Annotated in this window: 49 protein-coding genes, 1 tRNA gene and 2 pseudogenes (1 of these 52 running past the window's edge); 27 read left to right on the top strand and 25 right to left on the bottom strand. The window is 72.3% G+C overall.

Going from position 1 to position 57,671, the window contains the following annotated elements; all coding sequences use genetic code 11:
* The 3 genes in view from FL583_RS34485 to mtrA are tightly spaced (each overlapping or abutting the next) and all read right to left on the bottom strand, a layout consistent with a single transcriptional unit that may run on beyond the window.
* Nucleotides 1-315: the 5' portion of an LpqB family beta-propeller domain-containing protein gene (locus tag FL583_RS34485; protein ID WP_142709079.1), read on the bottom strand. 1,476 nt of this gene lie to the left of the window's left edge; only the first 315 of its 1,791 coding nucleotides appear in the window; it begins with the start codon at nt 313-315; the stop codon falls past the left edge of the window.
* Complete coding sequence (gene mtrB / locus FL583_RS34480; RefSeq protein ID WP_205752724.1) at nt 308-1,993, bottom strand: MtrAB system histidine kinase MtrB; 1,686 nt, start codon at nt 1,991-1,993, stop codon at nt 308-310. The genes FL583_RS34485 and mtrB overlap by 8 nt, the downstream gene beginning before the upstream one ends.
* Nucleotides 1,990-2,679, bottom strand: coding sequence for an MtrAB system response regulator MtrA (gene mtrA / locus FL583_RS34475; protein WP_142709078.1), 690 nt, complete (start codon nt 2,677-2,679; stop codon nt 1,990-1,992). The genes mtrB and mtrA overlap by 4 nt, the downstream gene beginning before the upstream one ends.
* Before the next feature lie 123 nt (nt 2,680-2,802).
* Here mtrA and FL583_RS40555 point away from each other — a divergent pair, with 123 nt between their 5' ends.
* The 5 genes from FL583_RS40555 to FL583_RS34455 are packed head-to-tail and all read left to right on the top strand — an operon-like array spanning nt 2,803 to nt 7,912.
* Nucleotides 2,803-3,750: a hypothetical protein gene (locus FL583_RS40555; RefSeq protein WP_170324025.1), complete on the top strand. Its 948-nt coding sequence runs from the start codon at nt 2,803-2,805 to the stop codon at nt 3,748-3,750.
* Nucleotides 3,747-4,433 carry a DUF4129 domain-containing protein gene (locus FL583_RS40550; protein WP_170324024.1) on the top strand — a complete coding sequence of 229 codons (687 nt, stop codon included), beginning with the start codon at nt 3,747-3,749 and terminating at the stop codon, nt 4,431-4,433. The genes FL583_RS40555 and FL583_RS40550 overlap by 4 nt, the downstream gene beginning before the upstream one ends.
* On the top strand, nt 4,430-5,614 hold the full coding sequence (locus FL583_RS34465) for a DUF4350 domain-containing protein (RefSeq protein ID WP_142709077.1): 1,185 nt from the start codon (nt 4,430-4,432) through the stop codon (nt 5,612-5,614). Before FL583_RS40550 ends, FL583_RS34465 begins: the two co-directional genes overlap by 4 nt.
* Complete coding sequence (locus FL583_RS34460; protein ID WP_205752723.1) at nt 5,611-6,597, top strand: AAA family ATPase; 987 nt, start codon at nt 5,611-5,613, stop codon at nt 6,595-6,597. The genes FL583_RS34465 and FL583_RS34460 overlap by 4 nt, the downstream gene beginning before the upstream one ends.
* A 4-nt stretch (nt 6,598-6,601) precedes the next feature.
* A complete protein-coding gene (locus FL583_RS34455; protein ID WP_142709076.1) occupies nt 6,602-7,912 on the top strand; it encodes a DUF58 domain-containing protein in 1,311 nt (436 codons plus the stop codon).
* Here the strand turns inward: FL583_RS34455 and FL583_RS34450 are convergent.
* The 5 genes from FL583_RS34450 to FL583_RS34430 all read right to left on the bottom strand — a co-directional run bounded on the left by FL583_RS34450 (nt 7,909) and on the right by FL583_RS34430 (nt 14,520).
* Nucleotides 7,909-8,931: an adenosine deaminase gene (locus FL583_RS34450; protein WP_142709075.1), complete on the bottom strand. Its 1,023-nt coding sequence runs from the start codon at nt 8,929-8,931 to the stop codon at nt 7,909-7,911. The two genes, FL583_RS34455 and FL583_RS34450, sit on opposite strands and share 4 nt — an antisense overlap.
* Nucleotides 8,932-11,609: 2,678 nt before the next feature.
* The gene (locus tag FL583_RS34445; RefSeq protein WP_142709074.1) at nt 11,610-12,605 is read right to left on the bottom strand and encodes a stage II sporulation protein M; all 996 of its coding nucleotides are present in this window, start codon (nt 12,603-12,605) and stop codon (nt 11,610-11,612) included.
* A gap of 52 nt (nt 12,606-12,657) precedes the next feature.
* Nucleotides 12,658-13,128: a Rieske (2Fe-2S) protein gene (locus FL583_RS34440; RefSeq protein ID WP_142709073.1), complete on the bottom strand. Its 471-nt coding sequence runs from the start codon at nt 13,126-13,128 to the stop codon at nt 12,658-12,660.
* 145 nt (nt 13,129-13,273) lie between these two features.
* Entirely contained in the window at nt 13,274-13,792 is a 519-nt protein-coding gene (locus FL583_RS34435) for a DUF6529 family protein (protein ID WP_142709072.1), read from the bottom strand.
* A gap of 104 nt (nt 13,793-13,896) precedes the next feature.
* Entirely contained in the window at nt 13,897-14,520 is a 624-nt protein-coding gene (locus tag FL583_RS34430; RefSeq protein WP_205752722.1) for a hypothetical protein, read from the bottom strand.
* A gap of 1,408 nt (nt 14,521-15,928) precedes the next feature.
* Here FL583_RS34430 and FL583_RS43230 point away from each other — a divergent pair.
* Together FL583_RS43230 and FL583_RS34420 are read left to right on the top strand one after the other, a co-directional pair.
* Nucleotides 15,929-16,697, top strand: a pseudogene (locus FL583_RS43230) (adenylate/guanylate cyclase domain-containing protein); the annotation flags it as partial.
* An 89-nt stretch (nt 16,698-16,786) separates the two neighbouring features.
* Nucleotides 16,787-17,395 (top strand): Crp/Fnr family transcriptional regulator, encoded by a 609-nt coding sequence (locus FL583_RS34420; RefSeq protein WP_142709086.1) that lies wholly within the window; start codon nt 16,787-16,789, stop codon nt 17,393-17,395.
* Here the strand turns inward: FL583_RS34420 and FL583_RS34415 are convergent.
* Both FL583_RS34415 and FL583_RS34410 read right to left on the bottom strand, forming a co-directional pair.
* Nucleotides 17,389-18,774: a cystathionine beta-synthase gene (locus FL583_RS34415; protein ID WP_142709069.1), complete on the bottom strand. Its 1,386-nt coding sequence runs from the start codon at nt 18,772-18,774 to the stop codon at nt 17,389-17,391. The genes FL583_RS34420 and FL583_RS34415 overlap by 7 nt on opposite strands.
* A gap of 20 nt (nt 18,775-18,794) precedes the next feature.
* Nucleotides 18,795-21,275 carry an ATP-binding protein gene (locus FL583_RS34410; RefSeq protein ID WP_170324023.1) on the bottom strand — a complete coding sequence of 827 codons (2,481 nt, stop codon included), beginning with the start codon at nt 21,273-21,275 and terminating at the stop codon, nt 18,795-18,797.
* A 297-nt stretch (nt 21,276-21,572) separates the two neighbouring features.
* Between FL583_RS34410 and FL583_RS34405 the strand changes: the two genes are divergently transcribed.
* The 3 genes from FL583_RS34405 to FL583_RS34395 all read left to right on the top strand — a co-directional run bounded on the left by FL583_RS34405 (nt 21,573) and on the right by FL583_RS34395 (nt 24,717).
* Nucleotides 21,573-22,553, top strand: a complete 981-nt coding sequence (locus FL583_RS34405; RefSeq protein WP_205752719.1) for an SGNH/GDSL hydrolase family protein — start codon at nt 21,573-21,575, stop codon at nt 22,551-22,553.
* 87 nt (nt 22,554-22,640) lie between these two features.
* On the top strand, nt 22,641-23,417 hold the full coding sequence (locus tag FL583_RS34400; RefSeq protein ID WP_142709066.1) for an SGNH/GDSL hydrolase family protein: 777 nt from the start codon (nt 22,641-22,643) through the stop codon (nt 23,415-23,417).
* A gap of 67 nt (nt 23,418-23,484) precedes the next feature.
* Nucleotides 23,485-24,717: an acetyl-CoA C-acetyltransferase gene (locus tag FL583_RS34395; RefSeq protein WP_142709065.1), complete on the top strand. Its 1,233-nt coding sequence runs from the start codon at nt 23,485-23,487 to the stop codon at nt 24,715-24,717.
* A 65-nt stretch (nt 24,718-24,782) separates the two neighbouring features.
* Here the strand turns inward: FL583_RS34395 and FL583_RS34390 are convergent, their stop codons facing one another.
* Nucleotides 24,783-25,778: a UDP-glucuronic acid decarboxylase family protein gene (locus FL583_RS34390; protein WP_142709064.1), complete on the bottom strand. Its 996-nt coding sequence runs from the start codon at nt 25,776-25,778 to the stop codon at nt 24,783-24,785.
* Nucleotides 25,779-26,072: 294 nt separating this feature from the next.
* Between FL583_RS34390 and FL583_RS34385 the strand changes: the two genes are divergently transcribed.
* The 11 genes and pseudogenes from FL583_RS34385 to FL583_RS34335 all read left to right on the top strand — a co-directional run bounded on the left by FL583_RS34385 (nt 26,073) and on the right by FL583_RS34335 (nt 37,134).
* Entirely contained in the window at nt 26,073-28,058 is a 1,986-nt protein-coding gene (locus FL583_RS34385) for a glycosyltransferase family 2 protein (RefSeq protein WP_205752718.1), read from the top strand.
* Nucleotides 28,055-29,092, top strand: a complete 1,038-nt coding sequence (galE, locus tag FL583_RS34380) for a UDP-glucose 4-epimerase GalE (protein ID WP_170324022.1) — start codon at nt 28,055-28,057, stop codon at nt 29,090-29,092. The genes FL583_RS34385 and galE overlap by 4 nt, the downstream gene beginning before the upstream one ends.
* Nucleotides 29,089-30,372 (top strand): UDP-glucose dehydrogenase family protein, encoded by a 1,284-nt coding sequence (locus tag FL583_RS34375; RefSeq protein ID WP_142709063.1) that lies wholly within the window; start codon nt 29,089-29,091, stop codon nt 30,370-30,372. The genes galE and FL583_RS34375 overlap by 4 nt, the downstream gene beginning before the upstream one ends.
* Nucleotides 30,373-30,487: 115 nt before the next feature.
* Nucleotides 30,488-30,862, top strand: a complete 375-nt coding sequence (locus FL583_RS34370) for a DUF3592 domain-containing protein (protein ID WP_142709062.1) — start codon at nt 30,488-30,490, stop codon at nt 30,860-30,862.
* A gap of 32 nt (nt 30,863-30,894) precedes the next feature.
* Nucleotides 30,895-32,190: a serine/threonine-protein kinase gene (locus FL583_RS34365; RefSeq protein ID WP_170324021.1), complete on the top strand. Its 1,296-nt coding sequence runs from the start codon at nt 30,895-30,897 to the stop codon at nt 32,188-32,190.
* Between the two features lie 101 nt (nt 32,191-32,291).
* Nucleotides 32,292-32,621, top strand: a complete 330-nt coding sequence (locus tag FL583_RS42745; protein ID WP_338081140.1) for a transposase — start codon at nt 32,292-32,294, stop codon at nt 32,619-32,621.
* Nucleotides 32,622-33,044: 423 nt separating this feature from the next.
* Nucleotides 33,045-33,248 (top strand): annotated as a pseudogene (locus tag FL583_RS43225) (transcriptional regulator); the annotation flags it as partial.
* A 516-nt stretch (nt 33,249-33,764) separates the two neighbouring features.
* Complete coding sequence (locus FL583_RS34350; protein WP_205752716.1) at nt 33,765-34,427, top strand: dienelactone hydrolase family protein; 663 nt, start codon at nt 33,765-33,767, stop codon at nt 34,425-34,427.
* A 37-nt stretch (nt 34,428-34,464) separates the two neighbouring features.
* A complete protein-coding gene (locus FL583_RS34345; RefSeq protein ID WP_142709060.1) occupies nt 34,465-35,232 on the top strand; it encodes a uracil-DNA glycosylase in 768 nt (255 codons plus the stop codon).
* A gap of 221 nt (nt 35,233-35,453) precedes the next feature.
* Entirely contained in the window at nt 35,454-36,905 is a 1,452-nt protein-coding gene (locus FL583_RS34340; protein ID WP_142709059.1) for an NAD(P)/FAD-dependent oxidoreductase, read from the top strand.
* A 146-nt stretch (nt 36,906-37,051) separates the two neighbouring features.
* Nucleotides 37,052-37,134, top strand: a tRNA-Leu gene (locus FL583_RS34335).
* A 567-nt stretch (nt 37,135-37,701) separates the two neighbouring features.
* Here FL583_RS34335 and FL583_RS34330 read toward each other — a convergent pair.
* Genes FL583_RS34330 through FL583_RS34315 form a run of 4 tightly spaced genes read right to left on the bottom strand, consistent with a single transcriptional unit; the run spans nt 37,702 to nt 40,992 of the window.
* Complete coding sequence (locus FL583_RS34330) at nt 37,702-37,908, bottom strand: hypothetical protein (RefSeq protein WP_142709058.1); 207 nt, start codon at nt 37,906-37,908, stop codon at nt 37,702-37,704.
* 56 nt (nt 37,909-37,964) lie between these two features.
* Nucleotides 37,965-39,779, bottom strand: coding sequence for a right-handed parallel beta-helix repeat-containing protein (locus FL583_RS34325; RefSeq protein ID WP_170324019.1), 1,815 nt, complete (start codon nt 39,777-39,779; stop codon nt 37,965-37,967).
* Entirely contained in the window at nt 39,776-40,120 is a 345-nt protein-coding gene (locus FL583_RS34320; RefSeq protein WP_142709056.1) for a hypothetical protein, read from the bottom strand. Before FL583_RS34320 ends, FL583_RS34325 begins: the two co-directional genes overlap by 4 nt.
* 41 nt (nt 40,121-40,161) lie before the next feature.
* Nucleotides 40,162-40,992, bottom strand: a complete 831-nt coding sequence (locus FL583_RS34315; RefSeq protein WP_142709055.1) for a Bax inhibitor-1/YccA family protein — start codon at nt 40,990-40,992, stop codon at nt 40,162-40,164.
* A gap of 247 nt (nt 40,993-41,239) precedes the next feature.
* On the opposite strand from FL583_RS34315, the gene FL583_RS34310 reads away from it, so the two are divergent.
* Both FL583_RS34310 and FL583_RS34305 read left to right on the top strand, forming a co-directional pair.
* Nucleotides 41,240-42,169, top strand: coding sequence for an ATP-binding protein (locus FL583_RS34310; RefSeq protein WP_142709054.1), 930 nt, complete (start codon nt 41,240-41,242; stop codon nt 42,167-42,169).
* A 9-nt stretch (nt 42,170-42,178) separates the two neighbouring features.
* The gene (locus FL583_RS34305) at nt 42,179-42,553 is read left to right on the top strand and encodes an SCO5389 family protein (RefSeq protein ID WP_142709053.1); all 375 of its coding nucleotides are present in this window, start codon (nt 42,179-42,181) and stop codon (nt 42,551-42,553) included.
* Here FL583_RS34305 and FL583_RS34300 read toward each other — a convergent pair.
* Entirely contained in the window at nt 42,526-43,299 is a 774-nt protein-coding gene (locus FL583_RS34300) for an NAD(P)H-binding protein (RefSeq protein ID WP_142709052.1), read from the bottom strand. The two genes, FL583_RS34305 and FL583_RS34300, sit on opposite strands and share 28 nt — an antisense overlap.
* An 87-nt stretch (nt 43,300-43,386) precedes the next feature.
* On the opposite strand from FL583_RS34300, the gene FL583_RS34295 reads away from it, so the two are divergent.
* Entirely contained in the window at nt 43,387-44,037 is a 651-nt protein-coding gene (locus tag FL583_RS34295) for a helix-turn-helix domain-containing protein (RefSeq protein ID WP_240746910.1), read from the top strand.
* 562 nt (nt 44,038-44,599) lie between these two features.
* The gene (locus tag FL583_RS34290) at nt 44,600-45,022 is read left to right on the top strand and encodes a hypothetical protein (protein ID WP_142709050.1); all 423 of its coding nucleotides are present in this window, start codon (nt 44,600-44,602) and stop codon (nt 45,020-45,022) included.
* On the opposite strand, the gene FL583_RS34285 is transcribed toward FL583_RS34290, so the two are convergent.
* From FL583_RS34285 to FL583_RS34250, 8 genes are all read right to left on the bottom strand, one after another.
* On the bottom strand, nt 45,019-45,933 hold the full coding sequence (locus FL583_RS34285; RefSeq protein ID WP_142709082.1) for a Ppx/GppA phosphatase family protein: 915 nt from the start codon (nt 45,931-45,933) through the stop codon (nt 45,019-45,021). The genes FL583_RS34290 and FL583_RS34285 overlap by 4 nt on opposite strands.
* Complete coding sequence (locus FL583_RS34280) at nt 45,930-46,415, bottom strand: DUF501 domain-containing protein (protein WP_205752715.1); 486 nt, start codon at nt 46,413-46,415, stop codon at nt 45,930-45,932. The genes FL583_RS34285 and FL583_RS34280 overlap by 4 nt, the downstream gene beginning before the upstream one ends.
* Complete coding sequence (locus FL583_RS34275; protein WP_142709048.1) at nt 46,412-47,131, bottom strand: FtsB family cell division protein; 720 nt, start codon at nt 47,129-47,131, stop codon at nt 46,412-46,414. Before FL583_RS34275 ends, FL583_RS34280 begins: the two co-directional genes overlap by 4 nt.
* Nucleotides 47,132-47,139: 8 nt before the next feature.
* Entirely contained in the window at nt 47,140-48,417 is a 1,278-nt protein-coding gene (gene eno / locus FL583_RS34270) for a phosphopyruvate hydratase (RefSeq protein WP_142709047.1), read from the bottom strand.
* An 84-nt stretch (nt 48,418-48,501) separates the two neighbouring features.
* Entirely contained in the window at nt 48,502-50,094 is a 1,593-nt protein-coding gene (locus FL583_RS34265; protein WP_142709046.1) for a DUF885 domain-containing protein, read from the bottom strand.
* A gap of 39 nt (nt 50,095-50,133) precedes the next feature.
* Nucleotides 50,134-50,670, bottom strand: coding sequence for a Uma2 family endonuclease (locus FL583_RS34260; protein WP_205752714.1), 537 nt, complete (start codon nt 50,668-50,670; stop codon nt 50,134-50,136).
* 46 nt (nt 50,671-50,716) lie between these two features.
* A complete protein-coding gene (locus FL583_RS34255) occupies nt 50,717-51,400 on the bottom strand; it encodes a response regulator transcription factor (RefSeq protein ID WP_035848720.1) in 684 nt (227 codons plus the stop codon).
* Complete coding sequence (locus FL583_RS34250) at nt 51,397-52,983, bottom strand: sensor histidine kinase (RefSeq protein WP_170324017.1); 1,587 nt, start codon at nt 52,981-52,983, stop codon at nt 51,397-51,399. The genes FL583_RS34255 and FL583_RS34250 overlap by 4 nt, the downstream gene beginning before the upstream one ends.
* 135 nt (nt 52,984-53,118) lie before the next feature.
* Between FL583_RS34250 and FL583_RS34245 the strand changes: the two genes are divergently transcribed.
* Together FL583_RS34245 and FL583_RS34240 are read left to right on the top strand one after the other, a co-directional pair.
* Nucleotides 53,119-54,939, top strand: a complete 1,821-nt coding sequence (locus tag FL583_RS34245) for a sensor histidine kinase (protein WP_142709043.1) — start codon at nt 53,119-53,121, stop codon at nt 54,937-54,939.
* 88 nt (nt 54,940-55,027) lie between these two features.
* A complete protein-coding gene (locus FL583_RS34240; protein ID WP_142709042.1) occupies nt 55,028-56,041 on the top strand; it encodes a matrixin family metalloprotease in 1,014 nt (337 codons plus the stop codon).
* 598 nt (nt 56,042-56,639) lie between these two features.
* Here the strand turns inward: FL583_RS34240 and FL583_RS40540 are convergent.
* Complete coding sequence (locus FL583_RS40540) at nt 56,640-56,816, bottom strand: hypothetical protein (protein ID WP_170324016.1); 177 nt, start codon at nt 56,814-56,816, stop codon at nt 56,640-56,642.
* Nucleotides 56,817-57,671: the final 855 nt, after the last annotated feature.

Raw genomic sequence — 57,671 nt, 5'->3', positions numbered from 1 at the left:
CTTGACGATCACGACCGACCGGATCTGGCTGAACGCGGTCCGCAGCGCCTTGGTCGGCAGGTACCGGTCGCCCAGTGGTCCCGGGTTCCGGGTGGTCAGCAGCGCGTTGACGTACGACCGGACGGACGTGTCGGCGTCCCCGCTCGGCCCCGGGAGCTCGGTGTTCACGCTGCTGTTCGACGCCTCACCGCCCGGCGAGCCACCGGACACCGCGATCGGTACGGCCGGCCCGCTGTCGGGCACGTGCGCGCAGCCCGCGAGTGCGGTCGCCACCAGCGCGGCGGCGGCCCAACGGACGACGCCCGGCCTAGCCACGGTTCCCCACCTCGGTGTCGGCCGGGTGCGGGATCACCGGCTCGGTACGCGGCCCCTCGATCCGGGGCCCTTCGATGGCCCGCGGATACCGGGTCCCGGCGTCCCCAGGCGCCAGCGGCAACGGCGCCGACGTCAACCGGACGCCCCGCCGCGCGGGCAGCGTCAGCCGGAACTGGGCGCCGAGCCCGGGCCACCCCCAGACCTGCAGCCAACCGTCGTGCAGCCGGGCGTCCTCCCGGCTGATCGAGAGCCCCAGCCCGGTGCCGCCGGTCTGCCGGGCCCGCGACGGGTCGGCGCGCCAGAAGCGGTCGAAGACCGCCTGGGCCTCCCCCGGACGCAGGCCGACGCCGTAGTCCCGGACCGTGATCGCGACTGCGTCGGCATCGCTGGCCAGCGTGATCCGGACCGGGCGGCCCTCGCCGTGCTCGATCGCGTTGCCGACCAGGTTGCGCAGGATCCGCTCGACCCGGCGCGGATCGACCTCGGCGATGACGGCGTCGTCGGGCATGTGCACCTCGAGCGTCGAACCGATCCGGCCGGCCAGCTGGCTCAGCCCGTCGACGGTGCGGGTCACCAGCGTCCGCACGTCGGTGTCTTCCGGCTCCAGCACCGCGGCGCCGCTGTCGTACCGGCTGATCTCCAGCAGGTCGTTGAGCAGCGACTCGAACCGGTCGACCTCGGCCGACAGCAGTTCGGTGGAGCGGGCGAGCGCGGGCGGGAACGTGTCCGCGGACATCTGGATCACGTCGGCGGCCATCCGGACCGTGGTCAGCGGCGTCCGCAGCTCGTGCGAGACGTCGGACGTGAACCGCTGCTGCAGCCGGGACAGGTTCTCCAGCTGGACGATTTGCCGCTGCAGGTTCGCGGCCATCTGGTTGAACGAGTGCGCCAGCCGGGCCAGTTCGTCCTCGCCGCGGACGACCATCCGCTCCTCGAGCAGCCCGGCCGACAGCCGCTCGGCGGTGCGGGCGGCGACCCGCACCGGGGTCACGACCTGCCTGGTCACGATTCCGGCGATCGCCGCGAGCAGCAGCAACAGCAACGCGCCGATCGCGGTCAGCGAGTTCTGCACCAGGCCGACGGTCGCGACCTGGTCGTCCAGAGGGAAGTAGTAGTACAGGTCGAAGCGGCCGGCCTTGGTCTCGACCGGCGCGGCGGCCACCAGGAACGGACGCGCCGGGCGCTCGTCCACCGTGGTGCGGGTGAACTCGTAGCCGCGCTGCTCACCGGAGGCGATCAGCCGGGCGAGAGCGGCCGGCGGCCGGACGTCGTCCGCCTCGTAACGGAGGACGTACTTGGCGGGAAGCCGCGCGTTCTCGGTCTGTTGCACGGCGACCGCGAAATCGGCGCTGCGAGCGCCGCTCGCGGAGAGGTTCGCGACCGCGAGGCGGACCGTGCTGTCGAGATCGGGGTCGTCCGGGCCGTTGAGGCCGTACAGCTCGTTCCCGAGGTAGTTCGCGCCGCTGGCCAGCTGGGCCAGGGCCTGTTCCCGCTCGGCCGCGACCAGCCCGTCGGTGACCCGGTGTACGACGAACAGGCCCAGTGCGACGGTCATGATGCTGCTGGCGATCAGCGTGCTGGCGACCACCCGCAGCTGGAGCGACCGGCGCCAGCGGGCCAGCACGCGTGCGGTGAGCCAGCGAGCCGCCCGGAGGGCGCGCTGAAACCACCGCCTCACCCCGTGCCCGCCTTGTAGCCGACGCCCCGGACCGTCAGCACGACCTCGGGGTGCTCGGGGTCGCGCTCGACCTTCGCCCGCAGGCGCTGGACGTGGACGTTGACCAGCCGGGTGTCGGCCGCGTGCCGGTAACCCCAGACCTGCTCGAGCAGGACCTCGCGGGTGAACACCTGACGCGGCTTGCGGGCCAGCGCGACCAGCAGGTCGAACTCCAGCGGGGTCAGCGCGATCGGGTTGCCCTCGCGGGTCACCGAGTGCCCGGGGACGTCGATCTCGACCTGGGCGTGCGGCGGGCCGATCGTCAGCGTCTCGGGCGGTGCTTCCTCGCCCCGCCGCAACCGGGCCCGGACCCGGGCCACCAACTCCTTGGGCTTGAACGGCTTGACGACGTAGTCGTCTGCCCCGGACTCCAGCCCCAGCACCACGTCGACCGTGTCGCTCTTCGCGGTCAGCATCACGATCGGAACCCCGGATTCCGCCCGAACCGCCCGACAGACGTCCAGCCCGCTCATGCCCGGGAGCATGAGGTCGAGCAGCACCAAATCGGGCCGGGTCTCCCGGAAGACCGTGAGCGCTGCTTCACCGTCAGCAACGAACGAGGGGGCGAAACCCTCACCACGTAGCACGATTCCGAGCATCTCGGCCAGGGCAGGATCGTCGTCGACCACCAGCACACGCGCTCTCATGCCCACATCGTGGCACTCTCCGCCACGAGTTGCCCGGGCGCCGCCGTACTGACGCGCCGGAATGGCCTCGCGAGGGCATGGCACCATGTTGCAAACAGTCACCGACCGGGAGGGGATTCGCGGGTGAGCACGGTGACCGCGCCGGCTCCGCCGGTCGGACTGCCCCCGCTGTCCGCCGGGCCGGGCTCCGGGCCCGTCCCGCTCCGGCCGCTCTCGGTCGGCGAGATCCTCGACGGCGGCATGGACCTGCTCCGTCGCCACCCCGGGCCGACGCTCGGCGTCGCCGCCGTGATGGTCTGCGTCCAGCTGCTCATCAGCGTCCCGCTGTGGTGGGTGTTGACCAGCCTGCTCAGCCGCGACTCGTCGTCGGCCGGCACCGACCTGCTGCTCTTTTTCCTGACGCTCACGATCTTCTCGGTGGTGGCCTCGCTGGGCTCCACCGTGGCCGCGGTGATGACCAGCGCGTCGGCCGCGATCGCGGTGGCGCAGGAAGCCGCCGGAGCGCCGTCGAACCTGGCGTCGGTGTGGGCCCGGATGCGGCCCCGGCTCGGCCGGCTGATGCTGCTCGCACTGGCGCTGACCGGCGTGAACACGGTCATCGCGGCGATCCCGATCGTCGGGTACTTCGTGCCGCTGTTCGGTGGCCTGATGCGACTCTCGGTGCTGGTCATGGTGTTCGAGGGCGCGTCGATCGGCACCGCGCTGAAGCGCGGGATCCAGGTCGGCGGGGGCACCGGCGCGTCGCTGTTCCGCCAGCTCGGGATCCGGTTGCTGGCCGGTCTGGTCAGCGGCGTCGTCTGGCTGATGCTGTTCCTGCCGCTGACGATCATCACCAGCCTGATCGTGGAGGCCGTCGTCGGAGACGACGCGCTGGCCAACGGCAACCACGGCGCGCTCCTGCTGCTGTCGATCTCGGTGGCCGTCGCCTACTACCTCCCGTTGGTCGTCGTGTGGGCGTTCCGGTCCGGGATCGACACGATGCTGTATTTGGACGGGCGGATGCGGACCGAGGCGCTGGACGTCGAGTGGGGGCTGGCCGGCCGGCTCGCCCGGAAGGCGAGCCTCCGGTGAGCGTGTTGCTCGGGCTGCCCCTGCAGCCGTACCCGCGTCAGCCGTCGGCCGACGAGGCGGCCGACGAGCTGTCGAAGCAGATCTATCAGGACGAGAAGCCGTCGCTGATCCAGCGGATGATCGACTGGGCCCAGGACACTCTGCGCCACCTGTTGGACGGGGCGGGCAACGCCGGGCCGGGGCACGGGATCGGGCTGCTGGTCTTCCTGGCCGTGATCGTCGTGCTGGTGGGGCTGCTGATCTGGCGGTTCGGGCTCCCGGGGCGGACGGCCCGGGTCCGCCGGGCCGCGGATCCGGTGACGCCGACCCGGACCGCGACCGAGCACGAGGCCCGGGCGGACGCGTTCGCCGCCGAGGGCAAGTGGGACGAGGCTCTGCGCGAGCGGTTGCGCGGGATCGTGGCGCGGTTGGTGGCCCGGGATCTCGTCGACAACCGTCCGGGGCGGACGGCGTACGAGCTGGCCGGGGAAGCCGGCGCGGTGCTGCCGTCGGTGGCGTCGGAGCTGGCCGAGGCGGCCGAGCTGTTCAGCGAGGTCTGGTACGGCGGCCGCACGGCCACCGCGCAGCACGACGCGCGGATGCGCGAGATCGCTCGCGCGGTCGCGGCCGCCCGCCCGGGGCAGGGCGACCTGGTCGCCGCGACCACGTGGGTCGCCCCGGGCACGGGCGGTGAGGGGCGGTGACGACCACTGCCACTCCACCCGCGGTGCGGTCTCCGTGGCGCGTGCGGATCGTGCTGGGGACGGCGCTCGTCGCGCTGGTCGCCGTCGCGATCATCGTGCTGAACAGCACCGGCCCGTCCGGACAGAAGGTTCCGCTCGACCCGGACGGCGCCTACCCCGAGGGCACCCGGGCCCTGGCCGTGCTTCTCGGCAACCACGGCCACCCCCTGACCGAGGTCGACACCACCGACGAGACCCTCACCGGCGCTTCCGACGGCGACGTGACGATCGTCGTCGCCTACCCGTACAACCTCGGCAAAGAGAGCCTCCGCAAACTCGCCGACCTGCCCGACACGGTCCGCGTCGTGTTCCTCCAGCCCGACACGTTCACCCTCGACGACCTGGACGTCGGCGTCGGCGTCGGCACCGTGAGCCTGACCGACACCACCGAGCCGAACTGCGGCCTCCCGGAGGCCCGCTCGGCCGGCAACGCCGACGCCGGCGGCTACCACTTCACCGGCGACGGCCTCACCACCTGCTACGGCGGCACCCTGGCCGTGCTCGACCGCCCGTCCAAAGCCGAGCTCGTCTTCGTCGGCGCGGCCGACGCGCTCACCAACGAGCACCTCGCCGAACACGGCAACGCGGCGCTGTCGCTCGGCCTGCTCTCCGCCCACCGCGGCGTGATCTGGCTGCAGCGGGTGACCCCGGAAGCGATCGCCCAGGACGAGCCCCGCTCGCTGACCGACCTGCTCCCGGGCTGGATCCCGACGACGCTGTGGATGCTGCTGGCCGCCGGCGTGCTGGCCGCGTTCTGGCGCGGCCGCCGGCTCAGCGCCCCGATTGCCGAGCCGCTGCCGGTCGTCGTCCGCTCGACCGAGACCGTCGAGGGCCGGGCCCGCCTCTACCAGCGGGCCAAGGCCCGCCCGGAGGCCGCCGAGGCGCTCCGCGGCGCCGCGCTCGCCCGGCTGCTGCCGGTGCTCGGGCTCGGCTCGCACCCCGAACTCCGTGAGGTCTGCGACGCGGTCGCCGACCGCTCCGGCTGGCCGGCCGCGACCGTCGGCCAACATCTTTATGGCCCGCCACCGGCCGACGACCACGGGCTGGTCGTCCTCGCCGACGCTTTGGACGCGCTGGTGTCCGCGGTGACGAGCCCTACGCGCACTTCAGTGACGAACCCTGACGAAGGACAACAGTCGTGACCGATGCGTCCGTACAGTTCAGTGTGGCCACCGACGCCGAAGCGGCTCGGGCGGCGCTCGGGCGGCTCCGCGCCGAGGTCGGCAAGGTCGTCATCGGTCAGGACGCGGTGCTGACCAGCCTGGTCATCGCGCTGCTGTGCCGCGGCCACGTGCTGCTCGAGGGCGTCCCCGGTACGGCCAAGACGCTGCTCATCCGGACGCTGGCCGCGGCGCTGTCGCTGGACTCCAAGCGGGTCCAGTTCACGCCCGACCTGATGCCCGGCGACGTCACCGGCTCGCTGGTCTACGACGCCCGCACGGCCGAGTTCGAGTTCCGCGAGGGCCCGGTCTTCACGAACCTGCTGCTCGCCGACGAGATCAACCGGACGCCGCCGAAGACCCAGGCGTCGCTGCTCGAATCGATGGAGGAGCGGCAGGTCACGGTCGAGGGCAGCCCACGGAAGCTGCCCGACCCGTTCGTGGTCGCCGCCACCCAGAACCCGCTGGAGTTCGAGGGCACGTACCCGCTGCCCGAGGCCCAGCTCGACCGGTTCCTGCTCAAGGTCGACGTCCCGCTGCCCTCCCGCGACGCCGAGCTCCGGGTGCTGGCCGCGCACCACCACGGCTTCGATCCCCGCGACCTGTCGAGCGTCGAGCCGGTCGCCGGCGCGTCCGATCTGGCCGCGGCCCGGGAGGCGGTGGCCCGCACCGTGCAGGTCGCCGACCCGGTCATGGCCTACGTCGTCGACGTCTGCCGGGCCACCCGGACGTCCCCGTCGCTGGCCGCCGGGGCTTCGCCCCGGGGCTCGACCGCGCTGCTGGCGACCGCGAAGGCCTGGGCCTGGCTGTCCGGCCGCGACTACGTGACTCCGGACGACGTGAAGGCGCTGGCCCGTCCGACGCTGCGGCACCGGATCGTGCTGCGTCCGGAGGCCGAGCTGGACGGCGCGACGCCGGACGGGGTGCTGGACTCGGTGCTCGCGACCGTGCCGACCCCTCGCTGACACCGTGATCACCGGGCGGGTCGTTCTGCTCTGCGTGGCCGGGGCGGTGGTGAGCGCGGTGCTGCCCTGGCACGCGGCGACCGCGCAGATCTGGCTGCTGGTGCTGGCGCTGGTGTGTGTCGTCGACTGGTCGCTGGCCGGCGCGGCGGGCAAGGTGGCGTTCCGCCGCCGGGGCGCGACGCACACCCGGCTGGGCGAGTCCGCGGTGGTCACGCTGGTCGCGACGAACACCGGACGGCGCACGGTACGCGCCCGCATCCGGGACGCGTGGGTGCCGTCAGCCGGCGCTTCCCCCTACGTCCACCAAGTGGTTTTGAAGGCCGGGGCGACGGAACGGCTCGACACCACCCTCACCCCGACGCGACGGGGAGACCGGCCGGCGGCGGCGGTGACGGTCCGGTCGACCGGACCGCTCGGGCTGGCGTACCGGCAGACGCGGCGGCGGCGGATCCGCCGGCTGACGCCGGCCTGGACCGTCCGGACGCTGCCGCCGTTCGCCTCGCGGAGGTTCCTGCCCGAGAAGCTCTCCCGGCTGCGCCGGTTGGACGGGTCGCTGGCCGTGCGGGCCCGGGGTCAGGGCACCGAGTTCGACGCGTTGCGCGAGTACGTGCCCGGGGACGACGCCCGGTCGATCGACTGGCGGGCGACCGCGCGCCGGAGCGAGGTCGTCGTGCGGACCTGGCGCCCGGAGCGGGACCGCCGGTTGGTGCTGGTCGTGGACACCGGGCGCACGTCGGCGGCCCGGGTCGGCGACATCCCGCGGCTGGACGCGGCGATGGACGCGTGCCTCCTGCTGGCCGCGGTCGCGGCCAAGGCGGGCGACCGGGTCGAGCTGTTCGCCGCCGACGTGGCCGTGCGGACGTCGGTGCGGGGCAAGGGGCACGGCAGCGTGGTCGCGTCGATCGGCGAGGCGTTGGCGCCGGTCGAGCCGCGGCTGGTGGAGTCCGACTTCGACCTCGTGGTGTCCGAGGTGCTGGTGCGGGCCCGGAAGCGGTGCCTGGTCGTGTTGTTCACCGCGATCGAGCCGGCGCCGCTGGCCGAGGGGCTGCTGCCGGTGCTGAGCCGGCTCACCGACCGGCACACGGTGGTGCTGGCGTCGGTCGGTGACCCGGCGGCGTCGGCGATGGAGGGTCGGCGCGGGGACGCGGCGGCGATCTACCAGGCGGCCGCGGCCGCCCGGGGTGACGCCGAGCGGCGGAAGATCGTGACCGCGATGCGGGCGCGGGGCGTCGAGGTCGTCGACGCGCCCGCGGACGTCTTCGCGTCGACCGTGACCGACACGTACCTGGCGATGAAGGCGGCCGGGCGGCTCTAGACGTTGGCGGCGGTGTAGTCCTCGATCTCGGTGAGGAGCTGCTTCTTCAGCGCGTCGGGGGCGAACGAGGCGCGCACGCCGGCCGCGGCCAGCTCGGCCACTCCGAGCGCGTCGAGATCGAGCAGGTCCGCGGCGACGCGGTACTCGTTCTCGAGCGTCGTGCCGAACATCGGCGGGTCGTCGGAGTTGATCGTGACGAACAGCCCGGCCTCGACCATGGCCTTCAGCGGGTGCTCGGCGAGGCTGGGCACGGCCCGGGTGCGCAGGTTGGACGTGGGGCAGACCTCGAGCGGAATCTGCTGCTCGGCGAGGTACTTGACGAGTTCCGGGTCCTGCACGGCGCTGGTGCCGTGGCCGATGCGCTCGGCCCCGAGCTGGCGGATCGCGTCCCAGATCGTCTCCGGGCCGGTCGTCTCGCCGGCGTGCGGCATCGAGTGCAGACCGGCCGCGATCGCCTGGTCGAAGTACGGCTTGAACTGAGGGCGGGGGACGCCGATCTCCGGGCCGCCGAGGCCGAACGCGATGAGCCCGTCGGGGCGCTGGTCGAGCGCGGTCTCGAGCGTGCCCTCGGCGGCCGGGATCCCGAGTTCGCCGGGGATGTCGAAGCACCAGGCCATCTCGATGCCGAGGTCGCGCCGGGCCGCGTTGCGGGCTTCTTCGAGGGCCTCGCAGTAGGCCTCGGGCGCCATTCCGCGCATCGTGTGCGAGTACGGGGTCGCGGTCAGCTCGACGTATCGGACCTGCTGCCGGGCGAGCTCGCGGGCGACCTCGAACGTGAGGATGCGGACGTCCTCGGGCTCGCGGACGAGGTCGGCGACCGCGATGTAGACCTCGATGAAGTGCGCGAAGTCGCGGAACTCGAAGAACTTCTCGAGGGCGTCGAGGTCGGCGGGCACGGTCGTGCTTCCGGCGTGACGCGCGGCGAGTTCGGCCACCGCCTGGGGGGATGCCGATCCCACGTGATGCACGTGCAACTCGGCCTTGGGAAGGCCGGAGATAAACGCGTCCAGGTTCACCATGGGTGGACGTTACCACCACCGTGTCAATGTTTTGGACGAGGCGCCGCCGCCGCCGTTAGCCGAGACGGCTGGCCCGCCGCGGGGTGGTTGTCGCCCCGCTGTGACCCTCGGTATCGCAGAGGCAAACGCGCTCAGCGCGCCTTACAAGGCGCCTGACGGCCGACGCGCCGCACCAGCGCGACCAGGCGAGAGGGGCCCGGCAGGGGCGGCCCGGCAGGGCGGATCGGCAGGGGCGGCCCAGCGGGGACGGCCAGCAGGGGCAGCCAGCGGGGGCGGCCCAGCGGGGACGGCTGATTGGCGGCGGCCCGACAGGGCGGCAGCCGACGAGGGCAGAGCGACGAACGTGGGCCGGGCGAGCACGCGCCAGGGGACGCGACCCGATGAACGCGCCCCGGCGGACGCAGACCGACCGACGTGGGAAGCGGACGCGGACCGGCGGACACGAACCGACCGACATCAGCAGCAGCACGAGCCGACAGTCGCGGAGCGACGAACGTGGGCCGGCGAGCACGCGCCAACGCACGCGAGCCGACGAGCGCACTCCGGCGGACGCGGACCGCCCGGACGCAAACCGACCGACGCAGACCCGCCGACGTAGGCCGCTGAGCGCGCCAGCAGACGCGAGCCAATGAGCGCGGACCGATGGACGCGGACCGGCCGACATCGGGCCCGGCGGGCGCAAGCCGACCAACGTGCAGCGGGCGCAAGCCGGCCAACGCGCGGCGGGCGCAAGCCGGCCAACGCGCGGCTAGCGCAAGCCGGCCAACGCGCGGCTAGCGCGGTCCCTCGGGAGCGGATCGACGGACGTGGGCAGGGTGACACGCGCCAGGGGACGTAACCCGGCGAACGCGCCCCGGCGAACGCAGACCGGCCGACACATATCGGCCGACGTGGGCAGCGGACGCGGACCGGCGGACATGGGGCAGCACGAGCCGGCGGTCGTGGACCAACTGCCGCGGGCCGGCGAGCACGCGCCAACGCACGTCAGCCCATGAGCGCACTCCGGCGGACGCGGACCGCCCGGACGCAGACCGGCCAACGCTGTCCCACCGACGTAGGCCGCTGAGCGCGCCAGCAGACGCGAGCCAATGAGCGCGACCGATGGACGGGGACCGGCCGACATGGGCCCGGCACGCGCAGGCCGGCCAACGTCTGGCGGGTGCAGGCCGGCCAACGTGTGCGGCGAGCGCGGCCCGGCGGGAGCGGATCGACGAACGTGGCCGGGGGAGCACGCGACAGCGGACGTGACCCGGTGAACGCGCCCCGTCGGACGCAGACCGGCCGTCACAGATCGGCCGACGTCGGTAACGGACGCGGACCGGCGGACATGGGCAGCGGACGCGGTCCGGCCGAGACAGACCCACCGACATGGGCAGCAGCGCGAGCCGACAGCCCGGATCAACTGCCGTGGGCCGGCGAGCACGCGCCAACGCACGTCAGCCCATGAGCGCACTCCGGCGGACGCGGACCGCCCGGACGCAGACCGGCCAACGCTGTCCCACCGACGTAGGCCGCTGAGCGCGCCAGCAGACGCGAGCCAATGAGCGCGACCGATGGACGGGGACCGGCCGACATGGGCCCGGCACGCGCAGGCCGGCCAACGTCTGGCGGGTGCAGGCCGGCCAACGTGTGCGGCGAGCGCGGCCCGGCGGGAGCGGATCGACGAACGTGGCCGGGGGAGCACGCGACAGCGGACGTGACCCGGTGAACGCGCCCCGTCGGACGCAGACCGGCCGTCACAGATCGGCCGACGTCGGTAACGGACGCGGACCGGCGGACATGGGCAGCGGACGCGGTCCGGCCGAGACAGACCCACCGACATGGGCAGCAGCGCGAGCCGACAGCCCGGATCAACTGCCGTGGGCCGGCGAACACGCGTCAGCGCGTGTCAGCCCATGAGCGCACTCCGGCGGACGCGGACCGCCCGGACGCAGACCGGCCAACGCAGACCCGCCGATATAGGCCGCTGAGCGCGCCAGCAGACGCGAGCCAATGAGCGCGGACCGATGGGCGTGGGCCGGCCGACGTGGGCCCGGTGTGCGCATGAGGGCGACATAGGCGGCGGGCGCAGGCTGGCCAACGTGCGGCGGGCGCAGGCGCGGGCCAGCCAACGTGCGCGGTGGGCGGCGCGGACAGGGACCTGGGACAGCGGAGTGGACCTGGGACAGCGGACCGGAGCGGCGAACGGGCGGCGAATGGGATCGGCGGACTCGGGCGGCGGGCCCGGGCGGCGGACCTGGGCAGGGGACTCAGGCGGCGGACCGCGCTCGTCGGCGGAGCGGTTAGCGCACCCCGCGAGCGAGGGCAGGTGAGAATGCCCCGACAGCAGCGGGTCGATGTGAGCGAGGCGCCCTATCGCGCGCCGCGGAACGGCCCCTGCCACACCGGGCGGTGCGCCCGAGGTGCCCGACCTCGGTTCATCGATCGACCGCTCGGAAACGCACGTCGGGCGGTCGGCCTACTGCCCCGCGACTCGCTGCGCCCAGCGACAGCAGCACCATCGATGGCCGCCTACGCGACTGCACCCGCAGGCCCGGCCACGATCTCCCACCCAAGCCTCGCCGCCACCGACGTGGCATCGTCTACGAGGCCGCGACCACGAGACCCGCGACCAGCCGGTAATGCCACGCCGGATACGGCAGCCGGGAGAGCCACCGAGCCACCCCCAACCCCAACCCTCACACCGTCGGAGCCAAATCCTCCCGCTCCCCCACCGCCAGATCCCCCGTCTCACCGGCCCGAGCCGCACGCCCTCCCAGCACCACCACATACGCCAAGAACCCCGCAAACGCGGCAACCCCGATCGAGATCCGCGCCCACGTCGGCAGGCCCGACGGGGTCACGAACGCCTCGATCACCCCGGAAATAGCCAGCACCACGACGAGCCCCAGCGCGATCAGCACCGCCGCCCGGGACGTCTCGGCCAGCGCCTGGGAGCGGGTCCGGCCGCGGCCCGGCGCGATCCACGACCAGCCGATCCGCAGGCCCGCCCCGGCCGCGACGAACACCGCGGTGAGCTCCAGCAGCCCGTGCGGCGTGATCAGACCGAAGAACACGTCCGTGCGCCCGTACGCGACCATCACCCCGCCGATCTCGCCCACGTTGACCGCGTTCTCGAACAGCACGATCAGCACCGGGAAGATCAGCACCCCCGAGAACAGGCACAGCGCCGCGATCAGCGCATTGTTCGTCCACACCTGGGCGGCGAAGTCCTGGGACGGGTTCTCCGAGTAGTAATCAGCGAATTCATGCTCGACCAGCTGCTTCAGCACCGAATCGGGCGCCAGCTGCCTCGCCAGCGCCGGGTGCGTACCGAACCACGCGATCATCCCGAACGCGACCGCCGAGAATGCGGTCGCCACCCCGCACCACCACGGCCAGGCCCGGTACACCGCGACCGGGAACCCGACCGTGAAGAACCGCGCGAACGTCACCAATGACGGCGCGGTACTCCCGGTGACCGCCGACCGCGCCCGCGCCACCAGGCGCGACAGCCGCCCGACGAGCGCCGGGTCGGGCGCGCGGCTCTGGACCGCGGAGAGGTGCGTGGCCGCCCGCTGGTAGAGCGCGATCAGCTCGTCGCTCTCCTGGCCGGTGAGGCGCCGCCGGCCGAGCAGCTGCTCGAGCCGGCGCCACTCCCCCTCGTGTTCGGCCACGTAGGCGTCGAGATCCACGAGAAAACACTATCGGTCCAGCGCTAACGCTCAGCCCACGCGAGCGACGGACTCACGCCAGCGAAATCGAATCGCCGTTCACCGAGACGTTCTTCGACTCCAGCGGCTTCGTCGCCGGGCCCGCGGTCGGCGAGCCGTCGGTGAGCGAGAACTTGCTGCCGTGGCACGGGCAGTCGATCGTCGTGTCGACCTTGTTGACCTTGCAGCCCTGGTGGGTGCAGACGTTCGAGAAGGCCTTGATCGTCCCAGCCTGGGGCTGGGTGATCACCACGTCGTCGAAGATCTTGCCGCCGCCGACCGGGATGTCGGCGACCTTGGCGATCGCGTCGGCCGCGGGGGCCTCCCCGGTGGCCGCGCCCGAGCTCGGAGCGGAGGCGGGCGCGCTGGACGCGGCCGCGGAGTCACCGCTGCTGCTGTTGTCGCCGTAGGTCGAGCAGGCGCTGGCGACCAGCGTCACCCCGACCGCTCCGGCCCCGGCGAGCACCGATCGGCGGTTCAGTAGGCCGCGGATCTCGGTATCCATACGTTCTCCTCGGGTTAGGCTGAGATGTAGTAGTACGTGTAGTAGTTGAGTGCTCAATCAGTAGCACAGACTGCTACGGCTCAGCCAGGCCACACCAGATCTTCACAGGCACCGCAGAACTTCACGGGAGCCACCCCGGAAAAGTTCAGAACTGCAGGCCCGAGGTCGAGAAGAACCAGGCCGCCGACGTCGCCCACACCCCCACGAGCGCGGCGAACACCACCCCGCCGAACACCGGCAATACCCACCCGGCCAGCCCGTTCTTCGTCAGCACGAGCATCTTCGTGGTGAACGCACCGAAGAACAAGCACCCCAGGATCGAGTGAAGCAGTGTTCGCAGACTGTAATCGGCGAACCCCAGCGCATAGAGGCAGTGCACGACGACCGGCAGCGTCAGCAGGAACGCGATCCGGCCGGACCACCGGTGCACCGGGCTCACCCAGGAGCCGCGCAGCGGCAGCTTGCCCCACATCGCCAGCGCGGTGACCAGCTGCACGACCGCGAACACGATCGCCATCGTGGCCAGCCACACCTTCACCTGCAACGGCCCGGAGAACCCGGCGACGCTGACCGCGATCCCGGTCGGCGTGTGCAGCTTTCCGTACGTCCCCAGCACGACCGCCACCCCGGCCCCGATCGCCAGCGGAACGATCAGCTTCGCCACGGTGGAAGGACGCGCCGGCTGGGGAGCAGCCGTCCGCGTGGGCGCCGAGAACGCGCGCGTCGGTGATTCGTCAGGATCGGGGTTCCAGGTCATCGCGACGCTCCTCAGGCAGCCGGCTCGGCCTCGGCGACCGGCACCCGGCCGCCGTCGACCGTCGCGGTCTTGGAGTTGAGATCGATCGGAGGCGCCGGCTCCGGCTGCCCGTCCACGCTCGCGACGCCGACCTGACTGCCGTCGGGCAGCACGATCCAGCCGGCCACCACCCGGGCGCCCTGCACCCGCGCGGTGCCCCGGTAGACCCCGGACGGCGAGGTCACCAGCGGAGCGTCGAACTTCCACTGCTGCCCGCCCGCGGTCACCGTGCCGGCCGCCTTCGTCCGTCCGTAGGTGCCGGTGAGCGTTCCGCCCGGAGCACCCTCGAGGTCGAGGTCGCCACCGGCGGCCGGGCCGGTCATCCAGGCCTCGGTCTTCTTGCCGTCGCAGAAGTACGCGACCGCTTTCCCGTTCTTGACCGAGATGGCGACGGTCGCCCGGCCGCCCACGACCCGTCCGGCGAACACCGCTTTGCGGGTCGCGACCGGGGGCTTCGAGCTCCCACCGGCCGACGGCGCCGGGTCGGCGGAAGAGGGGATGGCGCTGGGCGGCGCGCTCGGCTGGGATGTATTGGCGGCGGGCGCAGCCGTGCTGGTGCTCTCGTGGTTGGCCTGCGAGCTGAGAGTCAGAAGCACAGCGGCGACCACCGCTCCGGACAGGAGGGTGAGGAGTGGTCCTCTGTGGCTCATGACGTCTCCAGGTCTGGCCGCAACGTGGTCCCCTCCACTGTGATACCGAGCGCGACCCCAAGTCCGTGCAGAAATACGCACAGTGCGCTGCCTGTCGCCTACCGGACACCCGGATGACATCCCTTCCTCCCACCGTGCAGCCGGTGCGTGCCGTCGTGTGGGCGATGCACCTGCTGGTGCCGCTGGGCGGGCTCTGGCTCCTGCTCGCCCACCCGGCCGCCGACGTGCTCTGGCACCATCCGCCGAGCCATTTCTGGCTGGTGCTCAACGTCGCCGCGATCAGCCTGCTGCCCGGCATCGCGATGACCAACGCGGCGATGAACCGACGCGACGCGCGGCTGTTCCTGGTGTCGCTGTGCTTCCTGTCGTCGGCCGGGTTCTTCCTGCTGCACGCGCTGGCCACGCCGGGCGTGCTGGTCGACCACGCGAACATCGGCTTCGACCTCTCCCAGCCGACCGGGCTGGCGATCTCCGCGGTGTTCGCGGCCGCGTCGTCGTTGCCGCTGAACTCCGCGCGGGTGCTGGCGATCCGCAAGCCGCTCTGGATCGGCCTGACCGCGCTGATGGCGCTGTGGGGCGTCGGCCAGCTCCTCGATCTACCGCCGTTGAACGCCCCGCAGCAGGTCCGCGACGTCGAGGGCCCACTGATCGGCGTCGCGATCCTCGCGGTCGTCCTCTACCTGGTCGCAGCCTGGCGGTACTACCGGCTGCACCGGCGCGCACCGGCCGCGGTGCTGGTCAGCATCCTGACCGCGTTCGTGCTGCTGGCCGAGGCGATGGTCGCGGTCACGCTGGCCGACAAGTGGCACCTGTCGTGGTGGGAGTGGCACGTCCTGCTGGTGTTCGCGTTCGGGTTCGTCGCCTACAGCGCGTACGTCCAGTACCGGCGGGAGGGATCGAGCGCCGGTCTGTTCGACGCGGTGATGCTCGCGCCGACCGTCCGGGCCGTGCGCGCACAGTACGAGTCCGCGCTGGAGGAACTCGTCACCGCGCTGCGCGACCGCGAGCGCAGCGGCCGGCCCACCGTCGAGCCGCTCGCCTCCCAGCTGGCCCACCGGTTCGGGCTCACCGAACGTCAGGCCGTGGTCCTCGACCGGGCCGGTACCGCGCTGGCCGCCGAGCGCGAGCTCTCCGCCCTGCTCGGCGCGCTGGTCGCGGTCGGCGAGCGGGCCCGCGTCGGCCTGGGTGAACAGGAACTCCTCCAGGAGGTACTGACCCGCGTGCGTCCGGCCTACGGCCCGGTCGAGGTCGGCCTGGTCACGAACGGCACTCTGGACGTCTCCGGGCGCGCCTATTCGCCCGACGATCTGGCCGCGCGGGGCCCGTACCGCGACGGTGACCGGCTGATCCACCCGCTGACCGTGAAGGGCAAGGTGGCGGGCGTCGTCGAGGTACCGGCGCGGGCCGGTTCGGAGACCTGGAACGCGCTGGCCGCCGCGCTGGCGAACCAGCTCTCGATCGCGGTGGAGAACGCCCGCCTGTACGCCGAGCTGAGCACGCTGTTCCGGCAGTACATGTCCCCGGACGTGGCCGCGTCGCTGCTGGCCGACCCGGCGCAGGCCGCGCTGGGCGGCTCGATCGTCGAGGTCACCGCGCTCTTCGCCGACCTGCGCGGGTTCACGACGTTCTCCGAGCAGGTGAACCCGGGCGAGATCGTGACGATGCTCAACCGCTACCACGGTGTTGCGGTGCCGTGCATCCTCGACAATGGAGGGACGGTCGTCCAGTTCGTCGGCGACGCACTGCTCGCGCTGTTCAACGCGCCGGCCCGGCAGCCCGACCACGCCCAGCGGGCGGTGCGGGCCGGGCTCGCGATGCAGGCGGCGGTCGACGCGATCGCCGGCGATCGTCCGGGCTGGCCGCGGTTCCGGGTCGGCATCAACACCGGGTCGGCCCTGGTCGGCAACATCGGCAGCGAGACGCTACGGGGGTTCAACGCGATGGGCGATGCGGTGAACGTCGCCGCCCGGCTGCAGACGCTGGCCCAGCCGGGCCAGGTGGTGGTCGGGGACGCGACGATGCAGCAGCTGGAGTTCCCGGCGTCGATCTCGTACTCGCTCGGCGAGCTGACCGTGAAGGGCCGCCGGCAACCGGTCCGGGCCCACGTGGTGGCCGCACTGTGAAGCCGCCAAGGCCACCGAGGCCGCCGAGCCCGCCGGCCGAGGAGTTCTGGGGCGCGCTGGACGAGGCTGAGGCCGCGGACTTCTCGGCGATGGCCCGGCCCCGGTCGTGGGCCCGGGGCGACGTGCTGTTCCACGAGGGCGACGAGTCGGACTCGGTGCTCGTCCTGGTGAGCGGACGGGTGAAGGCCTACTCGAGCACCGGCGGCGGCACCGAGGTGCTGCTGGCCGTGCGCGGGCCGGGGGCGCTGGTCGGCGAGCTGGCGGCGATCGACGAGCGGCCGCGGTCGGCGACCGTGGAGGCGCTGGAGCCGGTGACCGCGCTCGTCCTGCCGCTGGGGGCGTTCGAGGAGTACCTGCGGGCGCACGGGCGGCTGGCGCTGCTGCTGGCCCGGATGCTCGCCGACCGCCTCCGGGACGCCGACCGCAAGCGGATCGAGTTCGGCGCCCACGACACGCTCGGCCGGGTGGCGGCCCGCCTGGTCGAGCTGGCCGATCGCTTCGGCCAGCCGACTGCGGAGGGCACCCGGATCGCGCTGCCGCTCACCCAGGACGAACTGGCCGGCTGGATCGGCGCCTCCCGGGAAGCCGTCAGCAAGGCCCTCCAGTCCCTCCGAGCGGAGGGACTGCTCCGCACGAGCCGCCTCACCGTGGTCGTCTACGACCTCGACGCGCTACGCGCCCGCGCCCTCGACTACTGAGCTAGGTAAAACAGCAGGTCCTGGCGGGTGAGGATGCCGATCGGCTTGCCGTCCTCGAGGACCAGGGCCGCGTCGGACGCCTCGACCGCCTTCATCGCCACGTCCACCGATTCCCCCGACCCCACCGCGGGCAGCGCCGGGGCCATGTGGGTCTCGACCGCGTCGCTGAGCGTCGCCCGCCGCTCGAACAGCGCCTCCAGCAGCGCCGCCTCGCTGATCGACCCGGCGATCTCGGCCGCCATCACCGGCGGCTCCGCCCGCACGACCGGCATCTGCGACACGTGGTACTCGCGCATGATGTCGATCGCGGTCTTCACGGTCTCGTTCGGGTGCGTGTGGACGAGTTGCGGCATGCCCTCGGTCTTGGCTCGCAGCACCTCCCCCACCGTGATCCCGCCCGGCGTCCGCTCGGCGAGGTTCAGGAAGCCGTATCCGGCCATCCACTCGTCGTTGAAGATCTTCGACAGGTAACCCCGGCCGCCGTCGGGCAGCAGCACGACGATCACCGCGTCCGGCCCGGCCTCCCGGGCCACCCTCAGCGCCCCGGCGACCGCCATCCCGCACGACCCGCCGACCAGCAGCCCCTCTTCCCGGGCCAGCCGACGCGTGACCTGGAACGACTCGGCGTCGGAGATCGCCACGACGTCGTCGGTGACCGACGGGTCGTACGCGCTCGGCCAGAAGTCCTCACCGACGCCCTCCACCAGGTACGGGCGCCCGGTGCCGCCCGAGTAGACCGAACCTTCCGGGTCGACGCCGATGATCTTCACCGAGCGGCCGGCCTCGGCGGCCTTCTCCTTGAGGTACCGCCCGGTGCCGGTGATCGTGCCGCCGGTGCCGATGCCAGTGACGAAGTGCGTGACCCGGCCGTCGGTGTCGTTCCAGATCTCCGGGCCGGTGGTCTCGTAGTGGCTGGCCGGGCCCTCGGGGTTGGAGTACTGGTCGGGCTTCCAGGCGCCGTCGATCTCCCGGACCAGCCGGTCGGAGACGCTGTAGTACGAGTCGGGGTGCTCCGGCTCCACCGCGGTCGGGCACACCACGACCTCGGCGCCGTACGCGCGCAGCACGTTCCGCTTGTCCTCGCTGACCTTGTCCGGGCAGACGAAGACGCACCGGTAGCCCTTGGTCTGCGCCACGATGGCCAGGCCGACGCCGGTGTTTCCGCTGGTCGGCTCCACGATCGTGCCGCCGGGGCGGAGGGCGCCGGACTTCTCCGCGGCCTCGATCATCCGGACCGCGATCCGGTCCTTCACCGAGCCGCCCGGGTTCAGGTACTCGATCTTCGCGAGGACGGTGCCGGGCACCCCCTCGGCGAGCGAGTTGAGCTTGACGAGGGGCGTGCCGCCGATCAGGTCGACGACGGACTCGAAATACCGCATGCCGCGAGCGTAACCGCCGGTCAGCGCCCCAGGTCGGAGCGGGTGGGGTCGGCCGCTCCGGGCACCCGCCGGACGCGTGCCAGCAACTCCTCGGCCTCCGGCAGTTCGACGTCGACCAGTACGGTCCGGGCGCGCTCGACGATGTCGTCGACGTCCTGGCCCCGGTTGGTCAGCAGCAGCGCGAGCCGCAGCAGCGCGGTGCCCTCCCGGACCCGGTCGCCGACCGCCCGGAACCCGTCCGCGGCTCGGCGCAACCGCTCGGCCGCCGCGTCCGGGCGGCCCGCCGCGAGGTCGACGTCGGCCAGCGCGACCAGCGTGATGCCGGCGCCGGTGCGGTTGCGGCTGCGCTCGGCCAGCACGCGGGCGGACTCCAGGTGCTCGGCGGCCTGGGCCAGACGCCCGTCGGCCAGCTCCAGCCGCCCGATCTCGCGCAGCGCCGTGATCTCCCACATCGCGTCTCCGAGCCGCTGGAACACCACCAGCTGCGGCGTGACGAGCTCGCGCGCGACCTCGGTGCGGCCGGCCTTGCGGTGCGCCCGGGCCAGCGACGTGCGCGCCCGGGCCAGCCCGGCGCTGTCGCCGGCGTTACGGCGGATCTCCACCGCGCCCTGCAGCGTCTGCACGGCTTCGTCGATCCGGCCCAGCGCGACGATCAGGCTGCCGAGACCGCGCATCGCCGAGGCGCGCAGCGCGCGGGCCTCGTCCGCGGACCACCGCGAGCCGGGCGCCGGGGCGGCGATCGTGCGGTCACAGAGGCGGATCGTCTGCTGGTAGTGGTCCTCGGCCTCGGCCAGCCGGCCGACGCTGTGCAGAGAGCTGGCCAGGCGCCGGTGCGCGGCCGCGCTGTTCCGCTCGTCGTCGGTTCGCTCCCACCACTCGAGGGACGCCCGGGCGTGGTCCAGCCCGCGCTGCACGTCGCCGCTGTACTGGGCGGCGCGGCCCATCCCGTACTCCGCCCGCGCGATCCGCTCGGGCTCACCGAGGGCCAGGGCGGCGGCGAGACCGGCGTCCCAGAGCCGCCGGGCGTCGGCGTGGTACGGGTACCGGGCGAATGCGGGCTCGGCCGCGACGGCCAGCTCCCAGGCCGCCTCGTGCAGACCGGCGGCCTCGGCCGTCGACGCCGTCGCGATGATGTTCTCGCGCTCGACGTCCACCGCGGCGGCCTCGGCCGGTTCGTCGCCGACGTAGCCGGGCTCGTACAGATCCTGGTCGGGGCCGGTGACGCGCTCGGCGTAGTGCCGGGCCAGGCGGCGCAGCGCGTCCGGGTACTCGGACCCGTCGCCGAGTTGCTCGGCCGCGAACAGCCGCAGCAGGTCGTGCAGCCGGTACCGGTCGCTGGTCACGACCTCCACCAGCTGACGCTCGACCAGCCGGTCGAGGGCGGGCACGGCTCCGGCCGGGATCAGGTCGGCCAGCGCGGCCGCGGCCGGGGCGTCGAAGTCGGTGCCCGGATGTGCGCCCAGTCGCCGGAACACCCGCTGGTGGTAGGCGTCGAGTTCGACGTAGGTGGCGGCGACGCTGGCCCGCACCGCGTCGTGGCCGGAGCTCAGCTCGTCGAGCCGGCGGCCCTCGTCGGCCAGCCGGTCGGCCATCGTCTTGATCGACCACGACGGGCGGGCCCGCAGCCGGCTCCCGGCGATCGCGACCGCCAGCGGCAGGTTGCCGCAGGCCCGGAGCACGGCCTCGGTGGCGGCCGGGTCGGCGTGCACGCGATCCGCGCCGGCCAGCCGGACCAGCAGGTCGCGGGCCTCGTCCAGCGAGAACACCTCGAGCCGGACGAGCGTGGCCGCGTCGAGTTCGGCCAGCACCGGACGGCTGGTCACCAGCACCAGGGAGCCGGGCGTCCCGGGTAACAGCGGGCGGACCTGACGGGCGGTGCCCGCATCGTCCAGCACGATCAGGAAGCGACGCCCGGCGATCCGGGACCGGAACCGGGCGGCCAGTGCGTCGGCGTCACCGCGCAGCTCGACGACGTCGGCCTGGTCCGGACCGGAACCCAGGGTGCGCAGCAGCCGGCCGAGGACGTCGGCCGGGTCGGCGGGCTCCGGACTCGCCCCGCGGAGGCGGACGAACAGCACGCCGTCCGGATACCTGGCGGCGAGCCGGTGCGCGACCTGCAGGACCAGCGCGGACTTCCCGACGCCGGCCGGTCCGGAGACCGCCACCACCGGAGCACCGTCCTCGGCCGCGGTCAGGATCTCCTGCATCTCCCGGTCGCGGCCGGTGAACAGCGCGGGCGCGGCGGGCAGCTCGGCCGGGCTCCCCCGGCGGCCCTCGCCCGACACCGGCCGGCGCGGCGGCTCGGCCGGACGCTGCTGCCAGAACGCCAGCAACGCGGTGACCAGCCCGGCCAGCGCGACCGCGGGCCAGGCCAGCGGCTCGAGCGGGGCCAGCCGCCCCGGCAGCTCACCACCGGTAGCCACGTTGACGGCCACCGCGAGCAGAACCGAAGTGACGGCGGACGCCAACGCCAGGGCGACCAGAACCAACCCTCGGCGCACGCGCGTCTCTCCCGTCGACATATGGGTGCGGGCTAGGAGTATCCGGGTGGCGCAACTCCGAAGGCAACTGAGCGCCTGACATTCCGGGTGTGACGGATGACCGATAGACGGAGAGTGACATAGCCGACGGCGAGCTACTTTGGAGGGAGCGCCGCGGATGCACCGGGCGGTCGTGGGATTCCCCGCGACGGACCGGACGCATCGCGGCGCGAGTCAGCAGTGGCGGACCTGAGCCGAGTAACGGCGCCGTCACACGGCGTGAGCAGGAGGTGACACGTGGATGGTCGAGCACTTCACGTGAAACAGGTCGCGATCGGCGCGGCCTACGGCGGAGGCGGCCTCGGGCTCCTCAGCGCTGCCTTCTACGGACTCCTGCTGGGCCAGGCGACCCTGGCCCGCCGGGCGATCCAGCCGCTGGAGGTCGGTCCGCCGCCCGCCGACGGCCGCTACGGCGCCGCCGACGGCATCCCGGTGCGCCTCGCCCTGCTGGGCGACTCGAGCATGGTCGGCTACGGCGTCGGAACCGTCGCCGAGACTCCCGGCGCGCTGTTCGGCACCGGTCTGGCCCGGCTCTCCGACCGCCCGGTCGACGTGGTGTCGGCGGCCGAGATCGGGGCCCGGAGCTGCGACCTGGCCGCTCAGGTCGACGCGGTGCTCCCGGGCCGGCCGGAGCTGGCGCTGATCTTCATCGGCGGGAACGACGTCACCCACAAGACCCGGCCGGCGATCGCGGTCGCCCAACTCCGTTCGGCCGTGCGGCGACTGGTCGACGCCGGCGCCGAGGTCGTCGTGGGTACCTGCCCCGACCTGGGGACGATCCGGCCGATCCCGCAGCCGCTGCGGTTCATCGTCCGCCGCTGGAGTCGTGACCTGGCGGCGGCGCAGACCGTCGCCACCGTCGAGGCCGGCGGCCGGACCGTATCGCTGGGCGACCTGCTCGGGGCGGAGTTCGCCGCGCACCCGGTCGAGATGTTCTCGCCGGACCGGTTCCACCCGTCGGCGGCCGGCTACGGTCGGGCCGTCGACGCGATGCTGCCGTCCGCGGCGGCCGCGCTCGGCCTGGGTCCCGACGCGGCGGTCGAGCCGCGCCGCGGCGAGGGCGTCCGGTCGCTGGTCGACGCCGCGGTCGCGGCGGCCGAGGCGGCCGGCACCGAGGTCGCACCGGCCGAGGTCGGCGGGCGCGAACGAGGCCCGTGGGGACGCTGGGTCGAACTCCGCCACCGAATTCGCCTGTTCGGCGGCGCACCGACGGTCGGGAGCGCACCGAGCGCGGTGTAGTGAATCGATTCGCCGATGCCCCGGGGCGGTAGCGTTTCGAGGAGAGGCTCGACGGGGCAGCCCTTGGAGTGAGCAGAAGGGGGCGGTATGAAGCTGACGACGATCGCAGCCGCAGCGGCGACCGCGGCGGCGACGGCAGCCGGTGGCGCCGTCTCCGTACTGGCCATCGAAGGGCTGCTGGCCCGCCGCCGGCGCTACCTCTCGGCCGACCTGGCTCCTCCCGGATCCGGAGTGTTCGGCGCCGGCCGGCCGCTGCGGCTGGTGATGCTCGGCGACTCGACCGCCGCCGGGCTCGGCGTCGCGGTGACCGGCGAGACGGTCGGTGGCCGCCTGGCCGAACTGCTGTCCTCCGCCGGACGGCGGATCCACCTGTCGTCCGGCGCGGTCGCCGGCTCCCGCACGGCGGATCTGGACGCCCAGGTCGCGCGCGTCCTGGTGCACGGCGTGCCGGACGTGGCGGTGATCCTGATCGGGGGCGAGGACGCGATCGCGTTCACGCCGATCGAGGTCGTGGAGGACGAGCTCACGGCGACCGTGCGGCGGCTGGTCACGGCCGGCACCGCGGTGGTCGTCGGCACGTGTCCCGACCTGGGCGCGGCCCGCAACTTCGGGCAGCCGCTGCGCGAGATCATGGCCTGGTCGGGGCGCCGGGTCGCGGCCGCGTCGGGACGGGCGGCGGCCGAGGCCGGGGCCGGGGTCGTCGACCTGGCCGGGCGTACCGGCGGGGTGTTCCGGGCCGACGCCGGCACGCTCTCGGCCGACGGCTACCACCCCTCGGCCGACGGGTACCAGTTGTGGGCGCTGGCGCTGTACCCGGTGGTGTACGAGGCCTCCCGGGCCGCCTCGGCCCCGCGTGAGTTCTAACTAACAGCGTTCGGCTGTACTGAGCGGTAACGTCCCAGACATCAACCACGTCACTGGGAGGACCACCGTGACTGAGTTCGCCGACCGCGACGCCGTCATCGTCGCCACCGCGCGGTCACCGATCGGGCGCGCGGTCAAGGGTTCGCTGAAGGACGTCCGGCCGGACGACCTGACCGCGACCATCGTCCGCGCCGCGCTCGACAAGGTGCCGGCCCTCGACCCCACGACGATCGACGACCTGATCCTGGGCTGCGGCCTGCCCGGCGGCGAGCAGGGCTACAACATGGCCCGGGTCGTGGCCGTGCTGCTCGGCTACGACACGCTCCCCGGCACGACGATCACCCGGTACTGCTCGTCCTCCCTGCAGAGCACCCGGATGGCGTTCCACGCGATCAAGGCCGGCGAGGGCGACGCGTTCATCTCGGCCGGCGTCGAGGCCGTCTCGCGGTTCGTCAAGGGCAGCTCGGACGGGCTGCCCGGCACCACGAACCCGCTGTTCCTGGACGCCCAGAAGCGCTCGGACGACGCGACCGGCGGCGGCTTCACGTGGAACGACCCGCGTGAGAACGACGCGCTGCCCGACGTCTACATCGCGATGGGCCAGACGGCGGAGAACCTGGCCCAGCTGAAGAACGTGTCCCGGCAGGACCAGGACGAGTTCGCGGTGCGGTCGCAGAACCTGGCCGAGAAGGCCATCGCGAACGGGTTCTTCGAGCGGGAGATCACCCCGGTGACGCTGCCCGACGGCACCGTGATCAGCACCGACGACGGCCCGCGGCCGGGGACGACGTACGAGAAGGTGGCCGGGCTCAAGCCGGTGTTCCGCCCCGACGGCACCGTGACGGCGGGCAACGCGTGCCCGCTGAACGACGGCGCGGCCGCGGTGATCATCGTGTCCGGCGCGAAGGCCAAGCAGCTCGGCCTCACCCCGCTGGCCCGGATCGTCTCGACCGGCGTCACCGGGCTCTCGCCCGAGATCATGGGCTACGGGCCGGTGGAGGCGTCCAAGCAGGCGCTGGGCCGGGCCGGGATGGCGATCTCCGACATCGACCTGGTCGAGATCAACGAGGCGTTCGCCGCGCAGGTCATCCCGTCGTACCGGGACCTGGGCATCGACCTCGACCGGCTCAACGTCAGCGGCGGCGCGATCGCGCTCGGCCACCCGTTCGGGATGACCGGCGCCCGCATCACCGGGACGCTGCTGAACAACCTGCAGACCCACGACAAGCAGTTCGGCCTCGAGACGATGTGCGTCGGCGGCGGCCAGGGCATGGCGATGGTGCTCGAGCGCCTGAGCTGAGCCGTCTTCCGGACGAAGCCCGCCCCGGGCACCGGGGCGGGCTTCTTTCTCTCCGGAAGGGCAGTTCAGGAGAGAACTTCGACGCCGCCCGGCTGGGCGCCGGAGAGCGCAGGCGCGGCGGCTAACAGTTCCTCGGGACGGGACCGGAACCAGTCGATCGTCCGGCGCAGGCCTTCCTCGACCGGAACCACCGGCTCCCAGCCGAGCAGCTGCCGGGCGAGCGTGATGTCGGGCCGGCGCCGGGTCGGGTCGTCGGTCGGCAGCGGGTGGTTCTCGATCACCGACGGCGACCCGGTGATCCGGAGGATCTCCTCCGCCAGCCGGGCGACCGTCCACTCGACCGGGTTGCCGAGGTTGATCGGCCCGGTCACGTCGCTGTCGATCATCGCGACGATGCCGGCGATGAGGTCGTCGACGTAGCAGAAGCTGCGCGTCTGCTCGCCGTCGCCGTAGATCGTCAGCGGGTCGCCGACCAGCGCCTGGGTGATGAAGCTGGTGACCACCCGGCCGTCTTGCGGGCGCATCCGCGGGCCGTACGTGTTGAAGATCCGCACGATGCCCGCGTTGAGGTCGTAGCTGCGCTTGTACGCCATCGTGACCGCCTCGGCGTACCGTTTGGCCTCGTCGTAGACGCTGCGCGGACCGACCGGGTTGACGTTGCCCCAGTACTCCTCGCGCTGCGGGTGGACGACCGGGTCCCCGTAGACCTCGCTGGTCGACGCCAGCACGAACCGGGCCCGGTGGCGGGCCGCGAGCCGGAGCCCGTACTCGGTGCCGCGGCTGCCGACCGCGAGCGTCTCGAGCGGCAGGCGGTGGTAGTCGGGCGGGGAGGCGGGGCTGGCCAGGTGGGCGACCGCGTCGACCGGGCCGGGGACGTCCAGACCCTCGGTGACGTCGGCCTCGATCAGCGTGAAGGACGGGTCGCCGAGCAGCGGCTCGATGTTCTCCCGGCGTCCGGTGGAGAAGTTGTCGACGCAGATCACCTGGTCGCCGCGGCGGCACAGACTCGCCGCCAGGTGCGAACCCAGGAAGCCGGCTCCGCCGGTCACCACCACGCGCATCTATCCCCCAGGGAATTCGGAACGAGGCAACTCTAGCGATCGGCTGCCCAGCTCCCCAACTCAGCGCCTGTGAAATTGCTCTCCGAGGAAATTCGGGGCGCGTTAAGAGTCGGTTTCAGCAATTTATTCTCAAGCCGGAAGACCGATTGGCGCCTTTCGCGTTTCCGCTGGAAGCCCGGCCGCCGATGCGTACTTGACCAGGTCCTTTGCGCCACTTACTTTTACAGCCGCCCGGACGGAAATCGACCCCCGACAATTCGCTGGGTAATTGCCACGTAACGCCCAGGAGAATGCATGGTTGGGCCCGTTTCCCGACACAATACTTCGGAATGGGACGAGACGATTCTGATCGATCTCGGGTGGGATTCGGCCGGTTACGATCCGTACGAGGCGTCGGCACCCATCGGGGTGGGGTTCGGCGCCACGTCGTACGAGGCGGCGATCGGCCGTCTCTCCGGCGGGAAGGTGCTCGGGACGCCGGCCAGCGGTCCGGCCATGCGCGCCCGCCGGGTGCGCAGGCACGCGTTGCTGCCGGACACGTTCGTCCCCGCGCTCCGGCCCGCGCGCCGGGTTCTCGTCCACCTGCTGACGGCCGCGTGGCTGGCGACGCTCGTCGCGTTCTGGGTCTGGTGGTTACGGCCGGAGCACCGGCACGGCTGGGCCGGCCTGGTGATCAACAGCGCGCTGCTGGCCTACCTGTCGATCTACCCGATCCTGCCGATCCTGCGCTTCAACCGGATCACGACGATCAATCCGCGGCTGCGCGTGCCCGACCTCCGGGTCGCGTTCTGCGTCACCAAGGCGCCGTCCGAGCCCTGGGAGACCGCCCGGACGACGCTCGAAGCGATGCTCCGCCAGGACTTCCCCTCCCGGTACGACGTCTGGATCTGCGACGAGGACCCGAGCGACGAGACGCTGCGCTGGTGTTCCGCGCACGGCGTCCGGGTCTCCACCCGGCGAGGGCAGCTCGAGTACCAGCGGGAGACCTGGCCGCGGCGGAAGAAGTGCAAGGAGGGCAACCTCGCGTACTTCTACGACCACTACGGCTACCGCGACTACGACGTCGTCAGCCAGCTCGACTGCGACCACATCCCCCACTCTTCCTATCTCCGCGAGATGGTGCGGCCGTTCGCCGACGACTCGATCGGGTACGTGGCCGCGCCGAGCGTCTGCGACACGAACGCGTCGTCGTCGTGGTCGGCGCGGGGGCGGCTGTACCGGGAGGCGGCCTTCCACGGGCCGTACCAGGCCGGCTGCAACGGCGGCTACGCCCCGTCGTGCATCGGCTCGCACTACGCGGTCCGGACCCGGGCGCTGCGCGACATCGGCGGCGTCGGCCCCGAGCTGGCCGAGGACTTCACGACGACGTACCTGCTGAGCTCGGCCGGGTGGCACGGCGCGTTCGCGCTCGAGGCCGAGGCCCACGGCGAGGGGCCGCCGACGTTCGCGGCGATGCTGACCCAGGAGTTCCAGTGGTCGCGCAGCCTCACGACCGTGCTGCTGAACATGACCCGGCACCTGCGCCGGATGCCCTGGTCACTGCGGATCCGGTTCCTGCACGCGCTGCTGTACTACCCGCTGCTCACCGCGACGACGGCGGCCGGGCTGCTGCTGGCGCCGGTGGCCGTCCTCACCGGGCTGCAGTGGGTCGACGTCCCGTACCTGGAGTTCATCCTCCGCTTCGGGGCCGTGAACGTGTGGCTGCTGGGCGTCGTCCTGGTGCTGCGCGGCGGAGGCGTGCGGCGGCCGAACCGGGCGCCGCTCATCAGCTGGGAAGACTGGCTGTACATGCTCACCCGCTGGCCGCTCAACCTGCGCGGGGTGCTGGCCGCGCTGGTGCAGAAGGTGCGGCCGAAGCCGATCAACTTCCGGGTCACGCCGAAGGGCAGCGACGGGTTCGAGAAGCTGCCGACGAGCCTGCTCGTCCCGTACTTCGCGATCAGCCTGGCGATGTCCGCTACCGCGCTGGTCGGTGAGCTCGTGCTGCACACCCGGTCCGGCGGCTACCTGCTGCTCTGCCTGTTCGCCGCGAACGCGTACGCGTGGGTGGGGCTGTTCGTGCCGTGGATGCACGCCCGCGAGGCCGCACGCAACGCCCGCGTCGGCTTCGCCCAGGCCTTCCGCAGGACCGTCGCGCTCCCGTTCTTCCTGGCGACGCTCGTCATCGTGCCGTTCGTCGTCGCGGTGACCCACTACCCGTTCGGATCCCTGAAGTTGCTGTACCAGCTCGACGACGTCGTTCGGCTGCTCCACGTCCTTGCGGCCTTGGGAAACTCATGAGAACTGTGCTGGTCACCGGCGGTGCCGGCTTCATCGGCAGCCACACCTGCGTCGAACTGCTCGCGCACGGCCACGCGGTGGTCGTCGTCGACGACTTCTCGAACAGCTCGCCGGCCGTGATCGACCGGATCGACAAGGCCGCCGGGCGGCCGATCACCGCGCTGCACGAGGGCGATCTCCGCGATTCCTCGCTGCTCCGGAGCGTCTTCGAAGCACACCCGATCGACGCGGTGATCCACTTCGCCGCGAAGAAGGCGGTCGGCGAGTCCGTCGAGCTCCCGCTGGAGTACTACGACGTCAACGTCAGCGCGACGACGTCGTTGCTGCGCACGATGCTCGCCCACGGCGTCCGCGAGTTGGTCTTCTCGTCGTCGTGCTCGATCTACGGACAGACGTCCACCGTGCCGCTCGGCGAGGCCGAGCCGGCCGCGCCGACGAACCCGTACGCGCGCTCGAAGTGGTTCTGCGAGAACATCATCGCGGATGCCTGTCGTCGCTACCCGGAGCTGAACGCGGTCGCGCTGCGGTACTTCAACCCGGTGGGGGCGCACTCGTCGGGCCTGCTCGGCGAGGACCCCCGCGGGGTGCCGAACAACGTGATGCCGTACATGATGCAGGTCGCGATCGGACGGCGGCCCGAGCTGCAGGTCTTCGGCGGCGACTACGAGACGCCGGACGGCACCTGCGTGCGTGACTACATCCACGTCATGGACGTCGCCGACGGGCACCGGGTGGCGCTGTCCCAGCTGGAGCCGGGCTTCTCCGTGTTCAACCTCGGTACCGGCGTGGGCACGTCGGTGCTCGGGCTCGTGGCGGCGTTCCGGGAGGCGTGCGGGGTCGAGATCCCGGCGCGGGTCGTGTCGCGGCGGCCGGGTGACGTGGCGATGCTGATCGCCGATCCGGCCAGGGCCGCGTCCGCGTGGGGCTGGCGCACGACGCGCGACCTGCACGCGATGGTGCGCGACGCCTGGGAGTTCCAGCGGCTGAACCCGTACGGCTACGAGGCCGGCCTCGTCGTGGGGAGCGGCCAGTGAGGCTGACCGTCATCGGCACCGGCTACCTCGGCGCGGTCCACGCGGCCTGCCTGGCGGAGATCGGGCACGAGGTGCTCGGCGTCGACGTCGACGCGGCCAGGATCGCCGCGCTCTCCGAGGGTCGGGCGCCGTTCTTCGAGCCCGGGTTCCCGGAGGTGCTGACGCGGAACCTGGCGTCCGGCCGGCTGCGCTTCTCGACGTCGTCGGCCGAGGCCGCCGCCTTCGGCGACGTCCATTTCCTCTGTGTGGGGACGCCCCAGCAGCCGGGGTCGCAGGCGGCCGATCTCACCTACCTGGACGCCGCGGTCGCGGATCTGGCGGCCGGGCTGCGTCCGGGGGCGCTGGTCGTCGGCAAGTCGACCGTACCGGTAGGGACGGCGGCGCGGCTGGCCGCCCGGGTGCCGGCCGAGGTGGCGTGGAACCCGGAGTTCCTGCGGGAGGGGTTCGCGGTGGAGGACACGCTGCGCCCGGACCGGCTGGTCGTGGGCGTGACGTCGTCGTCGGCCGAGGCCGTGCTGCGTGAGGTGTACGCGCCGATGCTGGCGGCCGGCGTGCCCTGGGTGAGCACCGACCTGGCGACCGCGGAGCTGGTCAAGGTGGCCGCGAACTCGTTCCTGGCCACCAAGATCTCGTTCATCAACGCGATGGCCGAGGTCTGCGAGGCGACCGGCGGCGACGTCGCGACGCTGGCCGAGGCGATCGGCTACGACGTCCGGATCGGGCGCCAGTTCCTCCGGGCCGGGATCGGCTTCGGCGGCGGCTGCCTGCCGAAGGACATCCGGGCGTTCCGTCACCGGGCGGCCGAGCTCGGCGTCTCGCTGGGGTTCCTCGGCGAGGTGGACGAGATCAACCTCCGTCGTCGCGCGCGGGCCGTAACGCTGGCGCGGGAGCTGGTCGGGGGCTCGTTCGCGGGCCGGAACGTGGCCGTGCTGGGGGCGACGTTCAAGCCCGACAGCGACGACGTGCGCGACTCACCCGCGCTGGCCGTGGCGTCGGCGATCCGGGCCGAGGGCGCGCGGGTCACCGTGCACGACCCACAGGGGGTCGACAACGCGAGGGCCGCGTTCCCGGGGTTGGACTATTCGCCGGGCGCGCAGAAGGCCTGCGAGGGTGCGCACGTGGTGCTGCATCTGACCGAGTGGGACGAGTACCGGGAGCTGGACCCGGAGGCGCTCGGCGAGGTGGTGGCGGCGAGGGCGCTGGTGGACGGGCGCAACGCCTTGGATGCGTCGGTGTGGCGGGCGGCTGGTTGGACGGTCCGGGCGCTCGGCCGCCGGTAGCCCGCGGTAGCGGGCGCCGGTCGCCTGCGGGCGCGGGGGCGGGCGCCGGTCGGGCGCGGGCGCCGGTCGGTTGCCGGCGGGAGGCGGGGAGGGGGCGTCGGTAGGGTGCGGGCTCATGGACACGGGGCTTCTCGCGGCCGGCGTGCTGCTCTTCCTGGCGCTGGGCGTCTGGCAACTCGTCAGCAACGTCCGTCGGCTCGTCACCTGGCCGGCCACCACCGGCGTCGTCGTGGACAACGTCAGAACCCCGCTCGGGGACGGTTCGACCCGCGCGCCGGTCGTGGAGTACCGGACGCCGGACGGACGACTCCAGTACGGCACCGACCGGTTCTCCACGGCTTGGACGCGGTACCGCCCGGGCCGGGTGGTGCCGGTGCGGTACGACGTGCGGAGGCCGCAGCGGCTCGTCATCGGCTACCAGGTGACGGTGCTGTGGGTGGTCTTCGTCGTCTGGATGGTCGGGGGTCTGTGGTTCGTGACCGTCCTCTGAGTCGTCGGCCACGGGTGCGCTAGCGTGCGTACATGCTGGCCACCGAGCTCGGGCGACGTCCGGGCGGTCGTGAACGCCTGGGCGAGCTGGTCGTCGCGGCCGCGGTGGGGGCACTGGCCGGAGCCTCGGTGGCGCGACGCCGGCGGGGCCGGGCGGCGGTCGCCGGAGCGGTGACGCTGGTCGTGACCGAGGCGGTGGCCCGCGCCCGGCAGCGGCCCGGGGAGATTCCGGCGTGGTGGTCGCGGGTCGTGATGAGCGGCGCGATGGCGGCCCCGGTGGGCCGGCTCGGCGGACGCATCACCGGTGCCGGTCCGATGGCGGTGGGCACGGCGTCCGGCGCGGTGGCCGGCGCGCTCGGGCTGCGGCCGCAGAAGGTGGCGCTCGGCCCGGTGGTCGGTGCGGCCGTGGGCGCGGCCTGGCACTGGGCCGGCCGCCGTCGATCGAGCAGCCAGGATGCCGGTGCGGTGGCGGCGGGCGCGGTGGTCGCGTTCCGGGTGGTGTCCGCCCTGCTCTTCCGGGACGCCCAGGTGAGCTTGCTGGCCGAGGCCACGCCGGCCGACGAACTGCCGTTCGTCGTTCCGCTCGAAGCGCGTTCGCGCTACGTCGGCACCGGCTACGTTCGCGAGCTCGCCGAGGTGATCGGCGGCCGGTACGAGGCCGACGCCCCCGACGTCGGGATCGTGGCCTCGCTCGACGACCTGGCCGGCCCGGATTTCGATCCGGCGCACGTCCAGCCGTTGGTCCGCGAGTTCTACGAACACACCACCCGGTTCCGGCTCGACATCGTGCCCGAGTGGCGGCACTGGGTGCGGCCGGGCTACCTGCTCTACCGCACGTTCGTGGCCCGTCCGGTGGGCCAGGCCAACGTGCCGATGAACCAGCGCGAGACGCTCCGCGGAGTACGCAGCCGCATCGACACGATCACGCCGGACGGCGGCGATGTCGTGGGCGTCCGGGGGTGGATCCGCTCGTTCGCCGACACCGACGAGCCCATCTACGTCGGCATCTACACCACCTACCGGCACGAGGGGCGCGGCTACGTCAGCGTGGGCTTCCCGGTGCCGCAGGGGAGCTTCACGGCCACGCTGCTCCCCGGGCCCCGCCCGGACGGGGGTCTCGTGCTGACCAGCCGCAGTCGGCTGGCCCATCCCGGCCACTATCTGTCCTACGTCGACCCCGGCACCCGGGAGCTCACCACGCTGGCCGTCCCCGGGTTCGCCGAGCAGCTCGACGTCTACGAGACGGACGGCGAACTGCGAGCCGAGCACGCGTTCGCGCTGTACGGATTGCCGTTCCTCGTCCTGCACTACACGATCCACCGGAAGTAGGCCGGAGGGCCGGTCGCGGCCCCTGACCCCCTCGGTCTGGCCGACCGGGGTGCCGCTGGTCGCGACGTACCTCCGATTCTGACGATGCGGCGGTTGCGTCGCTGTTCGGGATCAAGCCGGCTGCGGTACGCCGCATCATCGACCGGCCCGCGCCGCTGCTCACGCGATCACCGGCCCTCACCCGTGCGGGTCCTCATCACCGACGGCAACCGCGACGACGGATCGCCGCGCGTTCGAAGAACCGCCGGTACTCGGTGAAGATGCAGGTCGTCATCCACGCCGACGCCCGCGTCGTGGTCGGGGTCGGCGACCCGGAACCGGCCAACCGCAACGACGGCACCGTCGACGACGACTCCACCGCAGCCCGCACGACCCGCGGCGCGACCGTCATCGCCGACGGCGCCTACCGCGCGCCCGCCGCCCCGGAGTGAACTCGTCGGCGGCGCGGACTTGCCCGAGCGGTCGCGCCGGGCAGCGCGCCGGGTTTGCGGACCAGGATCTCCAGGTAGTGGTCCAGGCCCAGGTCCAAGTCCAGGTCCAGCCGGGATCGGCCTTTGGCCAGGAGCCGTGAGCGGCGGGCGACCTCGGTGTGCCCGTCGTAGACGATCAGCCCGGTCTCGAACTCTCGTCCGGCAGCGGTTGCGGCAAGGGACCACGGTGGTGATGCGCGTCGACGGTGTTTCCGCCGCGGCGCTGGGCTTCGCCGACCGGCTCCGCGCTGGCGCCCGCGACACGGTGGCCGCGCCGCTCGCGGCGACCGGGGCGCCGCTGGTGCTGCGCAGCAAACCTTTCCGGCCGGCGCCCCAGCGAGCTGCGAAGGAGCAGATCCCTCTGCCGCGGAGACGTTCCGGCTGCTCGCCGGCGCCGCGCCGGACGCCGTCGGCCAGCACCTCGCCAGACTCCGCCTGGCCGGCCTGGTCGAAGGCCGCCGGGAAGGCACATTCTTCTACTACTCCGCCGCCGACGACCACGTCCGGCGCCTGCTGCGCCAAGCGCCCTTCCACGCCGACCGCGGCGACGCCGCCGCGCCCACGCCGTTGGCCGCCGCGAACGACTAGCCAGTGGCCCGGCCCAAGACGGCGAACAGCCCACCGGCCTCCGGCTCGACGGCGCACTCTTCGACCCCACGACGCCGCGCGCTCACCTGCTCAGAGCCCGCCAAAGCCCCGCATCCGCCGCCAGAATCCAGCCCCCCGTCACCAGCCCCGACCCAATCCCCTGCACTGCTACCCCGGACCACCACCCACCAGTTCGCAAGCCCCCCAGCACTGCCAAATGTCATCGACACTGCCCACCGCTACCGACACAGCCGAACGAACGCGGCCGCCCTCCGTCGACAAAGTCAGCGTGAGCACGGTCATCCCGGCCGTAGCCGAGGAACACCGACGCCGGCACCCATGTGGACTCCTCGCGGCGGGGGCGCGAAACCCCGGCCGTCCAGGCCGGACAGCCTCCCTCCGCATCGATTCAGGTGGCTTCATGCGGAATGTGACGTAGCGCGCGACCCGCTCCATCCGGTCCACTCGCGTGATTGGGTGACTGCCTACCGAAGGGAGCCTGCCGTGGGTGCGAACGTGGAGTTTCAGGTTGATGGCGGAACTTCGGAGGGCTATCTGACGCGGCCGTCAGAGAACAGCGGCCCGGGCGTGCTGGTACTCCCGGCCTGGTGGGGTCTGGGCGAACAGATCCGGTCGGTGGCCGACCGCCTCGCCGAGGAGGGCTTCGTCGTCCTCGCGCCCGACGTCTACCGGGGTGAGACCGCCCTCGGCGCCGACGAAGGGCTGAAGCTCGCCGAGGCGCTGCCGGCCGACCGCGCGGCCGGCGACCTGACCGGGGCGGCGAGCTACCTGTCGGGGGCCGTCGGCGGGCCGATCGGCGTGCTGGGCTTCGGGCTCGGCGGCTCGCTCGCGCTCTGGGCCGCCGGCCTGAGTGACGACGTCGTCTCCGCGGTCGCGTTCTACCCGCTGGTGCCGTGGCAGCCGGCCGCACCGGACTGGAGCGCGTTCGGCGGCACGGCCGCGGTCGTACACGCGGCCGACGAGGACGCCGCCACCACCGGGCCCGAGCTCGAACTGGCCAAGAAGGCGGTGGAGCAGGCCGGCGGCGAGTTCACGGTCTACGAGTACCCCGGCACGAAGCGCGGCTTCTACAACGACGACCGCACCGACTCCTACGACCACCGCTCCGCCACCACGGCCTGGGCCCGCTCGCTGGAATTGCTGCGACGCACGTCCTGAGAACCGCGCGCGGCCGGACGTCGGCAAGAATGTAGTGATGGGACGGCCGGCCTACCTCGACGCCGACGCACTCGCGGCGGGAAGTACGGCCGCGGTGCGGAGGCTCGCGCGCGGGGCGCGCGACCTGGCCGAGGTCGACGCGGGCGTCGCGCACTGCCGGGCCTGTCCGCGGCTGGTCGCGTGGCGGGAGCAGGTCGCGGTCGAGAAGCGGGCCGCGTTCGCGGACCAGACCTACTGGGGCCGTCCGGCCCCGGGCTTCGGGCCCTCCGACGCGCGCATCCTGGTCCTCGGCCTGGCCCCGGCCGCGCACGGCGCGAACCGGACCGGTCGCGTCTTCACCGGCGACCGGTCCGGCGACTGGCTCTACGCCGCGCTGTACCGCGCGGGTCTGGCCAACCAACCCACCTCCGTCGACGTCGACGACGGTCTCGAACTGACCGACGTGCGGATAGCGGCCGCCGTGCGTTGCGCACCGCCCGCCAACAAGCCGACGCCGACCGAGCGCGATACCTGCGCGCCCTGGCTGGTCCGGGAGCTCTCGCTGCTCGCGCCGACGCTGAGGGTGATCGTCGCGCTCGGCGCATTCGCCTGGACCGCGTTCTGGCCGGTGGTCGAAGCGGTGGGCGGCACCGCCCCGCGGCCGCGCCCCCGCTTCGGCCACGGAGCCCTGGTGGCGGTGCCGGGGACGGACATTTCGCTGCTCGGCTGCTACCACGTGAGCCAGCAGAACACCTTCACGGGCGTGCTGACCGCACCTATGCTCGATGGAATATTCGCGCAGGCCAAAGCATTGACACAAGCGTGAGAAGCTGAACCGGTTTGGGCGAGTGACGCACGGTCAAGACTGTTAACGGGGGCATCGATGGCCCCGTTGGGGGTACCCGAAGTGTGTCGCCGGTCGCATCGGACGACCGTGCAACCAAATCGTTCAAGAAGCCTGGTTACGCTTTTCAAGGACCAGAGCCGGTCCTCCAGGAAGCCTGACGACGCTCACAAGGCGTCGCCGCAAGCGCGGAAGGTAGAGGCATGAGCGCGGATCGACCGCACATCCTCGTCGTCGGTGGTGGGTACGTCGGTTTGTACACGGCGTTGGAGCTGCAGCGTAGGGCGAAGAAGGCGCGGATCACCGTCGTCGACCCGCAGCCGCACATGACCTACCAGCCATTCCTGCCGGAGGCAGCAGCCGGCAACCTGGAGCCCCGTCACGTGGTCGCGCCGCTGCGCAAGACGCTGCGCGGAGCCCACGTCATCACCGGTTACGTCGAGAGCGTGGACAACGCCCGGCGGACGGCCACGATCGTCCCGGTGATGGGTGACCCCTACGAGCTGACCTACGACCACATCGTGCTCGCGCCCGGCTCGGTCTCCCGGACGCTGCCGATCCCCGGTCTCAAGGAGAACGCGGTCGGCTTCAAGACCGTCGGTGAGGCCATCTACCTGCGTAACCAGGTCCTCGGTGAGCTGGACGCAGCCGACAGCACCGACGATCCGGCGCTCCGCCAGGCCGCGACGACGTTCGTGTTCGTGGGCGGTGGCTACGCCGGTATCGAGGCGCTGGCCGAGCTCGAAGACATGGTGCGCTCGGCGGTGAAGTACTACGGGACGATCAGCCAGTCCGACATCCGGTTCGTGCTGGTCGAGGCCAGCCAGCGGATCCTGCCCGAGGTCGGCCCGGAGATGGGCGCGTACACCGTGCAGCGGTTGCTCGATCGCGGTATCGACATCCGCCTGAACACCCGGCTGGAGTCGTGCGTCGACGGGCACGTCAAGCTCTCCGACGGCGACGAGTTCGAGGCCCGGACGATCGTCTGGACGGCCGGCGTCAAGGCGCACCCGATGCTGGCCAACACCGACCTCCCGCTCGACGAGCGCGGCCGCGTCACCTGCCTGCCGACGCTGCAGGTAGTCGACCCCGAGGGCAACGTCGTCGAGGGTGCCTGGAGTGCCGGTGACTGCGCCGCGGTGCCCGACCTGACGTCGGACACCCCCGGTGCCACCTGCTCGCCGAGCGCGCAGCACGCGGTCCGCCAGGCCAAGCGGCTGGGCAAGAACATCGCGATCCTGCTCAACGGCGGCCAGCCGGTGAACTACGAGCACAAGCACGTCGGTTCGGTGGCGAGCCTCGGCCTGTACAAGGGTGTGGCCCAGACGTACGGGGTGAAGACCAAGGGCTTCGTGGCCTGGATGATGCACCGGGCGTACCACGTGAGCCGGGTGCCCACGTTCAACCGCAAGGTGCGGGTCATCTCCGACTGGACGCTCGCGCTGTTCCTCCGTCGCGAGGTCGTTGCGCTGGGCCAGCTGCACGACCCGCGGGCCAGCTTCGAGCTGTTCGCGACGCCGTCGTCGCCCGACCCGAAGACGGTCGTCGAGGCCGTCGCCACGGCGGGTGGCCCGACGCCGCCGGCCAAGCCGGCTGTGCCGTCGGACACTCCGGCCGAGGCCGAGAAGGCTCCGGTTGTCCCTGCTCGTTCGTAGGACGTAGCACAAATGGTTGCAGAACGTCGCCCGGCTGGTTGCCGGGCGGCGTTACCTGTTCAGGTCGTACCTGGGCTGACCGATCCCACTTCTGGCAAAGCCGCTACCTACGGGGGGTTGCTCCCCTTACGGTAAAGCTGCGCTGAGCCCGGATGGTGTAAAGGCAGCCACGGCCGTCTTAAAAACGGCTGCCCGAAAGGGCGTGCGGGTTCGAGTCCCGCTCCGGGCACGGAATTCAAGCACGTGTGCCATGTGGAACGGATCCGCACTCGGGCTCGAATCGATATCCTTTTCGTCTCCTTCGTTGGGTATCGTACCGGGTAATGCCGGTTCGCCTCAGGGCAGCAGCGACGGCCCGACGATGGAACGTGACCTCGGCGTGGCGCGGTTCGTCCGTACGCCGAGCATCATGGCCTCGGGCCGGCAGGCCGTGCGCACGGCGCGCGAGTACGCCCCTGCGGTCGGGCGCTGAGGGTGACCGCCCCACGGCCGGGCCCGTCGCGGAGCCGGCTGGCAGTCGTCATGCGCAAGAGCCAGGCCGACGCCGTCCTGACCTAGGGCGACGAGGAGCCGACGCTCGTGATGCTCTCGGTGACGCATCCGGCTGCCGATCGAGCGACGCTGCCGCTGGAAGCGCTGATGACCGATCCGCTGCTGTTTCCTCTGGAGAAGCGGTGCCACTGCTGGGCCAGAGTGCTGTCGGCCGCCGAGGAGCAGAAGCTCGCGCAGCGTGCGGTGGCGGAGAGCCGACGACTCACCCGGTGTGCGGCTTCGTTGACGCCTGCCGAGAGGCTGCTCACGAGATCGCGGCGTCCGTCGAGCGGCTCACCGGTGGCGCGGCGACGCGCGACCAGATCCTGAGGGCGGCATCCAAGCTGCTCGACGCGGACGGGTTGCCCGCCGTCAGCGCGGACCGCGTGATCGAGCCCGCCGGGATCACGAAGGTGACCCCAGGCGTGCCTTCGACGCACTCGCCGGCGGCATCGGCGAGATGAGCTGCCACCGGGATTCCACGCCGTGATCGACGCTCATCGAACGAGCCGGTCGCGCCCCTGAGGCTCACGGCGTTTGGCGGTCGTCTCCGACCTGGGACGGGACCTTCTGCGCCTCCGGGCGGCGCGGTGCCGGCACCGCCCGGCGCCGGCGGCTCCGGCGCCCGGCCGCCACACCCGCCGTCACCGACGCCCCGCCCCCGACGACGACCAGCAGCACCACCGCCACGACCCACAGCCACGTCGTACGGCCCTTCGCCCCCGGCGCAGCGTCCGCCGGTGCGACCGTCGCCGGCTGGGCGGCTCCGATGCTCACCGGGCGGCCGGCCAACGGCGCTCCGAAGTAGTCGACCCCGCCCGGCGACGCGACCTTCACCCCGGCCCCGCCGGCCGGGGAATCGCCGGCCAGCGCGAACTGCGTCACCGACGTCAGGCGGCCCGGGTCGGTGACGGAGGGCGTCGCGGACGGGTCCTGGAGCTTCGGGTCGACGTCCAGGCCCGGGCCCTGACCAGTGTCGGCCCGCCAGTCCGCCACCGACGCGTAGAGCCCGTCTCCCCACTTGATCACCGGTCCGCCGCCCGCCCGGTAGTACGCGTTTCCGTCGAACCGCACGTTCGCCGTCGTCAGGTCGGGCGCCTCCACGGCCGCTCCGGCGCCTTGCGAGAGCAGGACGTTGTTGCGGATCGAGACCCCGGTCAGGCCCTCCCGCAGCTTCACCGCCGCGGACCGCCTGGTGACGATCGTGTTGTGGTAGATCGCGGTGTCGGCGACCTGACCCGCGACGGTGAGCCCGCCGTACCAGCCGTTGCCCTGCGCGTCCCCCACGCTGACGTTGAAGCGCACGGTGTTGCCCCTCAGCGCGCCGTTCGTCCGGGCCGTGAAGACCAGCAGACCGGGGCCGGAGTTCTCGTACGACAGGTTGTACTGGAGGACCGAGTCCGAGACGTTCTGATCGAGATCGAAGCCACCGCCGTCGGCGGTCGTGCCGGTGCGGTTCCGGTACGAGACGTTGCGCTGGATCGTCACGCCGGTGGAGTCGTAGGTCCAGATGCCCACCGGGCCCTCGCCGGCCGACGCGCAGGCGAACCCGTTGTGGAACGCCGACGACTGCTCGATCACGCCGTTGCGCACCGACCCGAGGACGATCCCGCTGCCGCTGTGCGTCGCCGTGTTCTTCGGGTTGCCGGCGTTGTCGTAGGCCGTGACGCCGCGGATCACGACGTCCGAATGAGCGTAGGAAGGGTTCGACGCGTCGAAGGCCGGGCCGTAGAAGAGCAGGCCGTCGTCGCGGTTGCCGTGCACCTTCGTGTCGGTGACGGCGACGTTCCGGAAGCCGCGGCCGGGGGACGCCCCGGCGAAGGCGATGCCGAGCTGGAAGCCGCTGACGTCGAGGTCGGTGAGCGTGACGTCCGACGGGCGGGCCGGGACCTTGTCGTCGGCGTAGAACAGGACGCCGCTCCACGTGTCGTAGGTGGAGGCGTCGCCGACGATGTCGAGGCCGCGAATCGTGATGCCGCCGGCGTCGTAGACCTTGATCGCCTCGAGGCCGGAGGCCTTGATCGTGGCGCGGCCGGTCCCGTAGGTCGCGATCGTGACCGGTGCGTCCTCGGTGCCGCCGTCGTCCTGGACGAGGAGGAGCTGACCGTCGAACCGGGCGCCGCCCTGGAGCAGCACCGAGTCGCCGGGGCGGAGCCGCTCCTGACCGGCGCGCCCGAGCGTCTTCCAGGCGGTGGCCAGCGACTGCCCGTCGGCGGCGTCGTCGCCGAGCGGGCTCAAGTAGAACGTGCGTCCGGCCGCGTACGCGGGGCCGGGCGCGATCAGCACGGCTGCGGCCACCGCGGCCGCGGTCAGAAGCCTCAGCGCCGCCCCGATCCGCGTCACAGCGCGGATCGTAGGGCATCCAGACGGTCGGTCAGTGGGTCGAGTGCGGTCGGCGCGAGCCCGGCCGCGGCGACGTCGTTGCCGAGCACCGTGAGTTGGTCGGCGATCGTGCCGGGCTCGGTCACCGGCGGCACCGGACGGCGTCGGCGGCCCTCGGCATCCGCCGCCACGTCGGCCAGCACTTGGGCCACGAGCTGCAGTTCGTCGCCCACGGTGGCGCGCTCAGCGACGTCCGGAGGCGACCCGGCCGACGTGCAGAGCGCGGTCACCGCCTCGACCAACAACGGCGACGCCGCCGCGGTGAACCGCGGCGGCGTCCAGTACGACAGGAGCGTGGTCAACCGGCCCACCGAGCGGTGGAGCCGGTCGACCGACGGAGAGATCAATTCCGGAAGTAGGACAGCAGGCGGAGGATCTCCAGGTACAGCCAGACCAGGCCGACGACGATGCCGAACGCCGAGAGCCAGGCGTACTTCTTGTCGGCGCCCGCGTTCGCGAGGTCTTCGATCTGCTTGAAGTCGAGCGCGAACGTCAGCGCCGCGATGCCGATGCAGACCAGGCTGAAGATGATCGCGATGCCGCCACCGCTGCGCAGGCCGAGGCCGGTGCCGTCGTTGACGTTGAAGATCGCCAGCGCGAAGTTCACCAGCATGAGCACGGTGACGCCGATCAGCGCACCGATGACCCACTTGGCGAACGTCGGGGTGACCCGGATGACCTTGAACTTGTAGAGCGCGGCCATACCGAAGAACACCCCGAACGTGGCGGCCACGGCCTGGACCACGATGCCGGGGTAGAACGACTCGAACGCCTGGCTGATGACGCCCAGGAACAGGCCCTCGGCCGCCGCGTAGGTGAGGATCAACGCCGGGTTCGTAATACCCGCGAACGAGATGACCAGGCCCAGGACCAGGCCGGCCATCGCCGCGACGATCGCGACGCCGGTCGCGATGCTGTCGGGCAGGACGAACCAGCCGACCGCTCCGAAGATGCCGACGACCGCCAGCATCGCCACCGTGCGCACGACGACGTCGTCGACGGTCATCCGCTCGGTGCTCGCGGGCGCGTAAGGCTGGGCGTACTCGGGTGACTGTCCGTAACCGGCGGGGGCCTGGTAACCGCCGTACGGCTGCTGTGCCGGTGCTCGGTGGAAGGTCGCGTGCTGGGCTGACCGGTCAGCCAGCCTGCTCAGCACGGGGTTGCTGCTCTTCACGACGCCTCCTCGGCCTGGACGGCCAACGTCTTCGGCCGACCTTGCTGGTCGGGGCCTCAATCGTAGCGTGGTGCCGCACAGAACTGACCGGGCGCTGATCGCGGAAGACCCCAGTTCTCAGCCCACTGCCAGATTTCCCATCCGAATCTGAGGAAACAGGCCGGGCTCACCCTCGATTTGGTTGCGCAGCGCTACTACCGGCGTGTCGGATTCGACAATGCTTTTCGTTTTCGTTTTCATGACCATCATGAAGATCGCCTTCGTCGGCAAGGGCGGCAGCGGGAAGACGACGCTCAGCGCGCTGTTCGTCCGCTCGCTGGCCGGACACCCGGTGCTCGCCTTCGACGCCGACATCAACCAGCACCTGGGCGCCGCGCTCGGCCTCGCGCCCGACGTGCCGCTCACCCCACTCGGAGCCCACCTGCCCGAGCTGAAGGAGTACCTCCGCGGCGACAACCCGCGGATCGCGTCGGCCGGCTCGATGGTGAAGACCACCCCGCCGGGGCGCGGGTCCCGGGTCCTCGGGCTCGGCGACCCGCTGTGGGCCCGGTACGGCCACCCGGTCGACGGCGCGCGTCTGCTGGTCACCGGCCCGTTCAGCGAGGAGGACCTCGGCGTCGCCTGCTACCACAGCAAGGTCGGTGCGGTCGAGCTACTGCTCAACCACCTGGTGGACGACGTCGGAGAGTACGTCGTGGTGGACATGACCGCCGGCGCGGACGCGTTCGCCTCGGGCCTGTTCACCCGGTTCGACCGCACGGTGCTGGTCGTCGAGCCCACGTCGAAGAGCGTCGGCGTGTACCGGCAGTACCGGGAGTACGCGGCTTCCCAGGACGTCCGGATCTCGGTGGTCGGGAACAAGGTGCTGGACGACGTGGACCGGAGGTTCCTCGAGGAGCAGGTCGGCGACGACCTGCTCGCGTGCGTCGGGTACTCGGCCGCGGTCCGGGCCGCGGAACGCGGCGCGCCGCTCGCGCTCTCCGACCTCGGCGCCTCCGACCGCGCCGCGCTGGCCGCGATCCGGGACGCGGTCGACGCCACTCCGCGCGACTGGCCCCGCTACACCCGCCAGGCCGTCGAGTTCCACCTGCGCAACGCCGAGGCCTGGGGCAACCGGGCCGTCGGCACCGACCTCGCGGCCCAGATCGACCCCGATTTCGTCCTGCAACCCCGATAAGGAGCACCCATGTCCCTCACCGTCCCGACCGGCCTGCTCGAGCGCGCCGAACGCGGCCCGATCACCGACGCGGAGTTCGTCGACTGCGTCCGCGAGTCGCTGCCGTACGCCTGGGAGAGGATCACCGGCGTCATCGCCGATCTGAACGGGCCTTTCGCCGACGACGCGACGCCGCCGCCGTCCGAGGCCGAGCGCGGGCAGCTGCTGCGGGCGCTGGCCAGCGACGCGATCCGGGGTGCGCTCGAGCGTCACTTCGGGGTGCGGCTGGCGTTCCAGAACTGCCACCGGGTGGCCGCGTTCGCGACGGCCGGGCCCGAGTACGACGAGTTCGTGTCCACCCGGGCCCAGGTGCTCAATCAGTCGCCGGAGCTGCGCGACTGCTGAGTGAAGCACTCGGTCGCCCAGGTCCGGAACGTCCGGGCCGGGCGGCCGAGGATCCGCGGCACGTCGTCGGTGACGACCGCGCCCTGGCCCGCCCGGACGAAGGCGAAGCCCGGCTCCGAGGCGTCGACGTCGGCCACGGCGAGCGGGCGGCCGAGCACGTCGGCGAGCACGTCGACCTGCTCGGCGGTGCTGAGGGCCTCGGGGCCGGTCAGCGTGTACAGGCCGGAGATCCGTCCGGTGAGCGCGGCCGCGGCGACCTCGGCGATGTCCCGCGGGTCGATCACGCCGAGCCGGCCGTCGCCGGTCGGGTTCGGAATCGGGTCGCCGGCGTCGATCTGCGGCCGCCACCCCAGCGCGTTGGAGGCGAAGACCGACGGCCGGAGGATCGTCCAGTCCTTCGTCGCGCGCACGGCCTCTTCGCCGGGTTCGTGCCACGGCGCCAGGCCGGAGTCGATGCCGAACGCCGAGAGCTTGACGATCCGTCCGACGTCGCCGGCCGCCGCCAGGAACGCCAGGTCGTGCTTTGGCGCCGACGGCCCGGCCGCGTCGAGGAGGAAGGCCGCGTCGACGCCCTCGGCCGCGGCGCGCAGCGACTCGGCGTCCGCATAGTCACCGTGGACCAGTTCGCCGCCGGGAGGCATCGCCACCCGGCGGCGGGCCATGGCCCGGACGGGTTCGCCGGCCGCGGCGAGAACCTCGACGAGAGCGGAGCCGATCGTGCCCGTGGCACCTGTCACCAGAATCATGGCGCCACCCTGCCGCCGACCCCGGCGGTCGGGATAGGATGTTTCGGAACTGGCGCCGGGCGCTGCGCGCCCTACGCTTCTGGTGTGATGCACGCGCCCACGGCGGCCACCGAGTTGGTGCTGTCGATCTGTTCCGCCGGTGGTCCGGAGCTGGTCGTGCTGGGGCCGCGCACCCGCGCGCTCTACTACTCGCCGAACGCGGCGCCGCTGGCTCCGCGGGTCCGGCTCACGGCCGGTCAGGCGCGCGCTGTGCTGCGGGTTCCGGTGACCGCGCTCGCCGATCGGGTGGTTCCGCTCTCCGAACTGCGCCATCCGGACGCCGAGCAGCTGGCGATGCGGTGGTTCGAGGCGCCGGACGAACCGGGCCGGATTCTCGGGCCCCATCTGGCCGGAGCCGATCGCGAGACGCGGTGGATCGACGCGGCCGCGGCGCTGCTGACCGACCGCCCGGTGGCCGTGGCGGCCGACTCGCTCGGGGTGTCCGAGCGGCACCTGCGTAACCGCTTCTCCGCCGCGGTCGGCGTCTCGCCGAAGCATTTCGCGCGGATCCAGCGGGTGCGGCGGGTTCTCGGGGAGATCGGGTCGGCGCCGATCGCCCAGGTGGCCGCGCAGGCCGGGTTCTATGACCAGTCTCATCTGGGGCGGGAGTTCCGGCAGTTGATGGGGGTGACGCCGGGCGCGTTCGCCGCCGGCCGGACGCCGGCCCCCCAACCCTGCGCCACGACAAAGGGTGCCTGAGCCCTCCGGTCCGGCCGGGCGCCGGAGCCGCTGGCGCCGGCCGGTGCCGGGACTGCGGTGGGAGCGGTTGTGCACGTCTTTCCGGTCCGGCAGCGCCATCTCGACCACGAAGATCTCGTCGCCGGTCTCGCGTCCGCACTGCGCGGCGGCGCGCTGACCGCTGGCGCGGTCGCGCGGGAAGCCGGGGACGTTCCCGACCCACGGCGGCCCGCGCAGCTACCACCCGGCACCAGGCCGCTGCCGTCGGCCGCGGCCTACGACCAAGCGGCTGCGTTCCCCGCGAGAAGTCCCCGCGCACCTTCAACTTCGACGCGAGCCCCGGCCATCGACACCCTCGAACCTGCGACTGGCAAGTCCTCACCCGAACGCGAAGAGAAAACAGCCTCGGAGCTGACGGACCGCCGGCGGAGCCGGATGTCGCTGGCTGCCGCACGACGGGCCTGTTCGTCGTCAGCGGGGTCGAGCCCGGCCAGGATGTCGGGTTCGGGCATCCGAAGAGGCGGACGTCGGCTAGCCGACTCCCCGTACCGCCTGGGCGGGAACGCTCGGATAACGTGCGCGCATGAGCACTCTGTTGGCCGGCCTGCTCGCCGCACCGGGGCTGTACCGGGGGCGCGGCGACGGCGCCGAGTCGGGGCCCTTCCTGGCCCGGCTGGTCGTGACGCCGGTGGTCTCGGCCCGCGGAGTGGTCATCGACTACGAGGCCACTTCGGACCGCCGCGGCCTGCACCACGTCGAGCACTCGATCCTGACGACCAGCGAAGACGGCCGCCAGGCGCTGCACGTCTGCTGCACGGAGCTGCCCGGCGTCGTGACGTTCAACGAGAGCCGGCCGGGCGTGTTCACCGCCTACGACGGGGGCCTCACCGCCCGCATCGTGATCACCGCACCCCAGCCGGGATCGCTCACCTACTCCTGGTGGTGGACCCGCGACGAGGGCGAGCCCAAGGAGCAGTTCCGGGCCGACGTCCGGCGCACGGGCTAAAGCAGCGACCAGGCGATTCCGTCAAGAATGTCGTGCTCCGACGCGACGACCGACGACGCCCCGACCTCGTCCATGATCACCCGCAGCACCAGCGCACCGGCCCCGATCACGTCCACCCGGCCCGGGTGCATCACCGGGTAGGCCGCCCGCTGCTCGCGGGTCTCGCCCAGCAACCGGTCGGTCACCGCGGCGACCTGGTCGCGGGTGATGCGCGCGTGGTGGATCGCCGCCGGGTCGTACCCGGTCAGCCCGAGCGCGAGCGCGGTGACGGTCGTGACCGACCCGGCCAGCCCGACCAGCGTCCCGGCCCGCTCGACCGGCACGGTCTCCCGGGCGAGCGCCACCGCCGCGACGATGTCCTTCTCGGCCGCGGCGATCTCGTCGGCGGTGGGCGGGTCGCTGTGCAGGTGGCGCTCGGTGAGCCGGACGCAACCGATGTCCACCGACCGCGCCGCGTCCACCCCGGCCGACCCGAGGACGAACTCGGTGGAGCCCCCGCCGATGTCGACGACCAGGTACGGCGGTTCGCCGCTCCGCAGCCCGCGGACCGCGCCGTCGAACGAGAGCCTGGCCTCCTCGTCGCCGGTGATGACCTCGGGCTCCGACCCCAGCGTCTGCAGCACCATCGCGCGGAAGTCGTCGGCGTTCGACGCGTCGCGACTGGCGCTGGTCGCCACCATCCGCACCCGCTCGGCCCCGAGGTCCGTGATGGTCGACGCGTACGACGCCAGCGCGACCCGCGTCCGTTCGATCGCTTCCGGCGCCAGACGGCCGGTCCGGTCGACGCCCTGCCCCAGGCGGACGATCGTCATCTCGCGGACGACGTCGACCAGCGGAGCGTCCCCCGAAGGAAGATCAGCCACCAGCAGACGGATGGAGTTCGTCCCACAGTCGATCGCGGCGACCCTCAGTGCTGACAAGGGTTACGCTCCCACCAGTCGCCGACCGCCTCGACGGCCTCGTCACCCAACGGGTTGACGCCGGGGCCGGCCGCCAACGCATGGCCGGCCAGTGCGTGCAGGCATTTGACCCGGGTCGGCATCCCACCGGCGCTGACGCCGTCGATCTCGGGGACCTCACCCAGCGCGCGCCGGCGCTCCAGGTAATCCCGGTGGGCCGCGGCGTACCGCTCGGCGAGCTCGGGATCCACTTCCAGGCGTTCGGACATCTCCCGCATCAGCCCGCTCGACTCCTGAGTGGACAGCAGGCCGGCCAGCCGCGGGCAGGTCAGGTAGAACGTGGTCGGGAACGGCGTGCCGTCGGGGAGCCGGGGCGCGGTCTCGACGACGTCGGGCGCGCCGCACGGGCACCGGTGCGCGACGCCGATCGCTCCACGCGGGACGCGGCCGAGCTGCGCGGCGACGGTCTCTTCGTCGGTGGCGGCCAGGCTCACGGCTTGTCGGCCTCTTCGACGCTGTCCCAGAGGCGCCCGTACCAGGAGCGCGGGTCGTTGACCGGCGAGCCGCTGGACGGGGTGGTTTCCGGCGCCCGGGTCTCACCGGCGCGCGACGGGTCCTGCACGATGTACCGCTTCTCTCCGGGCTGGACGAGCTGCAGACGCGAACTCGCCTGGCCCCGTACGTACTCGGGGTCGTTCCACGCTTCGAGGTCGCTGCGCAGGGCCGCGATCCGCTCGGACTGACGGGCCTGGGCGCGCTCGGCCTCGGCTATCTGGGACCGCTGGGCCAGGTACTGCTGCACCGGGTAGGCCAGCGTGAGCACCAGCACCGCGAACAGGATCGCCAGCACGGCCGCGCGTCCGGTGAACCGGCCCTCGCCACGGCGGACGAACCGGCGACCGTCGATCGCCGCGGTCGCCGAGGCCGCGGTGCGCCGGACGCCCGGTCGGCGCCCTTCGCGGCTACCGGCGCCCGGACTGCGTCCCGCGCCCCGGCGCTGGGCCGGCAGCGACGAGACCGGGTAGTCCCGCTGCTTGCCCGGCACCCGGCCGGTGACCCGTCCGCCGTGCGGGGTCGTACCCCGGGGTCCCGCTCCACGGATGGGGGACGAGCGCGCCGCGCTCCGGGCCGCCGACGACGTCGACGGGCGGCGGTTTCCCCCGGCCCGGGACGGTCGCTGGCCGCTCGGAGTGCGGCGCGGAGTAGCCATCGCCTTCGCTACGCGGAGTACCGCGGGAAGGCGCTCGCACCGGCGTAGATCGCCGCGTCGTCCAGCTCCTCCTCGATGCGGAGCAGCTGGTTGTACTTGGCGATGCGCTCGGAGCGGGCCGGGGCACCGGTCTTGATCTGGCCGGCGTCGGTGGCGACGGCCAGGTCGGCGATCGTGGTGTCTTCGGTCTCGCCCGAGCGGTGGCTCAGCATGCACTTGAAGCCGGCCCGGTGCGCGAGCGACACCGCGTCGAACGTCTCGGTGAGCGTGCCGATCTGGTTGACCTTCACCAGCAGCGCGTTTCCGGCCTTCTCCGCGATACCGCGGGCCAGCCGCTCCGGGTTGGTGACGTACAGGTCGTCGCCGACCAGCTGAACGCGCTGGCCCAGGCCGGCGGTGAGGGCCTTCCAGCCGTCCCAGTCGTCCTCGGAGAGGCCATCTTCGATCGAGACGATCGGGTAGTTGTCGACCAGCTCGGTGTAGTAGTCGGCCATCTCGGCCGACGTCTTCTTGGCGCCCTCGAACGCGTAGGCGCCGTCGCTGAAGAACTCGGTCGCGGCGACGTCGAGCGCGAGCACGATGTCGGTGCCGAGCTGGTAGCCGGCCTTGTCGATCGCGGTCGCGATCAGGTCGAGCGCGGCCCGGTTGCTGGAGAGGCTCGGCGCGAAGCCGCCCTCGTCGCCGAGGCCGGTCGAGAGCCCCTGCGCCTTCAGGACGCTCTTCAGCGCGTGGTACGTCTCCGCACCCCAGCGCAGCGCCTCCTTGAAGGAGCCCGCGCCGATCGGCGCGATCATGAACTCCTGGATGTCGACGTTCGAGTCGGCGTGCGCGCCGCCGTTCAGGATGTTCAGCATCGGGACGGGCAGCGTGTGCGCGTTCGGGCCACCGAGGTAGCGGAACAGCGGCAGCGAGGCCGAGTCGGCGGCGGCCTTGGCGACCGCGAGCGAGACGCCCAGGATCGCGTTGGCGCCCAGGCGGCCCTTGTTGTCGGTGCCGTCCAGGTCGATCATCGCCTGGTCGACCAGGCGCTGCTCGGTGGCGTCGTAGCCCAGCAGCTCGGGGCCGATCTCGTCTTCGACGGCCTGCACGGCCTTCTCGACGCCCTTGCCCAGGTAACGCTCGCCGCCGTCGCGGAGCTCGACGGCTTCGTAGGCGCCGGTAGAGGCACCGCTCGGGACGGCCGCGCGGGCGACCGTGTCGTCGTCGAGGATGACCTCGACCTCGACGGTGGGGTTACCGCGCGAGTCGAGAATCTCGCGGGCGGCGACGGCCTCGATCGTGGCCACTGGTATCGCTCCTCAGGTCGGGGCGTCGTTTTCGTCAAAAGCGTAGTCGCGCCCGCCTTTCCTTTTGCACCGGCCCGCCGGTCGTCACAGCCCGAGTAGCGCGCGGAGGTGCCGCGGGGACGGGGAGCCGTGGGCGAGCATGCGGTCGTGCCAGGCCTTCGGTCCGACGCCGGCCGGACGGGCCGCGGCGATCGCGCTCATCTCGGTGTATCCGACGAAGTAGGTCGAGAGCTGCGCGGACGTCAGCAGCGCCCGGCGCCACTTCCCGGCCGCCTCCCGCTCCTCCTGGTAGCCCTTGTCGATCATCAGCGCCATCGCGTCGGCCTCGGTGAGGTCTTCCGCGTGGACGAGCTGGTCGAGCAGGGCGTTGATCGTCATCCGCAGCTGCATCTTGAGCTGCTGCATGCGGACTTTCGCGCCGCCGAACCCGGTGTCGGCCATGAGCTCTTCGGCGTAGACGGCCCAGCCCTCGACGAACGAGCCGGACATGCACAGCGCCCGGGCCCGGGTCGAGGCCCGGAACCGTCGGGCGTGGGCGAGCTGCGCGAAGTGACCGGGGACGGCCTCGTGGACGGTCAGGTTCAGCAGCATGTGGTCGTTGTACTCGCGGTAGAACGAGTCGCGCCGGTCGTCCGACCAGTCTTCCGGCGTCGGGGCGATCGCGTAGAACGTCGGGACGTTCGCGGTCTCCAGCGGGCCGGGGGCGTCGCAGTAGGCGATCGCCACCCCGCGGGCGAACTCCGGCATCTCGATGACCTGGCACTCGTCTTCCGGCAGCGTCAGCAGGTCGTGCGCCTTGACGAACGCGATCGCGGTGCCCAGGTCGGTGGCCGCCTGTCCGACCACGGTCGCGTCGTTCGGACGATCGGCGGCCAGCGCGTCGAGGGCGGCGCGCACGTCGTCGGAGCCGGTGAGCTCCTTGGCGGTGGCGCGGATCTGCTCGCTGATCTCGGTGAGGTGCTGCTCGGCCGCGGTGAGCAGCGCGCTCGCGGTGAGCTCGGAGTCGAGCTCGTGCCAGAGCTTGGCCTCCCAGCGGCGCCGGCCGAGCCGGGGATCGCCGGACGCCGTGTCGAGGTGGTCGGTGAGCCAGGCCCGGTGCCGGTCGATCGCGGCCAGCGCGGTCGCGACCGGAGCGGTGACGTCGCCGCCGGTCGACTCCGCGAGCCGGGGGACGTCGTTGCTGACCAGGGCCGCGGTGCCCTCGAGCTGGCCGAGGGCGGTCTCGACGTGGATCCGGGGGCAGTCGCGGAGGATCTCTTCGGCGGTGGCCAGCGCGTCCGGGATCGCGCGGAGGCGGTCGGTCAGCGCGGCCAGTCGCTCGGCCGGCGGGGCGAAGTTGCGGGTGAGCAGCCCGTCGAGGAGTGCGCCGGGGTTGTGCAGGAGCGGGTTCCACTCGTGTTCGCGCAGCTCGGTGAGGGCGAACAGTTGCTGGTCGACGGCCGAGGAAAGTAGCTGCGCGTCGACGGCGTCTTCGGGTCCGAGGTCGTCGACGTCGAGCTCGGCGAGCGCGTCGGCGTCTTCGCGCAGCCGCCGGACGCGGTCGGCCACGCCGCTGGAGGAGTAGTCGGGGAGGACGTGGTCGGTCCGGTGATCTCCGGCGTAGTGCGCCGCGACGGGATCCCCCGCCAACAGATCGTCGACGACAGCTTCGGCCGTGCCACGAAACTCACGAGTCATGCCGAGCAACTCTATGCGTCCCGCCGTCGCCGCCGTCGTTCAGCGCAGCAAGGAGTTCGGCACGACGGTGAATGGCCGTGGGCCCTCCACTCGGAGTTCCCGCGCCCCTTCGGCGGCCGCCTGCAGCACCCACTGGCCTTGGTCGAGCACGTACCACTGAAGGTGGACGTCGAAGGTGTCGGTTAAAAACGCCTCCAGAAACACGGCCGCTCCGGCGTCGCGGTATTCGCGTCGCTTGACGTTCATCTCGGCCAGCGTGTTGGTCGGGGACCAGACTTCGACCACGGCATCGGGCGTTCCCGCGAAGATCGACGTGCTCCGCACAGCCGGACCGTTGACCAGGACATCCGGTATGCGCGCGATCGACACGTGGTCCTCGCCGAACGCTCGCAACGCCCAGTGGCCCGGCGCGGCCGCGACCGACTCCGGCCACTGCCGAAGAAATTCGTTCCTCAACTCGCAAGCGACGATGTGGTGCGGGTTGCCTCCCAGACGCTTGACCACGAACTTCCCATCGCTGACTTCGACCCACTCCAGGTCGCCCGCGGTGGCCGCCATCCACTCGGAGACGGACACACCCCGCTCCCTTGCCGGACTACTCATACACACGAATGTACCAGTGTCAGGCCGGGGGGCGGTAGCGGTAGCCGACTCCTCGGACGGACTCGATCGGGGAGTCGGACGGGTCGCTCCAGCCGAGTCGCCGCCGCAACCGCAGCACCGCGAACTTCACGCGCTCGGCCCCGATCCCGGTCGGGTCGTCCCACACCTGCGACAACAACTGCGACGGCGACAACACCGCCCCTTTGTGCCTGGCCAGCGTGTTCAACAGCCGGAACTCGATCGGCGTCAGATGCACCGACTCCCCGTCCACCGTCACCGACCGCCGCACCGGGTCCAGCTGCAGCCGGCCGTCGTCGTAGATCTCCTCCGACCAGTCCGGCGCCGACGACCTCCGCAGCAGCGCGGTCACCCGGGCCAGCAGCTCGCCGTTCGTGAACGGCTTGGTCAGGTAGTCGTCCGCACCCCCGTGCAGGCCACGCACCTTGTCGCGCTCCTGGCCGTGCGCGGTCAGCAGCAGCACCGGCACGTCCGAGATGTCACGGACCCGCTCGAGCACCTGCCAGCCGTCCATGATCGGCAGCCCGATGTCGAGAACGACCAAGTCAGGACGCACCTTGTGCACCAGGCGCAGCCCTTCCCGGCCGTCCTGGGCGTGTTCGACGTTGTGCCCGGCCCGCTCGAACAGCAGCTTGAGCCCCAGCGCAATATCCGGATTGTCCTCGACAACCAGCAATTTGCTCACCGGTCCCCCTCCCGGTCACCGACCCGGCGTTGCGGCAACCACACGGTTACCGTCGTCCCCCTGCCGAGCTCGCTCGTGATCTCCATCAGTCCCCCGTGGCGCTCGACGATCGCTTTGCTGATCACCAGTCCGAGGCCGGTGCCGGGATGGCTGTGCTTCTCGACGTTCGAGGCCCGATGGAACGCCTCGAAGATCCGGTCCACGTCCTCGGCCGGGATCCCGATGCCGGTGTCGGTCACCGAGAGTCGCCAGCCGTCGGCGGCCGGATGGCAGCGCACGGTCACACTTCCGCCGGGCGGCGTGAACTTCAGCGCGTTCCCGATCAGGTTTCCGAGCACTTGGTTGATCCGTAGCTCGTCGCCCGACATCACGTCGTCGCCGGTGGCCTCGGCCTTCAGCGTGACGTCGGCGGCTTGCGCGATCGGCGCGCGCTCGGCCACGGCCGCGCGCACCAGGTCGGGGAGGATGATCCGGCTGGGGACGAACTGCAGCGTCCGCGCCTCGAGCCGGGAGAGCAGGAGCAGATCCTCGATCAGCCGCAGCAGGCGATCGGCGTTGCGCTGGATCACCTCGATGAACTGGACCTGCTCGTCGTCGAGTTCGCCCCAGTCGGGCTGGGCCAGCAGGTTGCTGAACGTCACGACCGACGTCAGCGGGCTGCGCAGCTCGTGCGACACGCTCGCGACGAACTCGTTCTTGGCCGCGACCAGCGCGGACAGCGCCTCGTTCCGCTCCTCCAGGCTGTGCTGGGCGTTCGCCCGGGTGGTGACGTCCCAGGCGTGCAGCAGCGCGCCGCCGCCCGCGACCGGCACCACGTCGATCTCCACCACCCGGCCGCCGACGAGCATCAGGTCGGTGTCGAGCGCGGTCCAGGGCTCGACCAGCAGCCGGTCCAGGCGGTCGGCGACCCGGTCGGGCGCCCGCATCGCGCCGGCCATCCGGCGCAGCAGCGCCCGCGCGTCGCTGCCCGCGTAGCGGCTCGGCGGCCCGGGCACGTCGAACAGCTCGAGCAGCGCCCGGTTCGCCACCGCGACCCGTCCGTCCGCGTCGACCAGCAGGATGCCGACGGTCAGCGTCTCGATCAGCCGGGCGAGCCCGGCGTGCGTCTCGTGCAGCGCGCGCTCCGCGTCGCGCGCCCGGCCGACCTCGACCCCGTAGTAGACGATCCCGCCGACGTCGGGGTCGTGGACGCGGCTGCGGACGGTCGTCGCGAGCTCGATCCAGCCCCCGCCGGCCGTGCGGACGCGCACCGGGATCGACTGGGCGGGTTCCCGTCCGGACCGGGCGGCCAGGAACGCCTCCAGCACGGCCCGGCGGTCGCCCGGATGGATCAGCGAGAGCAGCCGCACCCGCTCGGGCAGGTTCGCCTGGTGCCCGAGGCCACGGGTGAACGTGTCGCCGAGCGCCGTCCAGGACCCGTCCGGATAGACGATGGCCACCGCGGCCCGGGCCGCCTCCACGACGGCCCGGAACAGCTCGGGGCGGTCGGTGCGCGGGCGCGGGGCATCGGCGGCCGCGCGGGCCGCTCTTCCCACGGTCACGGCGCCGCCGGCCGCAACCCCACCGTTCGTGACCTCGGCCACGCCCCTCCTCCGCAGGCGGGCCTCAGTCCGCCGCACGCGACACGAAACTCACATTTCACTAGTTTTGCGTATCTTTCTCATAGTAGAGACTATCTGCGCACATTGACACACGTAACGGCGGGCGGAGGAGTGCGCATGGACCCGGCTACGCCGGTAGTACGCCTCGCCGTCCTGCCTCTGGATCCGGACGGCCGGATCTCCGCGTTCCCGCGCGGGGCCGCCGAGCTGCTCGGGTTCCCGTCCTCGACCGCAATGGGGACGCCACTGGGCGAGCTGATCGTGCCCCAGCGGCTGCAGGGCTCCGAGGGGCTGGCCGCGCTGTTCGAGGCCTGCGCCGAGACCGGGGAGGCGCACGGGACGCGGTCGATCCGGCGCGCCGACGGCAGCGAGTTCCTGGGCGAGCTGGTGATCACCGCGCTGCCCGGCGGCGGCTACACCGCGGTCGTCAGCCCGGTGGTCCCGTCGGCCGACGCGCCCGCGCTGGAGGACCGGCGCCAGTCCGAGTGGTTCCACCGCGCGCTGATCGCGCGCTCGCCCGTCGTCAAACTCGTGTTCGACCCGGACGGGCAGTGGCGCTGGTCGTCCCCGGCCGCGATCCGGCTGCTCGGCCCCGGCCGGCCGATGCCGGACGTCGTCGCCGCGCTGGTGCACCCGGAGGACCTGGAACGAGTGCGGTCGCTGTTCGCGACCGCGCTGACCGCGCCGACGGCGGAGCCGGAGGCGGTCGAGGTCCGGTTGCGGCCCCCGGGGGAGGACGACTGGCGCGTGTTCGCGCTCACCGTCCAGAACCTGGTCGACGAACCCGCCGTCGAGGGCGTCGTCATCTACGCGATCGACGTCACCCGAGCGGTCGACGCGGAGCGGCGCGAACAGTTGCACAGCGCGCGCATCGAGACGCTGATCTCCGCGCTCCGGGTCGGGATCCTGGTCGAGGACACCGACCGGCGGGCCGTCCTGGCGAACGAGGCGCTGCCCCGGCTGGTCGGCTCGGACGTCTCGGCCGACGAGCTCATCGGGCGGCACACGTCCGACCTGCTGCCGCCGGACGAGCTGTTCGCCGATCCGGTCGCGGCCCGGGCCGAGAGTCTGAAGCTCCTGGCCCAGGGCAAACCGGCCACCGGGGCCGAGTTCGCGCTCACCAACGGCCGGGTGGTCGTGCGCGACTACGCCCCGATCCACGCCGACGGCTCGGTCGCCGGCCACCTGTGGGTGCTGCGTGACGTCACCGACCAGGCGACGATCCGGCGCGGCCTGGAGGAGCGCAACCGGGCGCTGGCCGAGGTGGCCACGCTCAAGACCGAGTTCGTCGCAGCCGCGTCGCACGAGCTCCGGACGCCGCTGACCTCGATCGCGACGTTCAGCCAGATGCTGTGCGAGGAGCCCGACTCCCCTGCCGACCAGCGGCAGATCGCCCTCGACGCGATCGCCCGCAACGCCGACCGGACGCTGAAGATCGTCGACGACCTGCTCACGCTGGCCGGGCTGGAGGCCGGGACGCTGCCGCTCACGCTGCGGGCCGTGCACCTCCCCGACGTCGTCGGCGAGGCGGTGGACGCGTTCGGGGGCGCGGCCGTGCGGGCCGGCGTCACCGTGGAGATGTCCGCCAACGTCACCGGCCCGATGCTCCGGGTCGACCCGCCCCGGCTGCGTCAGGCGGTCGACGCGCTGCTCTCGATCGTCGCGACCGCCCACGCCGGGAGCCGGATCGACGTCCGGGTCACGTTCGCGGCCGCCCAGTGGACGATCCGGGTCGGGGCGCCGTCCGCGCTCGCCGAGGGCGACCACCTGTTCACGACCGGGGACCGGGGCGCCGGCAACGCGCTGTCGTTCCTGATCTCCCGGGCGATCGTGTCCCGGCACGGCGGCCAGCTGGCGACGCCCCGCACCGGCCAGACGGACGCGTTCGCGATCACGCTGCCGGTCCGGCCGCACCTGGCCGATGGCGACGCCCTTTAAGTTGCCGTTCGGGTAGGGGGTCGGCAGGCTCCCGAGCCGAAACTTTTCCGCACCGTCCCACGCACTCGGCCCTCCCGACATAGAGGGCATGCGTAACCTGCTGAACTTCCGCCCCGCCTCTGCTCCGACCGCGTTCGCCGCGATCGCCGCCGCCGCCGCGGTCGTTGCAGGCATCGCCGCCCCGGTCGCCTCGATCACCACCGCCGCCCCGGCCGCCGCCCCGGCCGGCGTCAAGCTCGTCGCCGGTGACAACGAGACCGCGCTCTCCGCCGTTCGCGTCGACGGTGCCGACGTCAAGTTCCAGGGCCTGACCGTCCGCATCCCCGCTGCCGGCGAGGGTGTCCAGGCCGCCGCCGAGAGCACCTCGGGCGAGCTGTCGATCACGGTCAGCCGCTCGGCCGACGGTTCGGTCGTCGTCAAGACCGACAAGCACGAGCACGCCGGCTCCACGGCCGGCCCGGTCGAGCAGCACTCCGCGCAGGCCGCCGCGGCCAGCACCGCTCGTGCCGCCGCCGCCAAGACCTGCACCGACTCGGCCTACGCGCTGTCGGGCTGGAAGCTCCCGAGCTTCAAGTGGTACTACAACCCGGCCGGCGCCCCGGCCGCGGTGCGCGCCAGCGCCCCGGCCGCGATCTCGGCCGCGACGACCTCGCTGACCCGCGCCTGCGGTCAGAAGGCCATCAAGCTGGCCCCGTCCTACGGTGGCGCGACCACGGCCGGCGTGCAGGTCGGTGCGGCCGGCAACTGCACCGGCAACGACGGCCGGAACGTCATTGGCTGGCGTGCGGGTTCGGGTCGCTGGCTCGGGATGACCTGCACGTACTTCAAGACGATCAACGGCCGCAAGACCGTGACCGGCACCGACACCGCGCTGAACACCCAGTACAAGTTCTTCACGTCGGCCAAGAGCTGCAGCGGTGCGTACGACCTGCAGTCGGTGGTGCTGCACGAGCGTGGTCACTCGCTCGGTCTGAACCACGTGAGCCAGGCGTCGCACGCCAGCGCGGTCATGACCCCGGCGCTCGCTCCCTGCTCGGTCGGCAAGCGCTCGCTCGGTCTGGGTGACTACCGCGGCCTCGCCGCCACCTACGGCACCCGCTGAACCCTCCCCCACCGACGGCGGTCCGCCGGCGCCCCTCGCGCCGACGGGCCGTCGTCTTCTTGTCCGAGCGGTGTGCACTTCGGCGACCTATAGGTCGCCAAAACGTTCAACGCCTCGCGGGGCTTGCAACTCAAGAGCTACCGGGGCGCACCCTGCGTGCACCTCTCGGGACGCACCGTTAGGGATGTCAGCGCCTCGGATCTGCCTCCCAGCAAATCCGGTCCGCCAACCGGCCGGGGCCGCTGACGAACCCGGGCAGCGTTGCCCGGCCACGAGCGCCGTCCCCCGCGTCAATGCTGCCGCGGTTCCGGGACGCGAGCCACCGGGACGTCGTCAGCAAAGGAGCTACAGACCACGGTGGGTTGGCCGGGGTCGGTCACCAGGAGGGGGTTGACCGATCCCGGCCTTTCGCGTTCCCACCCCCCTGCACCACCGGCCCGTGCAAACCTGCTGCGCATGAGCCGCTCGACCCGTTTGCGCCCGGCTCCGATCCTCGCTCCGAGCCGAATCTCGGCGTGAATGCGCGGTGCACGATAAATGCCGCGGAGGTCTTGCTCGGTCGCCGCGCGCCACCCGTAGAAGCCGCACGTCGAGCTGCTCAGCGCCCTGCGGGCCACCGCGACCGGATCTTCTCCGGGCTGAGGTCGTCGTTGGTCCGACCCTCATGGGCGCCGGTGCCGAAGATCCCTTGATCCTTGGCGATCGTGCGCAGCGGTTCGTTGCGCCGGCGGGCCGACTCGGTCGCGCGCTGACGCGACTCCGGCGGTGCGAGCATCCGAAGCCCCATCCGGCGACCAATGTCGCCTCGACGGGGCTCAGTTTGGGTTGGCTGGTGAGTGGGGTCGGCCGCGGTCGTGGAAGCCTTCGGGGGCGCTCGAACATCGCGTTGGCCAGTTCTACTCGGGTGCGCCAGCTTTGCCGGTCGAGCGCCGGTGGCTCCGCGGGACTCGGTGGCCACGCCTGAAGCGCTGGTCGCGAGGGCGGTATCTTGCCGTGAATCGATCGACCGTCCGACCATTCGCCGGGACGACCTGGCCGTGATCATTGACGAGCTCGGCGCGTGCTCGCGGCGAACCCGCCGACGGTGGGCGGAGGCGGGCACCACCTCCTCGACGGCAGCTGCGGCTTTCCGCAGAGGCACGAGCTCGGCGATCCGCTGCCGGGCGGCTTTCATCGCCGCGGACTCGACCGCGTCCGGCGTCGGAGCATTGACGCCCCGCTCGACCAGGTTCTGGGACCTTCACCGAGGCAGGCACGACTCCGCGATCCCCAGCACCGCGGCAACATCCCGGACCGAGCGACCGGATGTGAGCCGATCCAACGCGCGGCGCCGAAACCCCGGTGGGTAAGGCTTGGGCGCGACGAGGGCCTCTGTCAGGCAGTCATCGAGTTGCAGTCTCCCCACCCCGTGCGCACGAAAGCGGGGGCAACATCAAGGTGTCCGGGGATCCGGGGAAGCCCAACCTGCGCAGACGCCAGACCCGCCTACCTGCATCCGGCACAACCGCAAACACGCACGACCTGCACGTAGGCACGACCTGCACCACCCTGCGGCCCGAACCACCCCGCCGCCCGCGGGCCCGCCCGGCCACCCCGGCTGCCCCCGGCCCCGGCCACCCCTGGCCCCGGC

The organism is Cryptosporangium phraense, from assembly GCF_006912135.1.
Lineage (GTDB): Bacteria > Actinomycetota > Actinomycetes > Mycobacteriales > Cryptosporangiaceae > Cryptosporangium > Cryptosporangium phraense.
Note: the sequence above shows the minus strand (reverse complement) of the source record. Positions and strands in the feature narration are given on the sequence as shown.

Bases quoted from the DNA above. Each gene is read 5' to 3' on its own strand.
- FL583_RS34365 (WP_170324021.1), top strand. From the start codon at position 30,895: ATGCTGGCCACCGAGCTCGGGCGACGTCCGGGCGGTCGTGAACGCCTG.
- FL583_RS34290 (WP_142709050.1), top strand. From the start codon at position 44,600: ATGAGCACTCTGTTGGCCGGCCTGCTCGCCGCACCGGGGCTGTACCGG.
- FL583_RS34240 (WP_142709042.1), top strand. From the start codon at position 55,028: ATGCGTAACCTGCTGAACTTCCGCCCCGCCTCTGCTCCGACCGCGTTC.
- FL583_RS34345 (WP_142709060.1), top strand. From the start codon at position 34,465: ATGGGACGGCCGGCCTACCTCGACGCCGACGCACTCGCGGCGGGAAGT.
- FL583_RS34305 (WP_142709053.1), top strand. From the start codon at position 42,179: ATGTCCCTCACCGTCCCGACCGGCCTGCTCGAGCGCGCCGAACGCGGC.
- mtrA (WP_142709078.1), bottom strand. From the start codon at position 2,679: ATGAGAGCGCGTGTGCTGGTGGTCGACGACGATCCTGCCCTGGCCGAG.
- FL583_RS34420 (WP_142709086.1), top strand. From the start codon at position 16,787: ATGGCCCGGCCCCGGTCGTGGGCCCGGGGCGACGTGCTGTTCCACGAG.
- FL583_RS34275 (WP_142709048.1), bottom strand. From the start codon at position 47,131: ATGGCTACTCCGCGCCGCACTCCGAGCGGCCAGCGACCGTCCCGGGCC.
- FL583_RS34400 (WP_142709066.1), top strand. From the start codon at position 22,641: ATGAAGCTGACGACGATCGCAGCCGCAGCGGCGACCGCGGCGGCGACG.
- FL583_RS40540 (WP_170324016.1), bottom strand. From the start codon at position 56,816: ATGCTCGCACCGCCGGAGTCGCGTCAGCGCGCGACCGAGTCGGCCCGC.
- FL583_RS34310 (WP_142709054.1), top strand. From the start codon at position 41,240: ATGAAGATCGCCTTCGTCGGCAAGGGCGGCAGCGGGAAGACGACGCTC.
- FL583_RS34440 (WP_142709073.1), bottom strand. From the start codon at position 13,128: ATGGATACCGAGATCCGCGGCCTACTGAACCGCCGATCGGTGCTCGCC.
- FL583_RS34245 (WP_142709043.1), top strand. From the start codon at position 53,119: ATGGACCCGGCTACGCCGGTAGTACGCCTCGCCGTCCTGCCTCTGGAT.
- galE (WP_170324022.1), top strand. From the start codon at position 28,055: ATGAGAACTGTGCTGGTCACCGGCGGTGCCGGCTTCATCGGCAGCCAC.
- FL583_RS34265 (WP_142709046.1), bottom strand. From the start codon at position 50,094: ATGACTCGTGAGTTTCGTGGCACGGCCGAAGCTGTCGTCGACGATCTG.
- FL583_RS34295 (WP_240746910.1), top strand. From the start codon at position 43,387: ATGCACGCGCCCACGGCGGCCACCGAGTTGGTGCTGTCGATCTGTTCC.
- FL583_RS34415 (WP_142709069.1), bottom strand. From the start codon at position 18,774: ATGCGGTATTTCGAGTCCGTCGTCGACCTGATCGGCGGCACGCCCCTC.
- FL583_RS34390 (WP_142709064.1), bottom strand. From the start codon at position 25,778: ATGCGCGTGGTGGTGACCGGCGGAGCCGGCTTCCTGGGTTCGCACCTG.
- FL583_RS34370 (WP_142709062.1), top strand. From the start codon at position 30,488: ATGGACACGGGGCTTCTCGCGGCCGGCGTGCTGCTCTTCCTGGCGCTG.
- FL583_RS34340 (WP_142709059.1), top strand. From the start codon at position 35,454: ATGAGCGCGGATCGACCGCACATCCTCGTCGTCGGTGGTGGGTACGTC.
- FL583_RS34450 (WP_142709075.1), bottom strand. From the start codon at position 8,931: ATGGTGAACCTGGACGCGTTTATCTCCGGCCTTCCCAAGGCCGAGTTG.
- FL583_RS34385 (WP_205752718.1), top strand. From the start codon at position 26,073: ATGGTTGGGCCCGTTTCCCGACACAATACTTCGGAATGGGACGAGACG.
- FL583_RS34300 (WP_142709052.1), bottom strand. From the start codon at position 43,299: ATGATTCTGGTGACAGGTGCCACGGGCACGATCGGCTCCGCTCTCGTC.